This window comes from Mycolicibacterium llatzerense, assembly GCF_025331195.1.
GTDB lineage: Bacteria > Actinomycetota > Actinomycetes > Mycobacteriales > Mycobacteriaceae > Mycobacterium > Mycobacterium llatzerense.
On record NZ_LXOV01000001.1, the window covers coordinates 54,180 to 107,991 of the forward strand.

Annotated in this window: 65 protein-coding genes and 3 tRNA genes (1 of these 68 running past the window's edge); 16 read left to right on the forward strand and 52 right to left on the reverse strand. The window is 64.3% G+C overall.

What is annotated here, in order from left to right:
* The first annotated feature begins 342 nt into the window (after positions 1-342).
* Positions 343-1,404, forward strand: a complete 1,062-nt coding sequence (locus A7G45_RS00380; RefSeq protein ID WP_016895231.1) for an IS630 family transposase — start codon at positions 343-345, stop codon at positions 1,402-1,404.
* A gap of 427 nt (positions 1,405-1,831) precedes the next feature.
* Here A7G45_RS00380 and A7G45_RS00385 read toward each other — a convergent pair whose 3' ends face one another.
* Entirely contained in the window at positions 1,832-3,040 is a 1,209-nt protein-coding gene (locus tag A7G45_RS00385) for a hypothetical protein (RefSeq protein ID WP_260932185.1), read from the reverse strand.
* Positions 3,041-3,364: 324 nt separating this feature from the next.
* Here A7G45_RS00385 and A7G45_RS00390 point away from each other — a divergent pair, with 324 nt between their 5' ends.
* The 8 genes from A7G45_RS00390 (at position 3,365) to A7G45_RS00425 (ending at position 10,168) form a co-directional block, all read left to right on the forward strand.
* Positions 3,365-3,562 carry a DNA-binding protein gene (locus A7G45_RS00390; RefSeq protein WP_260932188.1) on the forward strand — a complete coding sequence of 66 codons (198 nt, stop codon included), beginning with the start codon at positions 3,365-3,367 and terminating at the stop codon, positions 3,560-3,562.
* Positions 3,562-4,155: a hypothetical protein gene (locus tag A7G45_RS00395; RefSeq protein WP_260932191.1), complete on the forward strand. Its 594-nt coding sequence runs from the start codon at positions 3,562-3,564 to the stop codon at positions 4,153-4,155. Before A7G45_RS00390 ends, A7G45_RS00395 begins: the two co-directional genes overlap by 1 nt.
* Before the next feature lie 75 nt (positions 4,156-4,230).
* On the forward strand, positions 4,231-5,271 hold the full coding sequence (locus tag A7G45_RS00400) for a bifunctional DNA primase/polymerase (protein WP_260932194.1): 1,041 nt from the start codon (positions 4,231-4,233) through the stop codon (positions 5,269-5,271).
* A 65-nt stretch (positions 5,272-5,336) separates the two neighbouring features.
* A complete protein-coding gene (locus A7G45_RS00405; protein ID WP_260932196.1) occupies positions 5,337-6,695 on the forward strand; it encodes a DNA primase family protein in 1,359 nt (452 codons plus the stop codon).
* A gap of 207 nt (positions 6,696-6,902) precedes the next feature.
* The gene (locus tag A7G45_RS00410; protein WP_260932199.1) at positions 6,903-7,823 is read left to right on the forward strand and encodes a hypothetical protein; all 921 of its coding nucleotides are present in this window, start codon (positions 6,903-6,905) and stop codon (positions 7,821-7,823) included.
* Positions 7,824-7,956: 133 nt separating this feature from the next.
* The gene (locus A7G45_RS32450) at positions 7,957-8,598 is read left to right on the forward strand and encodes a recombinase family protein (RefSeq protein WP_260932201.1); all 642 of its coding nucleotides are present in this window, start codon (positions 7,957-7,959) and stop codon (positions 8,596-8,598) included.
* A complete protein-coding gene (locus tag A7G45_RS00420) occupies positions 8,598-8,720 on the forward strand; it encodes a hypothetical protein (RefSeq protein ID WP_260932205.1) in 123 nt (40 codons plus the stop codon). Before A7G45_RS32450 ends, A7G45_RS00420 begins: the two co-directional genes overlap by 1 nt.
* Positions 8,720-10,168, forward strand: a complete 1,449-nt coding sequence (locus tag A7G45_RS00425) for a tyrosine-type recombinase/integrase (RefSeq protein WP_260932206.1) — start codon at positions 8,720-8,722, stop codon at positions 10,166-10,168. Before A7G45_RS00420 ends, A7G45_RS00425 begins: the two co-directional genes overlap by 1 nt.
* 1 nt (position 10,169) lies before the next feature.
* Here A7G45_RS00425 and A7G45_RS00430 read toward each other — a convergent pair whose 3' ends face one another.
* The gene (locus A7G45_RS00430; protein WP_260932210.1) at positions 10,170-11,756 is read right to left on the reverse strand and encodes an Eco57I restriction-modification methylase domain-containing protein; all 1,587 of its coding nucleotides are present in this window, start codon (positions 11,754-11,756) and stop codon (positions 10,170-10,172) included.
* 69 nt (positions 11,757-11,825) lie between these two features.
* Entirely contained in the window at positions 11,826-12,527 is a 702-nt protein-coding gene (locus A7G45_RS00435) for a hypothetical protein (RefSeq protein WP_260932213.1), read from the reverse strand.
* Between the two features lie 722 nt (positions 12,528-13,249).
* Between A7G45_RS00435 and A7G45_RS00440 the strand changes: the two genes are divergently transcribed.
* The 3 genes from A7G45_RS00440 to A7G45_RS00450 all read left to right on the forward strand — a co-directional run bounded on the left by A7G45_RS00440 (position 13,250) and on the right by A7G45_RS00450 (position 15,326).
* Positions 13,250-14,530: a tyrosine-type recombinase/integrase gene (locus tag A7G45_RS00440; protein ID WP_260932215.1), complete on the forward strand. Its 1,281-nt coding sequence runs from the start codon at positions 13,250-13,252 to the stop codon at positions 14,528-14,530.
* Positions 14,531-14,560: 30 nt separating this feature from the next.
* On the forward strand, positions 14,561-14,824 hold the full coding sequence (locus tag A7G45_RS00445; RefSeq protein WP_260932218.1) for a hypothetical protein: 264 nt from the start codon (positions 14,561-14,563) through the stop codon (positions 14,822-14,824).
* 73 nt (positions 14,825-14,897) lie between these two features.
* Complete coding sequence (locus A7G45_RS00450) at positions 14,898-15,326, forward strand: hypothetical protein (RefSeq protein WP_260932220.1); 429 nt, start codon at positions 14,898-14,900, stop codon at positions 15,324-15,326.
* On the opposite strand, the gene A7G45_RS00455 is transcribed toward A7G45_RS00450, so the two are convergent.
* Positions 15,323-15,496, reverse strand: a complete 174-nt coding sequence (locus A7G45_RS00455; protein WP_260932223.1) for a hypothetical protein — start codon at positions 15,494-15,496, stop codon at positions 15,323-15,325. The two genes, A7G45_RS00450 and A7G45_RS00455, sit on opposite strands and share 4 nt — an antisense overlap.
* A 515-nt stretch (positions 15,497-16,011) precedes the next feature.
* On the opposite strand from A7G45_RS00455, the gene A7G45_RS00460 reads away from it, so the two are divergent.
* The 3 genes from A7G45_RS00460 (at position 16,012) to A7G45_RS00470 (ending at position 16,253) form a co-directional block, all read left to right on the forward strand.
* Positions 16,012-16,082: transfer RNA gene (locus A7G45_RS00460), tRNA-Pro, on the forward strand.
* 14 nt (positions 16,083-16,096) lie between these two features.
* Positions 16,097-16,167 (forward strand) — tRNA-Trp (locus A7G45_RS00465).
* Positions 16,168-16,171: 4 nt separating this feature from the next.
* A tRNA-Tyr gene (locus A7G45_RS00470) sits at positions 16,172-16,253 on the forward strand.
* Positions 16,254-16,350: 97 nt separating this feature from the next.
* Here A7G45_RS00470 and A7G45_RS00475 read toward each other — a convergent pair.
* From A7G45_RS00475 to A7G45_RS00530, 12 genes are all read right to left on the reverse strand, one after another.
* Entirely contained in the window at positions 16,351-16,611 is a 261-nt protein-coding gene (locus A7G45_RS00475) for a DUF7427 family protein (protein ID WP_260932226.1), read from the reverse strand.
* Positions 16,608-16,940 carry a hypothetical protein gene (locus A7G45_RS00480; protein ID WP_260932227.1) on the reverse strand — a complete coding sequence of 111 codons (333 nt, stop codon included), beginning with the start codon at positions 16,938-16,940 and terminating at the stop codon, positions 16,608-16,610. Before A7G45_RS00480 ends, A7G45_RS00475 begins: the two co-directional genes overlap by 4 nt.
* Positions 16,937-17,122, reverse strand: coding sequence for a hypothetical protein (locus tag A7G45_RS00485; RefSeq protein WP_260932229.1), 186 nt, complete (start codon positions 17,120-17,122; stop codon positions 16,937-16,939). Before A7G45_RS00485 ends, A7G45_RS00480 begins: the two co-directional genes overlap by 4 nt.
* Before the next feature lie 112 nt (positions 17,123-17,234).
* On the reverse strand, positions 17,235-18,041 hold the full coding sequence (locus A7G45_RS00490) for a hypothetical protein (RefSeq protein WP_260932231.1): 807 nt from the start codon (positions 18,039-18,041) through the stop codon (positions 17,235-17,237).
* Between the two features lie 3 nt (positions 18,042-18,044).
* The gene (locus A7G45_RS00495; protein ID WP_260932233.1) at positions 18,045-19,616 is read right to left on the reverse strand and encodes a C39 family peptidase; all 1,572 of its coding nucleotides are present in this window, start codon (positions 19,614-19,616) and stop codon (positions 18,045-18,047) included.
* Positions 19,617-19,877, reverse strand: coding sequence for a hypothetical protein (locus tag A7G45_RS00500; RefSeq protein WP_260932236.1), 261 nt, complete (start codon positions 19,875-19,877; stop codon positions 19,617-19,619).
* A 19-nt stretch (positions 19,878-19,896) separates the two neighbouring features.
* Positions 19,897-20,241: a phage tail fiber protein gene (locus A7G45_RS00505; protein WP_260932238.1), complete on the reverse strand. Its 345-nt coding sequence runs from the start codon at positions 20,239-20,241 to the stop codon at positions 19,897-19,899.
* A 69-nt stretch (positions 20,242-20,310) separates the two neighbouring features.
* Complete coding sequence (locus A7G45_RS00510; RefSeq protein ID WP_260932240.1) at positions 20,311-21,618, reverse strand: hypothetical protein; 1,308 nt, start codon at positions 21,616-21,618, stop codon at positions 20,311-20,313.
* Complete coding sequence (locus tag A7G45_RS00515; protein ID WP_425561509.1) at positions 21,618-21,941, reverse strand: DUF7572 family protein; 324 nt, start codon at positions 21,939-21,941, stop codon at positions 21,618-21,620. Before A7G45_RS00515 ends, A7G45_RS00510 begins: the two co-directional genes overlap by 1 nt.
* A gap of 2 nt (positions 21,942-21,943) precedes the next feature.
* Positions 21,944-23,806 (reverse strand): hypothetical protein, encoded by a 1,863-nt coding sequence (locus tag A7G45_RS00520; RefSeq protein WP_260932245.1) that lies wholly within the window; start codon positions 23,804-23,806, stop codon positions 21,944-21,946.
* Positions 23,807-24,766 carry an LtfC-like domain-containing protein gene (locus A7G45_RS00525; RefSeq protein WP_260932247.1) on the reverse strand — a complete coding sequence of 320 codons (960 nt, stop codon included), beginning with the start codon at positions 24,764-24,766 and terminating at the stop codon, positions 23,807-23,809. It abuts the gene before it with no gap.
* Positions 24,767-25,261, reverse strand: a complete 495-nt coding sequence (locus tag A7G45_RS00530; protein WP_260932250.1) for a hypothetical protein — start codon at positions 25,259-25,261, stop codon at positions 24,767-24,769.
* Positions 25,262-25,290: 29 nt separating this feature from the next.
* Here A7G45_RS00530 and A7G45_RS00535 point away from each other — a divergent pair, with 29 nt between their 5' ends.
* Positions 25,291-26,004 carry an HNH endonuclease gene (locus A7G45_RS00535; protein WP_260932253.1) on the forward strand — a complete coding sequence of 238 codons (714 nt, stop codon included), beginning with the start codon at positions 25,291-25,293 and terminating at the stop codon, positions 26,002-26,004.
* On the opposite strand, the gene A7G45_RS00540 is transcribed toward A7G45_RS00535, so the two are convergent.
* From A7G45_RS00540 to A7G45_RS00715, 36 genes are all read right to left on the reverse strand, one after another.
* Positions 25,997-27,718 carry a Gp37-like protein gene (locus A7G45_RS00540; RefSeq protein WP_260932256.1) on the reverse strand — a complete coding sequence of 574 codons (1,722 nt, stop codon included), beginning with the start codon at positions 27,716-27,718 and terminating at the stop codon, positions 25,997-25,999. The two genes, A7G45_RS00535 and A7G45_RS00540, sit on opposite strands and share 8 nt — an antisense overlap.
* On the reverse strand, positions 27,715-28,635 hold the full coding sequence (locus A7G45_RS00545) for a hypothetical protein (protein WP_260932259.1): 921 nt from the start codon (positions 28,633-28,635) through the stop codon (positions 27,715-27,717). The genes A7G45_RS00540 and A7G45_RS00545 overlap by 4 nt, the downstream gene beginning before the upstream one ends.
* Positions 28,635-33,218, reverse strand: coding sequence for a VldE C-terminal domain-containing protein (locus A7G45_RS00550; RefSeq protein ID WP_260932261.1), 4,584 nt, complete (start codon positions 33,216-33,218; stop codon positions 28,635-28,637). The genes A7G45_RS00545 and A7G45_RS00550 overlap by 1 nt, the downstream gene beginning before the upstream one ends.
* 15 nt (positions 33,219-33,233) lie before the next feature.
* On the reverse strand, positions 33,234-33,635 hold the full coding sequence (locus A7G45_RS00555) for a hypothetical protein (RefSeq protein WP_260932264.1): 402 nt from the start codon (positions 33,633-33,635) through the stop codon (positions 33,234-33,236).
* A 71-nt stretch (positions 33,636-33,706) separates the two neighbouring features.
* Positions 33,707-34,129, reverse strand: a complete 423-nt coding sequence (locus tag A7G45_RS00560; RefSeq protein ID WP_260932265.1) for a hypothetical protein — start codon at positions 34,127-34,129, stop codon at positions 33,707-33,709.
* 106 nt (positions 34,130-34,235) lie between these two features.
* Positions 34,236-35,159, reverse strand: a complete 924-nt coding sequence (locus A7G45_RS00565; protein ID WP_260932266.1) for an Ig-like domain-containing protein — start codon at positions 35,157-35,159, stop codon at positions 34,236-34,238.
* Between the two features lie 80 nt (positions 35,160-35,239).
* Positions 35,240-35,728, reverse strand: coding sequence for a phage tail termination protein (locus tag A7G45_RS00570; RefSeq protein ID WP_260932269.1), 489 nt, complete (start codon positions 35,726-35,728; stop codon positions 35,240-35,242).
* 3 nt (positions 35,729-35,731) lie between these two features.
* A complete protein-coding gene (locus A7G45_RS00575; protein ID WP_260932272.1) occupies positions 35,732-36,118 on the reverse strand; it encodes a hypothetical protein in 387 nt (128 codons plus the stop codon).
* A complete protein-coding gene (locus A7G45_RS00580; protein WP_260932276.1) occupies positions 36,111-36,452 on the reverse strand; it encodes a hypothetical protein in 342 nt (113 codons plus the stop codon). Before A7G45_RS00580 ends, A7G45_RS00575 begins: the two co-directional genes overlap by 8 nt.
* Positions 36,449-36,883 (reverse strand): hypothetical protein, encoded by a 435-nt coding sequence (locus A7G45_RS00585; RefSeq protein ID WP_260932279.1) that lies wholly within the window; start codon positions 36,881-36,883, stop codon positions 36,449-36,451. Before A7G45_RS00585 ends, A7G45_RS00580 begins: the two co-directional genes overlap by 4 nt.
* Entirely contained in the window at positions 36,880-37,347 is a 468-nt protein-coding gene (locus A7G45_RS00590; RefSeq protein ID WP_260932282.1) for a hypothetical protein, read from the reverse strand. Before A7G45_RS00590 ends, A7G45_RS00585 begins: the two co-directional genes overlap by 4 nt.
* Positions 37,347-38,384 carry a major capsid protein gene (locus tag A7G45_RS00595; RefSeq protein WP_043984385.1) on the reverse strand — a complete coding sequence of 346 codons (1,038 nt, stop codon included), beginning with the start codon at positions 38,382-38,384 and terminating at the stop codon, positions 37,347-37,349. Before A7G45_RS00595 ends, A7G45_RS00590 begins: the two co-directional genes overlap by 1 nt.
* Before the next feature lie 15 nt (positions 38,385-38,399).
* Entirely contained in the window at positions 38,400-38,807 is a 408-nt protein-coding gene (locus A7G45_RS00600) for a head decoration protein (RefSeq protein ID WP_043984384.1), read from the reverse strand.
* A 12-nt stretch (positions 38,808-38,819) separates the two neighbouring features.
* On the reverse strand, positions 38,820-39,494 hold the full coding sequence (locus tag A7G45_RS00605; RefSeq protein ID WP_260932290.1) for a hypothetical protein: 675 nt from the start codon (positions 39,492-39,494) through the stop codon (positions 38,820-38,822).
* A gap of 127 nt (positions 39,495-39,621) precedes the next feature.
* Complete coding sequence (locus A7G45_RS00610) at positions 39,622-39,843, reverse strand: hypothetical protein (protein ID WP_260932293.1); 222 nt, start codon at positions 39,841-39,843, stop codon at positions 39,622-39,624.
* Positions 39,843-41,711, reverse strand: a complete 1,869-nt coding sequence (locus A7G45_RS00615) for a hypothetical protein (protein ID WP_260932296.1) — start codon at positions 41,709-41,711, stop codon at positions 39,843-39,845. The genes A7G45_RS00610 and A7G45_RS00615 overlap by 1 nt, the downstream gene beginning before the upstream one ends.
* Positions 41,689-43,167 (reverse strand): phage portal protein, encoded by a 1,479-nt coding sequence (locus A7G45_RS00620; protein ID WP_260932299.1) that lies wholly within the window; start codon positions 43,165-43,167, stop codon positions 41,689-41,691. Before A7G45_RS00620 ends, A7G45_RS00615 begins: the two co-directional genes overlap by 23 nt.
* A 3-nt stretch (positions 43,168-43,170) precedes the next feature.
* On the reverse strand, positions 43,171-44,823 hold the full coding sequence (locus A7G45_RS00625; protein ID WP_260932302.1) for a terminase large subunit domain-containing protein: 1,653 nt from the start codon (positions 44,821-44,823) through the stop codon (positions 43,171-43,173).
* A gap of 6 nt (positions 44,824-44,829) precedes the next feature.
* Positions 44,830-45,303: a phage terminase small subunit gene (locus tag A7G45_RS00630; RefSeq protein ID WP_260932305.1), complete on the reverse strand. Its 474-nt coding sequence runs from the start codon at positions 45,301-45,303 to the stop codon at positions 44,830-44,832.
* 195 nt (positions 45,304-45,498) lie between these two features.
* Positions 45,499-45,861 carry an HNH endonuclease gene (locus A7G45_RS00635; RefSeq protein WP_260932308.1) on the reverse strand — a complete coding sequence of 121 codons (363 nt, stop codon included), beginning with the start codon at positions 45,859-45,861 and terminating at the stop codon, positions 45,499-45,501.
* Positions 45,861-46,211 (reverse strand): hypothetical protein, encoded by a 351-nt coding sequence (locus tag A7G45_RS00640; protein WP_260932312.1) that lies wholly within the window; start codon positions 46,209-46,211, stop codon positions 45,861-45,863. The genes A7G45_RS00635 and A7G45_RS00640 overlap by 1 nt, the downstream gene beginning before the upstream one ends.
* A 359-nt stretch (positions 46,212-46,570) precedes the next feature.
* Positions 46,571-46,984 (reverse strand): hypothetical protein, encoded by a 414-nt coding sequence (locus tag A7G45_RS00645; RefSeq protein ID WP_260932315.1) that lies wholly within the window; start codon positions 46,982-46,984, stop codon positions 46,571-46,573.
* A complete protein-coding gene (locus A7G45_RS00650) occupies positions 46,981-47,343 on the reverse strand; it encodes a hypothetical protein (RefSeq protein ID WP_260932318.1) in 363 nt (120 codons plus the stop codon). The genes A7G45_RS00645 and A7G45_RS00650 overlap by 4 nt, the downstream gene beginning before the upstream one ends.
* Positions 47,340-47,702: a hypothetical protein gene (locus A7G45_RS00655; protein ID WP_260932323.1), complete on the reverse strand. Its 363-nt coding sequence runs from the start codon at positions 47,700-47,702 to the stop codon at positions 47,340-47,342. The genes A7G45_RS00650 and A7G45_RS00655 overlap by 4 nt, the downstream gene beginning before the upstream one ends.
* Positions 47,699-47,986 carry a hypothetical protein gene (locus tag A7G45_RS00660; protein ID WP_260932325.1) on the reverse strand — a complete coding sequence of 96 codons (288 nt, stop codon included), beginning with the start codon at positions 47,984-47,986 and terminating at the stop codon, positions 47,699-47,701. The genes A7G45_RS00655 and A7G45_RS00660 overlap by 4 nt, the downstream gene beginning before the upstream one ends.
* Positions 47,986-48,648, reverse strand: coding sequence for a hypothetical protein (locus tag A7G45_RS00665; protein ID WP_260932328.1), 663 nt, complete (start codon positions 48,646-48,648; stop codon positions 47,986-47,988). Before A7G45_RS00665 ends, A7G45_RS00660 begins: the two co-directional genes overlap by 1 nt.
* Before the next feature lie 475 nt (positions 48,649-49,123).
* On the reverse strand, positions 49,124-49,519 hold the full coding sequence (locus tag A7G45_RS00670) for a hypothetical protein (protein WP_260932346.1): 396 nt from the start codon (positions 49,517-49,519) through the stop codon (positions 49,124-49,126).
* On the reverse strand, positions 49,516-49,767 hold the full coding sequence (locus A7G45_RS00675; RefSeq protein ID WP_260932350.1) for a hypothetical protein: 252 nt from the start codon (positions 49,765-49,767) through the stop codon (positions 49,516-49,518). Before A7G45_RS00675 ends, A7G45_RS00670 begins: the two co-directional genes overlap by 4 nt.
* Positions 49,764-51,158 (reverse strand): hypothetical protein, encoded by a 1,395-nt coding sequence (locus A7G45_RS00680; RefSeq protein WP_260932353.1) that lies wholly within the window; start codon positions 51,156-51,158, stop codon positions 49,764-49,766. Before A7G45_RS00680 ends, A7G45_RS00675 begins: the two co-directional genes overlap by 4 nt.
* Complete coding sequence (locus tag A7G45_RS00685; protein WP_260932357.1) at positions 51,155-51,529, reverse strand: hypothetical protein; 375 nt, start codon at positions 51,527-51,529, stop codon at positions 51,155-51,157. The genes A7G45_RS00680 and A7G45_RS00685 overlap by 4 nt, the downstream gene beginning before the upstream one ends.
* Positions 51,522-52,313: a hypothetical protein gene (locus A7G45_RS00690; RefSeq protein WP_260932359.1), complete on the reverse strand. Its 792-nt coding sequence runs from the start codon at positions 52,311-52,313 to the stop codon at positions 51,522-51,524. Before A7G45_RS00690 ends, A7G45_RS00685 begins: the two co-directional genes overlap by 8 nt.
* Entirely contained in the window at positions 52,306-52,497 is a 192-nt protein-coding gene (locus A7G45_RS00695; RefSeq protein ID WP_260932362.1) for a hypothetical protein, read from the reverse strand. Before A7G45_RS00695 ends, A7G45_RS00690 begins: the two co-directional genes overlap by 8 nt.
* Positions 52,490-52,774, reverse strand: a complete 285-nt coding sequence (locus tag A7G45_RS00700; protein ID WP_260932365.1) for a hypothetical protein — start codon at positions 52,772-52,774, stop codon at positions 52,490-52,492. Before A7G45_RS00700 ends, A7G45_RS00695 begins: the two co-directional genes overlap by 8 nt.
* A gap of 123 nt (positions 52,775-52,897) precedes the next feature.
* A complete protein-coding gene (locus A7G45_RS00705; protein WP_260932371.1) occupies positions 52,898-53,218 on the reverse strand; it encodes a WhiB family transcriptional regulator in 321 nt (106 codons plus the stop codon).
* Positions 53,215-53,592, reverse strand: a complete 378-nt coding sequence (locus A7G45_RS00710; protein WP_260932373.1) for a hypothetical protein — start codon at positions 53,590-53,592, stop codon at positions 53,215-53,217. Before A7G45_RS00710 ends, A7G45_RS00705 begins: the two co-directional genes overlap by 4 nt.
* Positions 53,589-53,812, reverse strand: partial view of a hypothetical protein gene (locus A7G45_RS00715; protein ID WP_260932377.1) — the 3' portion only. The gene runs 100 nt beyond the window's last position; the window shows 224 of its 324 coding nt (coding positions 101-324); its start codon lies beyond the right edge, outside the window — the gene reads right to left on this strand; the stop codon is at positions 53,589-53,591. Before A7G45_RS00715 ends, A7G45_RS00710 begins: the two co-directional genes overlap by 4 nt.

The following is a 53,812-nucleotide window of genomic DNA, read 5'->3' on the forward strand; positions in this document are numbered from 1 at the left end:
CGCCGCTACCCGACGTCGCCGAGCTCCTGACAACGATGCAAGCCCAGTTCCAAATGACAATCCACTACGCGGACAGTGGGGCTTGCTGGTGTTTGGACTGCGATGCTCCCACTCAGGTTGACCCACACGGCATCTTCGATCATCTCCGCCAAGTTCACCCTTTGGAATGGGCGCGCATGCATGCTGAGGCGATGTAGGTTCGCGCGAGAGAACCCCCTCCCGCCACGGTTGCTGAAACCGATACGGCAGCGGGCGAATAAATGCACTCGACCCCGCTAGATGGGTGAAGGCGCATCTAGTGTCGCGCGTCATTAATTAGTTTACAGTGTGCGATGATGGTGTATGCCGTCATCTGCGTTGGTGATCAGTGATGAGGATCGTGCGACATTGCAGTCGTGGACACGGTCCTCGACGATGCCTGCCGGCCATGTTGAGCGGGCCCGGATCGTGTTGGCCGTGGGCGATGGTGCGGGCACGTCGGGAGCGGCCCGACTGGTGGGGGTGTCGCGGCCGACGGTGATCAAGTGGCGGGATCGGTTCGCCGCGTTAGGCATTGACGGTCTGGACGATGAACCCCGTAGTGGTCGACCTAAGACTGTCGATGACGCGGCGATCCTGGCGGCCACACTCGATCCGCCGCCGGATTCGTTGGCGGTGACGCACTGGTCGAGTCGTCTGCTGGGTAAGTACCTCGGCGTCGGGGATGCCACCGTGGCCCGGGCGTGGCGACGCTACGGGGTCAAACCGTGGCGCCGCCAGACGTTCAAGTTTTCCACCGACCCCGAACTGGAAGCCAAAGTTCGTGACGTCGTCGGGCTGTATCTGAACCCGCCCGAGAAAGCGATCGTTTTGTGCGTAGACGAAAAATCGCAGATTCAGGCACTGAACCGGACCCAACCGATCCTGCCGATGCGCCCGGGTCTGCCAGAGAAGGCCACACACGACTACCAGCGCAACGGCACCGCGACCCTGTTCGCGGCACTGGAGATCGCGACCGGGAAAGTGACCGACCGCTGCTATGAACGTCACGGCAAAGCCGAGTTCCTCGACTTCCTCAAGACCGTGGCCCGGGCGTATCCGAGGCGCCGGCTACATGTGGTGTGCGACAACTACCACACCCACAAGCATGCGGACATCAACGCGTGGCTAGCCAAGAATCCGCGTGTGACACTGCATTTCACCCCGACATCAGGTTCCTGGCTGAACATGGTCGAAGTGTTCTTCTCGATCATCACCCGCCAAGCGATCCGCCGGGGATCGTTCGACAGCGTCAAAGAACTCATCGCAGCCATCGGCGCATTCATCGACGGTTGGAACCAACGTTGCCACCCATTCGTGTGGACCAAGACCGCCGACGAAATCCTGCCCCACGCCCGTAAAACAAATTCAGACGCGCGACACTAGCGGGGTCAAGGCGCACGCTCAAGGCAAGTGGTGCCTATGCACTGCCCTGGCGGCTGGTCGGGTTTGGAGCGTGCCGGACAATGAACAATACGGTCTAATCCGAGATGGCTAGTGCTGCATCGTGATCGGTACTAGCGGACTGATCTCGATGCAGCACTATGGTCTTACATTCTTTGGTCGTTGCTGAAGGTGATCACAACATCCGGCTCCGGCGTGGTGCCGTGGTAACGCCCGCCCTCGTTAGCCGGGGCATCTTCAAGCCCGCGAGGAGTGATGCCAGCGCCCCAACCGTATTCCGATCCCTCCGAGTCCATCTCGGGCGACAGTTCTTGCCGACGACGGTCGTACTCACTGACCCCTGCGAACGGAGAACCCGAACTTGATGAGTTCCTACTCACAACACGCACCTTCTCCCACACACGACGGTTTAGCGAGGAATCGACGGCGCGGTGTAGGTGTTGCCCACGGCCAGCTGGCGCACCGTGGCAGCGCCCCGGTGACGGGTTCCGGTGCCGAACGTGCGCGAGTAAAACGACGAGAGCAGAGGGTATCCATTCTCGGTACCCGGCAGCTGTCGCAGACCCTGATACAGCTTGTTGGTGTGCTGCCGCACGCCAATCGGGTTGGATGCAGAGCCTGGTCCAGCAGTGGCGACCATCGCGAAGTACCCATCGGGACAGAATTGCGTCTCAACGATCCACACCGGCCCCCACTTACCGACCGTAGGCAGACCGAAGATTTCGCCAGCGGGCAGGTTGCCGACCAGCTCGCCCGGTCCCTGCAGAATGAAGCTCGGCTGATTGCTCGCGGGCAAGAAATCCCACTTGCTCGTGACAGAATTGTTGTTCTCCACGTTGGCCCGGAAGCTTTGAATCACTTCACTTTCGCGCTCACTGACCAACGCGATCACTTCCTGGCCCGAATCGACCACACCGTAGCCGTGCTCGCGAATGTCCTTCAACGCTTCTAGCAGGTCTTCGCTGTCGATATCTACCGCGCCGGTGGTCTTGTAGTGCGAATGGGATCCGTTGAACTGGCGTCCGTTCCACAGAGGCGGCATGGTGCCGTCACCCGACCACAGGCCGTAACAGGTGTGCCCGGTCGCATTCTCTTCAGGCGCGGGGTCAAACAGGCGCTGCAGGATTGTGCCGGTGACAAGACGGTTGTCACTGTTCATTGCGCCATCGTGTACAGCTCGCACTTGACGGGCATCCATGTCTCGCAAGGCCCGCCATGTGAAACGTGCGGCCCGGTCAAAGTCTTTGAGCGTGTATCCAAGCAGCGCGTGCTCAGCCGGAGGCCGCAGACCTTCGGGCTCACCGTATTCGGACGCTTCCTCGAAGCTCTGTTCGTTGAGGCCCTGGGGCACAGCGTCGGCCGTGCTGGTGTGCCAATACGACAGCAGGTCCGCGATAGCGCTTCGGCTGGAGTTCCACTTGTCCAGCGCCTGCTGCATTTCCGTCCAGATGACGTTGAGGTCTACACCGTCTGCTGTCTCCGTCACACGAGGCAGCGCATCGCCGGAATCGTTGTAACCGCCTTCCCCGCCAAATGGAGGCAGCGAGAGAAGGGATGCCAGCGGCTCAGCGCCGGCAAAGAGGGGGTTCACGCCACGCGGCGCAGTGTAGGTGGTCATTTGCGAAGTTCTCCGTATGAGTGGCTATGGGAACCGATTCCGCGAAAGCGGGCCGCTCTTGGGAGAAAGGTGACCCAAAACCCGCTTTCGCGTCGGTCGGTTTTAGCTGCCCAGGGTCGATGCCAGTCACCTAAGGATGCTTACAGACTCTCGTCACGCCTCTATAAACCGTTATAGCGCAATATGTTTCAAAATTCCGCAATTCCAGGAAGTGCGACAGGCCGCGAAGCGCCGCCTAGAGTTGCTTACAGTTCAACTGCCAGCGCATCAATTTCGTTGGCTTGCTGAACTATTCGTTCAATTACCTGAAAGGCGATTGCAGACATGAGCAGACTGCCGAAGCCCTATCTGACCACAGATGAGGCGGTGGAATACCTACGCAGCTTGGGGCTCGCCGCCACGACCGCGAGCACGATCAAGACCCACGCATACAAGACCGGCAAGCTGGAAAAGCCGAGAATCTCTGGAAGGCAGGCATTTTGGTCCCGCAAGAGCCTCGATGAACTGGTGGCGTCTCTCTGATGACCGATCAATCTTGGAGCGATGACCGTTGGCGCGAGCACAACCGCATGCTGCGCGAAGTGGGCGGCGTTTGCGTGATGCCCGACCAGTGGAAGCAGATCAATAAGCTGGCTAACGAGATATGCGCCACCGACGTAACACAAGTCGACGCAGCAATCCTGGCGAGTGCGCCGAGAGCCGTCGAGCTGGCGTGGTCACTGCTCAACCAGTGTCGTCGCGAATGGACGATGACGTACTGCGGCGGCACCATGACCGAGTACTGCAACGATGGCGGACGCGACTTTGCCACACCGCCGGAGTTCGCAATTGATGACAGCCTGTTTCCGTGGCATGACCGCGACCTGCCAACGCAGCTGTACGCCGTAAGTCCCAAATTTCAAAGCGCTTTCGCCTTGAGTGACACAGCTCAGTGGATCTTGATTGCCGATAAGGCAATGGAAATCAACGGTTGCGATGGGATGAGCTGGTCGTGCGACAACCCGTGCGCAAAGCCCAGCGAGCGCTACGCGGTCAAGTTCGGCGAATTCATTTCCGTAGTGACCGTGTGTGATTCGTGCGCCGCCAAGTTCAGACACATCGCACCCGAACACTAACCACTACAAACAACGATGGCCCCGCTCCCAGGGTTGAGGAGAAACGGGGTCATCGACCGGAGGTAAGGACCTCAGATGAGCTTAGCTGACCAGTTGCCCGGTGTCGCGGGCGAAAGTGTCTCTGTTGGAAGGATTCTCAGGCAGGCTGAAGACAATGGCGTCAATGGTTGGGTCGGACAGTTCCCGGTAGGCAAGGAACACAAAGGCAGACTCAAACTTCCGTGGCGCAAGGGCCGACACGGCTACAACGGCGTCGACGCCACACCGGAGGAATTCGAGCGCCTGGTGCATTCGGTGGCCCGGCAGATCAAGAAAGGCGCAGACCCCGGCGTACTGTCCCTTGGCGTTCGGTGCCCTCTCGGCGTGCTCGGTATCGACGTGGACGCGTACGACGGGCGCAGCGGCGCTGAAACACTAGATCGCTGGAGATCGCAGTTCGGGCCGTTGCCGGCAACGTACCGCGTCAGCGCTCGCGTGGACGGCATCAGCGGCATCTACCTGTTCCGGGTGCCGAACGATTTCTACCCGAAAGAGCCTCCCAACGGCGGCGTGGAGTTCCTAGACAGACATCACCGCTACCTCGTCGCCCCGCCGAGTTGGCACCACACCGGCAGGCCGTACCAGCTGTACATGCCCAACGGACTGTGCAGCGCCACAGGTGTCCTGCCGCTTGTCGAAGACCTTCCGCAGTTGCCCCAAACGTATCTGGAAGGACTGCCCCAAGCAGCCGTGGCGGGGAGGGGGCGGGAAGCCGATAGCGCCGAAGTGGCACGGTTCGAGCTGGCCTACGACAGCGGGCCTCAGCCCGACATGGTGCCGCATTTGATCCGTCGTGCCAAGGCAGCCAATGCCGACAGCGTTCGCAACGCGGTGCGAGACGCGCTGTGCTGGGCAGCTCGCGAAGCCAAGGGCGGCCGGTACAGCTGGTGGAACGCCGTGGAGCAGATACAGCTGTGGGCCGAGAAACGGTACGCCAAACGCGACAGGCAGCTGGACCTGGCCGAGTTCGCAGCCCTCCAGCGGTACGCGGTGGGGGCGGTGCGAGATACGCCGGAGGCAGCGCTACGGGCCAAGTGGGACAGAGACTTTGTGAGCAAGGAAGAGAACAACCAGTGACCACGGTGAACGACACCCAGCGCCAACCCAGTGTCAACGATCTAGCAGCGACACGAGACCTTCGCATGGCGGGCCGCCTGGAGACCAAATCTGCTGGGCTGCACAGGTTCATCACCAAGCGCGGATGGCACTGGTACGACGGCATGGTTTGGCAACTGGACCACAACGAGAGCCGCATCCAGCAGTTACTTGTCGAACTGCTGGAGGAGCTTTGGCCGTCGGCGTTCGGTGATCAGCAGCTCAAAGACGACATCCAGCGGTGCCACACCTCGGGCGGCATATCTGGCGTGCTCAAGATCGCGTCCAAGCTGCCGGGCTTCTCGGCACGCATCGAGGACTTCGACGCGAAACCGTGGTTGCTAAACACACCGGGCGGAACTATCGACTTGCGAGAGAACAAGGTTCGCGCGCACAACCCGGACGACCTACTGACCCACATCACGCGTGGCCGGTATCGGAAGAACGCGTACAGGACAAGCGAACACTTCCGGCAGATGATCGAGCGCATCCAGCCCGACGAGAACACCCTTGAGTACCTAGGGCGTGTTGCCGGCAGTGCCCTGCTCGGAGAGCACCGTGAAGACCGCTTCGTGATCTGGTTGGGCGAGCTGGGCAACAACGGCAAGACGGTGCTGGACGGTGCGATCCGGTACGCGCTGGGCGACTACGCCAGCATCGCGCCCCGCGAGTTGGTGATGGAGACCAAGTTCAGCCACTCGTCGGACAACATGGTGCTGTTCCGAAAGCGGTACGTGTCCATCGACGAGACCAATCGCGGCGAGCGCATCGACGAGGCCAAGATGAAGAGCCTGTCTGGTGGTGGCACCCTCACCGGTCGCGACCTGTACGAGAAACGCGTGTCGTGGGAGCCCACACACAGCCTCACCTTGATGACCAACCACGGCCCGAAGGTCAGCGGCGACGACAAGGCATCGTGGCGTCGGATCGTGGTGATTCCGTTCAATGTTCGTCTTCCGGACCCCGACCCCAACGATCCCAACTCGGCCGATGTGGGCTTGAGCTCTCGGCTGGCGGGCGACGCCGACGCCGTGATCGACTTCTTGCTGAGAGGCTATGTCCGGTACCAGAAACAGGGCCTGGCAGATGTGCCAGAGGCCGTGCGGCACGCGACCACGGCCTACTACGAGGCCAATGACGAACTGCTGCAGTTTCGCCGGGACTGCTGCGAAGAAGCTGCTCACCTGACTGAGAGCAACCCTGCGCTGCTGGCCGAGTACCGCACGTGGTGCGAGAGGGAAGGCATCGAGCGGCCCTACGGGGCCAGAGCGTTCGGCAAGTACATGGACGGCAGCGGCTTCAAGCGCGAGGCCGGAGGAGACAAGCTGCGCCAGGGCATTGCGTTGAAGGGCAGGTTGGGGCAGGTGCGCCGCGCCGGTGCCGCGCCCGAAAGTGCCTCTGACTAGGCAAAAGGAGAAAACGGATGGTTCGCGGGTTCTTGCCCTCTATAGGAAATTTGAAAAAGGACTGACGGGATGTCCATTTTCTCCTTTTTCGAGGTCAGGGCATGTTTTTGCCGGAGAAAACCCTGCGACCTGGGCAAATGCGCGCAATCCGAAACCAGTGCAACCCAGCGCGATACAGCGCAGTAGTGCGAGACAGGACCAAAGGCTATGACTGAGAACGAATCCGAGATTGTGGATGCTGAAATCGTTGAGCTGCTTAATCTTCCAGTAACGGTGACCTATGAAGGCGACCCGGCCATGAAAGCCGCTGCAAGAGAGCGAGATTGGCCACAAGGTCCAACTGCTGCGAACAGGTGCGTCGCTCACAAGAAGAACGGCGAGCAATGCAAGAGGCACGCGATCAAGGGCGCGACTGTCTGCAGGGTTCACGGCGGTGCTGCCGGGCATGTGCGTAGAGCTGCTAAGGCGAGACTGGACAACGCCGCTGACCTGATGGCTCAGAAGCTGCTAGGCATCGCGATTGACGACAGCTTGCCTGCGGAAACGCGGCTGAAGGCGATCAAGGATGCGCTGGACCGCAGCATGGGCAGGCCTACTGCGACAGTCGAGGTAGGGCCAATCGAGCCCAAGCCATGGGAAGAGATCTTTGACGCTATCGGCGGTAGTCCCACTAGGGATTACGACGCCGAACAGTCGCTCCCTCCCGCCATGGCTGGCCCAATGCATGACAGCACCAGGCAACCGGGGCGGGGAGCAGTGGATAGCGGTCATCCAAACGCTGCGAGTGCGGAAAGCCTAGAGGCGCTTAGGCGTAGCGCTAACAGGACCGGACTGGGCTCTGATGCCACAGGGCAGTTTGCATCAAGCTCGCCAGGTGGTCCACGCGCTGAGGGCGACGCGTCGGCACGACAGGCCAAGCGCGACGACATCGACCGCGAGCGACAGCCTCAGGATGCCGGACCACGCACCTCAGGCAGCGCAACTCGCCAGCATCCAGGCCTGGTCGGTGAGGCAGCGTTGGCCGAGCACGCCCGCCTGGTGCGCAAACAGGTTGCTATCGGTGCGCTGCGACCGCCCAAGGAGCTGGAGAGCCCGCACAAGCGATACCGCAACCCGTACGACGTCTAGACGCGTAAGCGATAGGCAGACAACGAGATACACGTTTGTACCCACATTTGTATCGGGTCGGCTATAAGTAGTGGCTGAGGTGGATGTCGCCCGACATCCGCCACAACCGACACCAGGAAGCGAGCGTGAAGACGTGAACGCGAAACCCAAAGCCATTGGGTACATCCGAGTTTCAACAAGCAGGCAGGCCGACAGTGGTTATGGCCTAGACGCACAGCGGGAACAGATCACCCGATACTGCGCGGCCAACGGGCTCGAGCTGGTCGCGCTGATTCCCGACGTGATGAGCGGAAAGAAGAGCGATAAGTTGTACGGACGCATAGCCGCTATCGCCGCGATTCGCTCGGGCGTTGCGAATGTGTTGGTAGTCAACACTCTTGACCGCTCCAGCCGCAGCATGGCCGACGGGGCGAAGCTGGTCGCTGACGCGAAGGCCGAAGGCTGGCGCATCGTGGGGCTGGACGGAACCGATAGCAACACAGTGTCACAACTGACGGCGCACGCCAGACTCCTTGTCGCAGAGGAAGAACGCGAGCTGATCAGCAAGCGCACCAAGCAAGGCCTGATCCGTGCTCGGCAGGCCGGTAAGCAGCTCGGCAAGCCGTCGACGATCGACCGCGACACCGTTGCTCGCATCGTTCAGCTCCGCGACTCCGGCATGGGCACCAAAGCCATTGCGAAGGCTTTGGACCAGGCCCGCATTGCCGCCCCTCGCAGCAACTCATGGAGCTACAGCACAGTGCGCGACGTGCTGGCGCGGGAGGGCGTGGCGTGATGAAGCGAGACGGCGAAGGTGTCGAGCACCCAGAAGACCAGTGGCAGTACCCCGGCGAGACCACATGCGACGGCATGGCAGACATAGCAACCGTTGACGACGAGAACGAAGGTGACATCTGATGGCCACGATCAGGAAGCGCGAGACGAGCAAGCGCGACAAGTTCGGCAATCCCGTTGTGTCGTATCAGGTTCGTTGGAATGAGCCCGCGCGGGACTCCTTTGGTGCGCCTGAACTTGACGAGCAGGGCAGAACGAAGTTCAAGCAGACCAGCGAGACGTTCCCGACAGAGCGGAAAGCCAAGGCCCGACTCAGGCAGGTCGAAACAGACCTGGAGAACGCCTACAGCGTTGACCCGTCGTCAGCGAAGGCCAAGGCCAATACTCCGTTGGGTACCTACGCCCGGCAGTATCTGGACAGCCTGGTAGGCACCATTGACGACAACACCATCGAGGGCTACGAGAAGATCTACCGCACCCACATCGGGCCGTTGTTCGGGAGCAAGCCGGTCGCAGCGATCACCACAGCGGACGTGATGCGATTTCGGGCCGATCTGCTTGCGCCATACCAGCGTAGGCACGGTAGGGCCAAGCCGGACACACCTATCCCGGCGAATCAGCCGCTCGTCACACGCTCACCGAAGACGGTGAAACACATCGTCGGAACGCTCAAGCGAATTCTGGATGTGGCGGTAGACGATCAGGCTATTGCCGGCAATCCCGTGGTGCCCGGTCGTCGCCATACCACCAAACGCCGAACCCGCGCAGCTGGAGACAAAGCGCCGTTCAAGCACCGGCCGTTGACGGCGAACCAAGTAGCGTCGGTATACGACTGGATCGCGAAAGACCGCGAAGTGGTCCGGCAAGCGACCAACTCGTCAGGTCCTGTGGGCAGCACCTACGTCAGGCCGGGAAACGAGGTGTACGCACTGGCCGTACTGTTCGCAGCTCACACAGGTATCCGCGCCAGCGAGTTGCAAGGTCTGCAGCTGCAAGACATCGCCTTGTCCACCCTCCCCGCCACGGTTGGCTCAGTCCGTATCGTTCGTACCGCCGCGCGCAAAGGCCGCATCTGGACCTACGGCACACCGAAATCCGAGTCGAGTTCGGACCGCGTTGTTCCCCTGGCTCCGTGGTTGGCCGACGAGTTGCGCGAATACCTGACTACGGTTCACCCGTTCTCGGCCACCAATACGGCGGGCAATCGGTACGCGCCGAACGCTCCTCTGTTCCCTGGTCGGAGGAATCGCTATGTCTTCGATTGGGCTAAGCCGGTGTGCGCGGCAAGCCTGTACGAGCACTACCTGCAGCCAGCGACCAAGGCCCTGGGTCTAGGAGCTGTCCGCTTCCACGACCTGCGCCACACGTTCGCAACTATGAACCTGAGCGCGGGCGAGCACTATATGCAGGTGTCAAAGTGGTTGGGACACTCCACATTCGTGCTGACGCTGACCACCTACGCGGACTACATCAACGAGGACGAGTTCGTGGCTCCGAAGGTAAGTCGTGGTGTGGCAGCAGCCGCAGCGAATGTCATTGATTTGGGACGACGTAGCACAGGCAGGGCCTAGTCTACGACCAACTGTTTCTTCCGCGGCTAAGCCGCCGATCCCGCAGCGACAACCACGCCGCCTGGCATTCAGCGACCTGTTTTGGTGACCAGCCCAGCCCGTCAATCAGAACGTGGCGGTCGACGAGATCAACGGCCTTCATAACCTCACCTGCTTTGAGCAGCAGGTCGACATCGGCCGCTAGGTCATCGGATACCAGCCCCGGTGGAGGCAATGGCAGAAGTTCTGCCTCCCTAGGTTCAAGCTCAAGAATGCCCCCGCCGTAGCTACGTCCAAGGATTTCGGAAAATGCAAAAGTCGCGCTGTTGTGGAAAGCGGTGCTTAAGGCGACAGGGTCAACCCCGCTGTTCACTCGAACACGATGCACCGTATCAGTGCTCGTGGCGTTGACACCGTTTACCGTCATTCGGGGCGCAGCATGAATCTGCCGCAGCATGAATATCTCGGGGCTCCACATGGAAGGTGTTTTCCACCATGGCTTCCGGAGTGAGCACTTGTATCCGAGGTGCACCCCTTCGGCCTCGCCTGAACGGATATGGCGCTGCAGATCAGGGTCCTTGGAATCGACACGCGCATTCAAGAGCCATGTCCGGTGCGTGCTATCAAGGTCGTTGTCGCGGCAATGATCGTCATAAATTAAGCCGGACAATTGTGCACTACGTGAAACCAGAGGGACACAATGCTTCTTCAGCCCGAGCTGATCAACGTCTGCGTCGCTGAAGGTAAAGAAACTATTCCGCCCGGTGACGATTCCCACGTCGACAGATGCGAGGTCACCGACGGTGGTGAGATCCGGCGACTTCTTAAGTCGGCGAAGCAATTGAATCTGCCGAGGCTTGAGAAAGTACTTCGTCCACTTTTCGTGGTCGTGAATCAAGGTCGGTGCTGCGGGCCCGTCGAGTTTAGCTCCATGTAGGCCCGCCGCATCTTTGAGGTGCACCGTACGCATTTCCGCCGGACCGTCGCCTTTGACGCCCAGAAACAACACCACTTCTTGCGTTACTCCTTCGAAGAGGAGACGCTCAAAAGTGATCAGGGTGATAGCGCTGAACTTTGCGAGCAGGTAATCCCTGAGCTGCGCCGCGTATGACACCTGCATCAGTTCAGCAGGCAACACCAGTCCGACCCGTCCGCCATCGCGTACCGCAAGGGCGCTTGCGACGACGCAAGGCACCCAAGCGTTCGTCAATTTCGTCGGATTGAGGCCTTCGTCGCGCATCAAATCGAGGGCCGGTTCACGTTGCTCAGTGGGCCAATTGCCAAACCGTATGTACGGCGGATTACCGGCCACGCCATCCCACTTGCCGTGCTGGCTACGTGTCAGCCAGTCGAACAGGCTCTTAGTTGCCACTGGCGCGTAGCGGCGCGCTTTCGTCGCTTCCTCACGCATGAGCTCTACCCCGCGCGCCTCGTTGGTCAGCTGAGACAGTTCGCGGAGTATCCTCCCGTCACCGCAGGTCGGTTCCAAAAGTTTGCTCCCAGCATCAAATACCCACTGAGCAAGGAACCTTGCGATTAGCTCCGGTGTGTAATATCCGCCCCGGACCTTGTCTGTATCGGCAGCTGCCTTGGCCGGGTACATCGTCATGCCGATAAGTATGCGTGCACGGTATGACGAGACATGCGTAGGAGTGCGGCGCGTCTCGGGTGGGCGGCCTCACCCGGCGTGCGGTGGCAACCCCTGGAAGCGTTCGTAGTACGCCTCACCCAGGTCATCGCTAAAGCGTTCGTAGCGAAGCGGGCTGGTGGAGGCCGGAAAGTTTGGATCTATCAGGCCGGTGGTCGGATCCCAGGAAATCAAGCTCATAGCTTCGGCTCGGTGCGCTGGCTCATCCACCAGTTTTCTGCCGCCGAGTCGAGTCAACGTGCCAACTATCGCATTCGTGCGCGCCCCTGGCGTCAAGCACGGGGTTGGAACAGCGAAGATGAAACCGACTACGGCGCTCGGAAACCGACTATGCACGGTTGTCGCTTCTGTAGCTAGGTCGTTGATCATGTTCTGCCAGTTCTTGCCGACGCTGACGTTATCGTTCAATGTCTTGCTGTCATATGCGATCCGGACGCCATCAGGTCGGTACCCAACGTCGAAGTTTTGGGGCCGCACACCACCGACAATGCGTACGGGGCCGACTTCGACACAATCTGCTGCTGACGGCTGGAGCTGATTCTGAGTGGGCTTCAGCACTGGAATTCCGCCCAGCATCACTGCCAGAGCTCTGCCCACTGCCTCGTCGATGAGCATGCTGAAATCCATAACCTGCTTTTTGGTGAAGGCCTCGCCGTTCAGCCAGAGCTGCCCAAAGGCCTGCATCTCAGTCTGCGGAAGGACGAGCGGGGGCATCGACGTCAGGGGAGCCACGTTGGGCGACTCTACTTGCGTCTCCGATCCCATTGAAGAACCTGGTTCCGTTGTTGTTCGGCGTTCCCCGCCTGAATGGAAAGTTGCGGCCAGCCTCCCTGATGATCGAAGGGGCTTGCGCCGCGTCCGTCTTAGTGGCCCAAATACAGAACAACAGCCAGCAGACGAGTGCGAGTAGCGGTGTTACGACCGCGACGAAGAAATACCAGAAGTAGGGCACCGGCAGCCTCCAGCCAAGTGTCTTGGCTTTCTCGGCAACCAAGCTTGGTTGGATCTGCTACTGGGCTCCTTGGCCTCACAAACCCGCCGCCGAGACGACAGGGGCCTACAAACCCCTGCGCTCCGAACTCCCGCCTGAAAGGCTGTTCGTGATGCTGCTAGTGGGTCACGCCCAGAATACACCTCAAGCAGCTGAGAAACGTGGCTCAACAGTCGCGTGGACGGACAACCTAGTGAATGTGGACGCGGGATGGACGTGGAGCCGTACCGGCGATTGCGGGCCGCCGCTGGTAACGGCCGAAAAAGACCGTTACCAGCGGCGACGCCGGTGCCCCCAGTGGGACTCGAACCCACACTGTGCGGATTTTAAGTCCGCTGAAATGGTAGCGTTTGACCTGGTGATGATCCCAAATCCGCTGGTAGCGGCAATAATTGGTGCATCTGTATACGGGACGTGTACACCACGTAGTGTGCAGTGGTGTACACAATGATCGGGGGCAGAGGTGGCGTTCAAGAAGCAGCCGACTAAGAAGAACCGGCGCGCCAAGGGTGAAGGCAGCATCTTCCAGCGAGCGTCCGACGGCATGTGGGTCGGCAGCATCGATCGAGGCTTCGACGAAAACGGCAAACGACTCCAGAAGCGGGTCTACGCCAAGGACCAGAAGACCCTCGTTGCAAAGCTCGACGAAGCCAAGGCCGAACATCGCGACGGCCTGAACCTCGACCGCACCATCACCGTCACGAAGTGGCTCGAATACTGGCTGCCCAACATCCACAAGGAGCGGATTCGTCCCGGCACCTATCGCGACTACGGACACACGGCAACCAATATCGCGCGGACCATCGGTCACAAGAAGCTGATAGAGCTGACGCCGGCCGACGTTCGGGGGATGCACACCAAACTGGGCAAGGGTGAGCGCCGCGCGCAGAAGGCACATGTCGTTCTCAACAAAGCGCTCAAAGACGCGATCGCAGAAGGACTTATCAAGCGCAACGTGGCGGCAGTGGTCGACTCACCCGAGGTCAAGCCGACGGCGCGCAAGCCACTGACCATCGAGCAGGTGCAGACGATCCTCGCCTACGCCGCCGAGCACCGCAGCATGATGGAGGAGACGCGCTGGCTGTTCGCATTCCTGACTGGAACCAGGCAGGGTGAAACGCTCGGACTGACGTGGGACCGTGTGGATTTGGTGAGCGGCGCGTGTGACATCACGTGGCAGTTGCAGCAGCTCAAGCGCGCGCACGGATGCGGCGACAGGACGTCCGAGGGCTGGCCGTGCGGACGCGCAAATGGTGGCCACTGCACCTCGCCCAATTGGGACATGCCCGTGATGTTCGAATACCAGCCCCTGCACGCATCATTGGCGCTGACACGACCAAAGTCAGAGGCGGGTAATCGCTGGGTACCGCTGATCGAGCCGCTGCGACTCGCACTGAAGGAACTGCACGACGCCGACGCCGGACCCAACCCACACAACTTGGTATTCCACCGCGCTCCCGGCACCCCGGTAATTCCCAACGAAGACAGCCGAGCATGGCATTCACTACTCCGGGACGCTGGGATCATCGGGCCCAACGAGACGCTGCCACTGCATACGACCCGGCACACCGCCGCCACCGTGCTTCGAGCGGCCGGCGCCGACGAGCAGACCCGAATGGAAATCCTTGGGCACAACTCCCCCGAAGTCACTCGCATCTACGCGCATGCGGATCAGGCGAAGAACTCCACGATGATGGATGCATTGTCGGTGCTGGCACAGAGGCCACTCGCGATCGACAGCTGATTGTCACCGCCCGCGCGTACCGTCCGCGCTATGGCGGGTTGGTCGTGGTTCACCGCCTGGCCGGTAGGCGACGGAGACAACTACCGTGGCTCCTCGATGCCGATGTGCTGCCCCGGCTGCGGCATCGATTGGTCGGCTGTCGGCTTCGGGCTGCCGATCCGCGGCAACGTCCAACGCGGCTGGGGATCACCACCGACAGGAGCCACCGCCGCGGTGTTCTACGAGTGCCTCGACTGCGGCTGGTGCGCGTACGACGACCGGCGCGGCGAGTACCGGCGCCGGCCAGGTGACTGACTCACACAAGAGCCGCATTCACACCTGACATTTCACTGCCAGGCCGCTGGACGCGACCGTATGCTCGCGCACCATGACCTTCGTGTGGTTCCTGCTGTACATCGCGATCTGGTTCCTCGTCGGCGGCGTGATCGGCGCGCTGATTGCGAAGGCAGTTGGCTACGACCGCCAATACGGGTTCCTGTGGGGCGCATTCCTCGGCGTGATCGGATGGACCGTGGTCGTCCTAACCAACAGCGGCAGCGACGTCAGCCCCGGTCGCCTGCGCGTGCGGTGCCCGTATTGCGAAGCCGCACAGCACGTCGCCAGCTCCGACGATGGATACGTCTGCTGGCAGTGCCAGCAGGGGACGATCCTGCACAGCGGTGACGACGAGACTGACATTCATGGCCGATGTACCGTGCAGTGCCCCAGCTGCGGCAAGAAGGTCAAGGTCAAGGCAAGCGGGATGCGTTACAACTGCGAGTGCGGATCCCGGAACAACCTGGCTCTTTACGGCTAGCCCAGCGGGTCGACGGTACCGCCGTGCTCGAGCGCGTAGGCCTCGGCATCAACCCGCTCGGAGTCAGTAAACGTCTTGACCAACGCAGGATTCCCGGGCGGCCGGACGATCAGCGTCAGGTGCGCGAGCTTGTGCTTGCTGGGCTTCTGCTGCCGATGCGGTTCCGTCACGGTGGGCCACTGTAGGTGATCGTCCCCAGCAGGGAGAGTCGGTCGAGCTTCAACTGGGGACGATCTACAGATATAGACGGATGCGGGCCGCGTTCGGTTCCATCAAATTTTGGCGGAGGGTGGAGGACTCGAACCCCTACCTTTCACGGCACCCCGGGTTTCGAAGCCGGTTGCAGACCATTCCGCGGCACCCTCCCAAGCGGAGAGCGGAGGAATCGAACCCCATGCCCTGCGACACACACCGGCTAGCAACCGGGTCTCAGCCCATGCCGAGGTCGCTCTCCTGGAATCAGGAAGAACGACTCGATGATCGGCGGGCGAAACGCATGAGACCGACGATATCAGGATCGGGCGACATCGCCCCGAAAATTACTGGGGCGCAACCCACGCCGGTGCTACAGTTTCGGGCGTGAGCACCTTGACTGGCCGACCGTTCGGCCCCAGCTGGCGATATCAGTCGCCGCTGGGTCGGTAGCTCGCACCCTTCAACTCGACTGATATCGCTACCCCGCAAACGGGATGTAGTGAAAAGGCATCACACCTGGTTTGGGTCCAGGCAGTCGCGGTTCGATTCCGTGCATCCCGACAACCAGCACCCGAGTGGGTGTGCACAGGCGTAGCTCGCCGGTCTCCAAAACCGCGCGGCGAGAGTTCGATTCTCTCCACCCATGCGACGCGAACGCACCATGTGGCGAGGAAAGCGGGCTGTAAATCCGTAGCTTCGGCTGTGCAGGTTCAACTCCTGCCGTTCGCACCAAATCCCCTGTAAACGCAAGAGAGCCGCCCCCGACCGAAGTCGAGGGCGGCCCAGACGTTTCTTCCGGTCGGAGCGTATCGCCCGCGACCGACAGCGATCAGGTCAGCGGACCGACCTTCCGTGCGATAGCGCCCATCACCGCTCCAAGCCAGTCCAGCCTGACCGGCATGAGGTTCACCAGGTGCAGCGCGATCGAACCCACCACCGCGTACAGCACCCACTTCAGTCGCCGGGTAGCCATCCACCGGTCGAATGCGTGGGACAGCATCTCGTCACCGCGGCCAGCGGCCAGGACGTTGTGGCCGACGACGTACGCGCCGAGCACCAGCCAGCCGCGGTCCGCGCGCCGGCCGCTCATTGGCGCCGCTTCAGATCGCCGATCTCGCCGTCGATGCGAGCGATGTCGGTCCGGTGGGTCTCCCGGTCATCGACGGCAGCATCCGCCAGGCGCCCGACGTCCTTCTTCACTCCACGCAGGTCGGACTCCATGCGGTCGAGCTGGTCGCGCATCGTGTCCGGCCGGTTGTTCACCGAGCGTTCGATCGAGTTCAGCTTCTTCTCGCGGGCGTCGGCCCGTGTCTTGCCGCGCCGCCGATCGATCACTGTCGTGGCCAGGTTCGCCACGGTGACCACCCCCAACCCGAGGAACGCCCACAGGTTGTCCATCTCCGCGTAGTTCACCGTCACTGGCCGTCGCCGCTCCGCCGGTCCTGCACCATCTTGGCCGTCGACAGGCCCGTGGAGATGAGGCCGGCGCCGGTGACGACCCATGTGAGTCCGGCCCCCGGCTCCATCCGGTTCAAGCCGACGAGCACCACCACGCTGAGGAAGATCGTCAGCAGACATGCGGCGTGGATGACCAGCCGCACGGTGTCATTCTGAGGGATTGGCAACATGGTTCGCCTTTCGGATACAAGAGAAAACCGCAGGTCAAATGACCCTCGGGGACCTACATCAGGTTTGAGCTGAAATAGCGGACTGCTACGCGGCCATGGCGCGCAGCGACCAGTCACGGACGTGCTGGATCGCCAGGCTGAGGTACGTCTGGCCGGGCCACGCCTCGGCGAACTCGTAGGTGATGTGCGGCAGCGTCGGCGGGTTGGTCGCGACGAATCCGGTCGCGATGCGGATTGCCTGGAATGCCGCGATCGGATCGGTGAGGGCGCCGGTCACCATCTCGGGAACCTTCTGCGCGATGGCCACCGCGGTGCCGATCGGATCGGTGAGCTCGAACCGGGTGACCATGTCGTAGGCGTCCTGCATGATGTCGCCCGTGTGGTTGTCGGGCACCGAGGTATACATGTCGCCCGGGTTCGCCAGCCAGCAGTGCCGCCAGTCGTAGACGTTGCCGTACCGCGTGGAGCTGATGCCACGGCCCGGTGCCGGGGTGCCGGCGTAGAACGCGCCGCCTGCGGGCCGGGTGGGATCGCCAAAGCTGAACGAGCACACGTAGTTCCGCGGGTACTTCTGCTCGACCCACGCGCGCACCCAGGCGGCGACTACGGCGCCGGCCGAATAGCCACCGATCACAATGCCGCGGTCCGGCTCGGCGGCAAGCTTCGCGTCGATCAGCTGCTTGGCGTCGGCGACCGCGATGTTGACTGCGCGTTGCATCGATTTGTCGCCCAAGCTGCCCGCGGCGCCGACCGGCAGTCCGCCCATCGTCGCGGGCCAGACGGGATTGAATTCCTCGACGAGATCGGCCGCGCCCTGGCAGACGCGGCTGACGTAGTCCTGGCCGATGATGCCGCCGGTGCCGCGGAACACCACACCGAGGTGGCGTGACATCGGTTATGCGCCCGTGTTGTGGACGGAGACGTTCTGGCTGGGACTCAGCGTGGCGGCGGTCAGCAGTCCGCACAGCGGGAGAAGCTTCTGCGCGAACTCCTGCGCGCGCTTCCGCAGCCACTCGTTACCGGCCACGTAGCTGCCCGGAGGGAACTTGCCGGCGGCGTTGTCCTTGATCGCCTGCACGTCGCGCTCGACGCCCACCAGCGCGCCGACGATCATCACCACGTTCCAGGCGTTGCCGTCGGTGTTGAGCAGCATGCCGACGGTGTCATCGACTCCGCTGGCGGGTTCGGCTGCGGGGCCGAACATTCCGCGCGATGGCCACTGCGCGGGCATCGATCCGCCGCCGAGAATCTTGTCGACGGCCTGGTTGAGCCGTTCCACGTTCACGCCCATGAGTTCGTCTCCCTGATCGAGTAGTTGCAGCAGTTGGTCGCCCAACGAGAGGGCGTGGTTGTAGCGGTTGGTGCGGTCGGTGAGTCCGTTGTGGCCGCCGTTGACGTACTCGGTGGCCCGGACGATGTCGCGGGCGTCGGCCACGCCGTTCATCGGGCGTTGAGTGGTCCAGTACCAGGTGACGCCGACGAATCCGTATGTGTCGCTGGCTAACTGGTCGGGGTCGTCGACGAAGAACATCGGCGATGGCACGAGGCCCTCGCTGTAGGCCCACTGGGACAGAACGGTGTAATTCCGGCGGCCAGTCACCTGGATCGGCCCGCGGCCACGGAAGCGGTACCCGTCGCCCGGCTGCGTGTTCCCGAGATCAGCGCGGCCCTCGTACCCGACCTGGTCGGACGTCGGCCCCCACAACTCGACGAAGTACCGCAGTCCCACCGACTCGTGGCCGATCTGCGCACCGTGCATGGCGATACGCGGCACTGTGTCGCAATCACATTCGGCGAGGCATTGGCTGTAGGCCGGCAGCAGCTCGGCGAGCCGATCGGTGGTCAGTGTGGTCGGCGACATCAGCTGCGCGAACACCTGGACGGCCTGCTGGTCCGGCGTCTCGGGCTGGACCCCGATCATGTCGGCGTAGCAGTAGCCTTTCGGCGGGATCAGCGACACGCACTGGTCGAAGCTGATCCAGTACCCGAACGGCGGGAACCCCGGGTCGGCGATCCACACCGCGCGTGCGCCAGGGGTGTCGTCGTAGCCCATGCACGCGACGTAGTGGAAGACGGTGCCGCCGCGGTACGACGGCGAGGTCGAGCCCTTGACGCCGATCGGGTAGTTCGACGGCGGGGCGACCCAGTTCATCACCACGCCATAACCGGCGTTGATGGACCGAACGATGTTGAGCCACAAGTCCTTGCGCTGGTCGTAGGTCGCCGGGTCGTTCTCGATGTACACCGACGTGTACCTGGCGTCCGGGGTGATGTTGTCCAGCACCCGCTCGATCAGCCCGACGTAGTCGGTGCCGTTGACCGTGGTGCCGATCTGGCGGGCCAGCTCCTGCTCGGACATGTTGATGCCGCGGGAGTTCAGCACCACCTGTGTCGACGCGGGCCCGCACCAGTAGCCGGTCTCCTGCGCGACGATCGTGTGGTCGTAGGGCAGTACCTTCTCGGCCATCTACGGCAGCTCGGGCAGGCCGTACGGGACGGTCGTCGAGTAGCCGGCTCCCGGCAGCGCGGCCAGGGCCTGCTCGATCATGGCCGTGATCGCCGCCGGCCGGTCCGCTGCGGTGACGTCGTCGACGCCATCGGCGTGCATAGTCCAGGTGCCGTCGGCGCGGGTCGCGGTGACGATGACCGTGCCGTCCGCGCAGTTGAACAGCTGCATCAGCTCGGAGTCGAAGGCGACGATCTTGTGATCGGTGAGTACGTCGTACATGTTGTTGTCTCCCTTCCGGTTACGCGCTGATTCGCGGGGTCACGTCGATCGATGCGCCAGCGCCAGAGACGACGACGTTGCCCGCGTCGAACGGGGCCGATCCGACGAAGTTGCCTGCGGTGAGGGCCGAGAAGACGCCGCCTTCGGTGTAGGTACCCGCGGGCACGGAGATGTTCTGGGCGGAGCCGTTGACGATTCCGGTGGTACCGCTCGACCATGCGGTCTGCTTGCGGGCGTAGCTCCCGCCGGTGGCCTCGTTCGCGCCAGTGGTTCCGCCGCCAGCGCCGGTGAACACCGCGACGTATGCGCCGAGCGCCTTGATGCCGTCAGCGGCCGCTTGATGAGTTGCGTTGGGAAGACCCATATCTGTACTCCTCTACTTTTGTTGTGCACCAGCCGTTTTCGGCATGGCTAACCCCGCTGCGGGGTGGGCTCAGATGTCTGCGGCGGTGAGCGCAGCCACGCCGCGCGACGGGTACTGGCCGAAGTTGTAGGCGCGCCGGAATCCAGCGGCCGGGTGCCGCCCGGGGAGGTCGACCACGTGACCGCTGTCGGTCCACGTGAGCGACGTCGGCACGCCGTTGAGCCAGATGGTCCACGTCACCACGCCCGCGGAAACCGAAGGAACCAGCCGGATTAGGGCATCAGTGTTAGCCGCTTGACTGCCCAGGGACGCCTGCTGCGTCAGCGTTCCGCCCGCCCAGGAGTAGATAGTCGCGGTGTTTCTGGACGCCGGCCAGAGTGTCACCACGCCCTTGGTTCCGTCTGCGGAGAAGGCGCCCGCGCCGACGTTGCGGTCGCCGGCCGCGCCGCTGAGCGCGCCGACCTTCACTTCGACCCAGAACAGATCGGTCGCCATGCTGTCCGGCAGCACCGCCGCGGATCGGTAGGTCGCGTTCGACGCCGTGCAACTGCCTTCCTGCAACGTGTTCGACGACGCTTGCACTGCCCCAGCACCGGAGTTCAGAGCGACGTTCACGGTTCCCGACGGCACCGTGGGGAACGACGAATACGTCATCGTGGCCTTGGCCGCCATACCCAGCGACGGAGTGACCGACAAGCCGACCGCGCCGGGGTAACGCGCCGCGCCTTCGACACCGAGCACGGGTGTCACGGCGAGGCCGAACGCTGCGGGGTACCGCTCGGCGCCGCCCATCCCCATCGACGGCGTGACCGCTAGGCCGAAGTCTGCGGGGTTGCGGCTGCCACCATCCATCCCGAGCGCCGGTGTCACGGCCAGCCCGACAGAGGCCGGCATGGCGCCCGTGCCGATGGCCAGTTCGGGTGTCACGGCGAGGCCGAAGCCTGCCGGGTACCGCTCGGCACCCGCCATGCCCAGTGACGGCGACACCGACAAACCGAACGAGAACGGCGTGCCCGGGTCCACGGCCGCTATCTCCATGCCCAGCGACGGCGTCACAGCCAGACCAACGGCCGCCGGTGTGCGGTTGCTCGCGCTGGCCGACAACTGCGGAGTTACGACGAGACCGAAGTCGGCGACGGACTTGCCGGCCGCCGACATTCCCATGCCGATCGTGACGGCAATCCCGAATCCCGCTGTGCTCCGGCCGGAGCTGGCCATTCCGAGGGACGGCGTGACCGCCAGGCCGACCGCGCCACCCGACGGCCCGGCCCCTCCGCTGACGCCTAGTTGTGGCGTCACCGACAGTCCAAATGCCGCCGACCGCTTCACCCAGGGCAGGGTGTTGCGCGTCCACCAGCCGGTGCGGACTGCAGCCATCAGTTGGCGATTTCGAGTCCGGCGGCGGCTAGCGCGTCCTCATGCGATGTTCCGGGTGGGCACGTGCACATCGGCGTCAGCACGGGGGCGATCCCGTTCTCATCGCAGGCAACAATCGTGGTCTCGCACAACACAATCGTGTGCATTCCACTCTTGACCACCGGCAGTCCGAGGTCGCCGAGCGCAAAATCCACCGCGCGCTGCTGGCCTGCTGACAGTCCCCCATCTGCGTGCACTGCGTAGTGCTGGCCCGCCTCGTCGACATAGAGCCGCGTGTTCGGCGGCCATCTCCGCATTGGCTTATCAACCTGTGTCACAACCACGTTCAGACCCCTCCTAGCTTGTAGAGAGCTGCTGCGAATCCGTTGGCCCCGAAGCCGAATGAACCGCTACCGGGGCTTGATCCGCCCGCCGCTTGGCCGCCGCCACCACCGCCGCCGCCGGGGTATCCGCCGTCGCCGCCGTCGCCGCCATGCGGCGACATGGTGGCCGAGGTCGAAGTGCATCCACCGCCGCCGCCACCGCCGCCGCCGCCTGCGATCGGTACATCGCCCGTCTGTCCCGCGGCGCCGTCGCCACCGTCTCCGGCCTTCGCTGAGCCGACGCCGCCGATCCCTTGAATCCGAGTACCGCCAACACCGCCAGCGGCCAGTCCGGACGATGTACCGGCGTCCCCCGGTGTCGCCGTGTACGGCGATGCCCCCAGTGCTGTGCCACCGGCGCCGCCGTGGCCAGCCGATGACGTGGTGGCCAGCAGGTCCATGTCGGACACCACACCGCCGACGCCGCCGAGCGCGCCGACAAGAACATTGCCCACCGAGTCCTTGATCGTCGTCAGGCCGCCCGTGCCGCCCTGAACACCGCTCGCGGCACCCACTGCGAAGTTCAGGGTCGATACGCCCGGTGTCAGCCCCGTCAGGTCGATTCGTCGCCGCATGTAGCCGCCACCGGGGCCGCCCGCGTCGCCGCGAATGCCGTTACTGCCAGCGTCCAGGGTGATGCCGTGCAGCTCGGTGACGCCGGCGGGAATGACCCACGCTGGATTGCTGGTGGGGAACGTCTCCATGATGAGTCCGCCCTGCACGGCGATGCGCACGGCTTCGGCCACCTGCTGCACCTGGGCAACCGAACCGGTGCCGTCCGTGCGGTTGAAGAACCCGTTCCACCAGGCCTTGAAGCCGTCGCGGACATCGTCGGCCAGGTCGACCATGCCTTCGACCGCGACCCTCGGAATGTTGGTCAGCGCGTGGATGACGTCGGCGTCGGTGTGCCCAGTTCCGCCTAGTCCCAGCGCATTACAGATCGCGTCTCGGATCGTCTGCCCCGCAGCGGCCAGCGCGGACTCCAGGCCGTCGACGAGGTTCTTCGGCAACTTGTCCGGCTTGGTGCCGCGGGCGGCGGCGAACCACACAGTGCCTGCGGCCGCGCCCGCTGTCGTCTTCAGAACGATCGACACCCGGTCCCATGGGTCTGATTCCAGCCGGGTGAGCGACCCGCTCAGCGTGGTCCAGTCCAGTGCCGCGCCCGCCGGTTGGTGAACTGCGAAGTCACCGCCGGCCACCTCGTCGTCGCCGTTCCACCCGATCCAGGACAGCCGGATCGGCGAACCGGTCGACGCAGTGACACCGGAGTACTTGATCTTGACCGAGGCGTCGACCTTGCGGCCGACGTCGAGCAGGATCCGTTCGGAGATCAGCTCGTGGATGGCGCCGTCGAACGTGATACGTGCCGACCCGACGGCGCCTGCCGGCTTGGCCGTGCTGTCGAATACCCACGTCGTGTCACCCACGAGCGAGTCGGCAGTGATGAAGTCCGCCAACATGTTCGGCGTCGATGCGGTGATGGCGCCGATCGGGATGTTGTGCAGCCAGTTCAACGGAGCCAGGAAGACGTCGGTGATCGTCTGCCAGACCTGTTCCGGTGTCGGCAGGTTGTGTGGGTCGAGCGCCCCGAGGATCGCCTTGAACACCGCGTTCAGCACGTTCTGGGCGACCTGCAGCGGCGTCCCCTGCCCCAACGCCCAGATCGACGGCCCACCCGCCACGTACTGCTGCTTGAGCTTCTGCTCAATGAACTCCTGAGTGCGGCCCACCAACGCAGCAGGAGTGTCACCGGTGAGCGGGTTCGGCGATATGCCAAACCGCGCCGGCAGATTGTCGAACCCAACAGGTCCTGAAGGTGTTGTCACCTAGTTGTCCTTGATGGCCCAGCCGGACAGCTTGACGCCGGTGGACAGGAGCCCGGATTTGAAGTGCAAGGCGGGGTACCGGTAGCCGTTGCCGTGCGGGACTTCGTGCGCCTCGTCAACCCACTCGACGATCGGGGCACTGAAGTCAGTTCCCTTGTACATCAGGTACTTATCGGCGAGCGGGTCGTACATGCAGGTGTAACGGTCGTTGTTGTGAACCGTGTTGCCGTTCGATTCCATGACCACCGCGCTGTCCGGGCCAGTCCCCCGAATGATGTGCACATATCGATTGGCGGACAGTCCCGAGTACGCAAACTGGAACCCGACCCACGAGGTCATCTGCTGGTTCGAGCAGACGATCACGGTGGACTTGCCGTCGCCCCCGAAGTCGCCGAGAACCGTTGATACCTCGACCTTTACAGCATCTTGGTTGGTCTGCGCCCGGTACCGCGCGGCCGCGACGTCGAAGAACGTGAAGTCCGCGGACATTCCGTTCGGCAGCGACGGGCCATTGCCGTAGATCTTCAGGCTGCCCTTGATCTTCACCCAGTTCGGATCAATCCCCGGACCGGACATGTCGTCGAAGAACGACAGCGCGATGTTCGACGAGCGCGGCGCCGCCAGGGGCGACGGGTTGTCATCGCGCACAACCGAACCGCGTGACAGGTTGTCGTCGATCGCCGGCCGCGGCCCGATCGCCGGGTAGTGCGCTGTAACCCGGTAGTAGGCGCCATGCGGGATCACGTCGGATTCGTCCGTGCTGACGAAGAAATCGATTCGGGTCTCGCTGATCGACGACGCGTTCCACGTCGCGAGCACGCCGCCGTCCGGGCCCGTGATGGTGCACTCGCACGTCGTTCCATCCGGGAAACGGGCACCGGCCTGAGGGAAGAACACCGCCACCCAGGTCTGGCCCTCCGACAGGACCAACGTGTCGAGGCGCGTCTTGGATCCGAGCACCTATTCCCCCCGTTCGGTCATGTCGTGCCGTTCCCGCAGGGCCGCAGCTTCGGCCTTGCCTTCGGCCCGGATCGCCGAAGCGGCCGCGTCCATGTCCATCGACTTGGCCAGGGTCGCCGCGACCTCGGGCTGCAACTGGGCCAGCAGCGCCGCCTTCTGCTCGGCGGTCTCGGCGGACCGGACCGCCGCCGCGAGCTCCGGATTCCACTCCTCGAGCGCGGCTTCCATCGACGCCCGGCTCTCGGGGTCGATGGACTCCACGGACGGAATCGCATGGGAGCCGAGCCAAGACTTCTCCGGCATGACGATCCGCTGCGTCGCGAGCGCCTCGATGTACCGGAAGCCCAGATCAGCGAGACCTTCGGCGGCCGCGCGGCGCATCGGCGCCGGCAGTCCCATGGTCTCGTCGCGCCGGCCTGTCTTCACCGCCGACAGCGCATCCACGAGCTTCGTGATCGTGGTTTCCCGGTCGGATATCTGCACAACCTCAGACACGTTGCCCCGCAACCATTATGCTTTTAAGCATGGCTATATGCTCCGTTCTCGACTGTGGCCGCCGGACTGTTGCCCGCGGCTACTGCAATGCCCACTGGAAGCGCTGGAAGCAGGGCTTACCGCTCGATACCCCAATCCAGATGAAGCACAAGGGCGGACGCCCATGCACCGTCGACAACTGCGGTCGACGAGCCGTCAGCGATGGCCTGTGCAACACCCACCGCGAGCGCCGTGAAGTCGGCACAGACCTCACCGCACCCGTCGGCGGATACTTCATGACCGACAACATCGAAGAGCGTCTACGCCACTACGCGCCCGCAGGCGCGCCCGACGAATGTTGGGAGTGGACCGCAGCGCTCAACAAGGGATATGGCGCCATCACCGTCTATGGATCACGGATGCGGCAAGCACACGTAGTCGCTTGGGAAATCCACAACGACACAGAGCTTCCCGCTGGGATGGTCATTCGACACAGCTGCGACAACCCACCGTGCACAAACCCAGCCCACCTCGAGCTCGGCACACACGCCGACAACTCCGACGACCGACTCGAACGCGGGGCCGAGGCCTACAACGGCACTGGACACCGTCACCGCACCGATGCCGAAGTCAGAGAGATGCGAAGGCTCTACGAGGAAGGCGTCAACATGACCGAGATCAGCCGTAGGTTCGGATGCTCCCGTGCTACCGCCATGCGCATCTGCAAAGGACAATCGTTCCCAAATGTCTTGCAGCTCAGCTAATTAGGTGTACTCCAATATTCTGAACGGTCGCCAGCACCTTCTTCAGCGTGCGGGCGCTACGCTCCCCCTGCGTCATGGCCGCCTTGTTCAGGCCGATGGTCAGGTCCCAGGTCAGCGGCTTGCCGGCGCTGTTGTCCTCGTCGAGGGTCATCTCTTCGAGCTGGTCGACGAACATCACCTCGATGCCGTTCTTCAGCAGCTCGGAATGCGTCGACGCCACGCGGTCACCGATCTGGCAGTGATAGCCCGGGATGATCCAGTGCGAGCCGTCCAGCTTGATGCGGTGCCCGGTCTGGGCTTTCGTCGCGGTGAACGCGCCACGAATCGCCGCTTCCGCAGACAGCGACCAAGCATTGTTCTCGGCACCGGACTGGTACATCTCCCACAGGTGCATCCATCCCAATTGCCTTGCGCGGCCGATGTTTTTCCATTCGAGCCACGCGGCGATGGTGCCGACGAGGAAGGGCATGATGACGTCGGCGGCGATATCGCCCAGGCTGGAGAAGCCGCCGAGCAGGAAGTAGCCGAGCAGGTTGCCGACAGACTCGATGATCAGGCGCGCGATGGCGTCGGCCGTCGGGTTGTCGCCACCGACGACCACCGACACCGGTCCCGCTGGGCCCCAGGATAGTTCGGAGTCGAAACTGTGCCACTGGTCGTCGTTGATGCATATCCACGGCATCACGGCGAAGGTGCCCGCCCAGCCCTTCTGGTAGTAGGCGTCCGGGGCCAGGGTCTCGTCGTCGGCGACGACGTTGAGGATGTCTTCGAAGTAGCCGTCGGCGTACGTGACCGCGGTGCGGAACATGCCGGCCGCGATGGTGCCGTCCAGGAACGTGCCGCCGAAGGCGTGGAACCCGGAGCGGTCGACGACCTCGAACACCAGGGCGCCGTTGGCGACGGTGTTGACCATGAGGCCTTCGGGCCGTTCGCCTTTCGCGGTGAGGATGCGCCGGTAGGTGATGACCATCTGCGCGTCGTCGAGCGCGTCAGCGAAGGTGACGTCGGCGGCGTTCATCCGGCTGGCGATCGGGCCCCACAGGGTCGAGTCGTCGAGGAGCCACGGCGAGGCCTTGACGTGTGCCTGCCACTGGGTCCAGTCGATCAGAGACGTCCATTGGGCCGGGTTGAACGGATCGTCCGGCAGTGTCCAGGGGTGGCCTTCAATCCTGATGAGCTGCAACAGGATTGTCATACTGATGGCCCATTTCAGGGGCGCATAGAGGAAAAATTCGCGCGGGAATTGGAAGACCGGGATCGGCAACGCGGGGTTCGGCGGGACGAGCATGAACTGCAGGTACTGAAGGTCGTCATTGAAGTACATGACGAACGACAGAATCCCGTTGCGCCGCTGCAGCTTCCAGTACCGAAGCAGCCCCGACCAGCGCCACTTCCCGTCGTAGCGGGACACCGTAATCAGGACGTTCTTCAGAGCTTCCTTGTTGTTCGGAAGCCCCATCACGTACCGCGCGATCACGTGATCCGTCGGAACCTCGACATAGCCCTGCGACGAGACGTTCTTACGCGTCGGCCAAGACTGCTTGACCACCGACTGGCCGGCAATCCGGCCAAGGAACTCCGCACCGGGCGAACCGTCCGGCGGGTTGATCCACAGCTCAATGTCGTTCTGCTGCAGCCGGAACATCGAGTGCTTCGCACGGACCTGGTCGACGTTGTGTTCGATGCTGTCGAGCAGCGCGGTCCCGTCGATCACCTGGCGGCCACCTTCGGCCGAGAGAACGGCCGCGAGTACCACTGCGGGATCGTCAAGCGACAATGCGCCCCATCAGGATTCACGTTGTTGGTGAATCGCACGGTCGCCTGGTCCCGCAGTCCGGCGATCACCGGATAGCGCAGGTCCTGGCCTTTCCACCTGCCCTGCACCAGGGTGTCGTTCTCGGACACTGCCGTCATCTGGCGCGGGTCGGAGTCGTAGACCTGGCCGCCGTCGCGGATGTCGGATGCCGGGATCGGCACCACACGACCGGAGTCCTCGATCGCGCGGCCCAACATCCCCGAACCCCACGAGCAGTCCGGAACCTCCCAGTCCGCGTCGTGCGTGAGAGTCCAACGAGGCCAAACGGGAACGTCGCCCTCGTTGATGAAGTCGAACGGAAACCACGCATACGCCGCCGCGGTGTGGAACTCCTGGGTCTGCGGCTTGCCGACATAGAACGGCAGTTCCGCCGACAGCACGAACTGCTCCGATGACTGCCCGGTCAGGAAGGGCTCCCGCGCCTCCCACTGCATCGCGGAGAACGCCGTCGACTGGTTCTCCTTGCGCACGAACAGGTCTCGGACACCATCGGGCCCGGTGAAGCGAAGCCGAGTTTCGGTGTCATAGTCGAACGCCCAACCGAGCTGAGCCGCGATGTCCGCCCACGCGTACTTGTCGCGGTGATATGCCAGGAACGTCAGCGGGAACGTGCGTTTCTTGAACCGGTAATCCTGGTATCGCTGGCCGAATGCGTTGGTAACCCAACGTGTTTCGACGGGAAGGTCCCAGAGTCCGGCACACTTGGGCGACAGAATGACACCCTGCTGGCCGCGGCCCGGGCCCATCACACGGAAGAAGAACTCTGGGTTCGAGGGGTCTCCCTTGATGATGTCCAAGGTCAGGTACTGGCTCATCAGACGTAGCTCGTCATCGTTTGGCTCCGCTGCTGTTCGAAAAGAACCTGCTTGTCGTAGAAGTCGCGCGGGTCATTGGTCGACACGTCGCCGAAGATCGTTCGGGCGTCGATCGGCTGAGCGGTCTGCGGCGGAGCCGAGAGCACCGGGGCGCCGTACGCGCCGGCGGTCGTGTTGTCGCCGAGGTTTCCGACCAGCGCGGAGGCGAACACATTCGCCGCACCTGAGACGGCCTTGCCGCCCAGGTTGAACATGCCCTGGATCAGGGTTCCGGCGCCGGCACCGCCCGCACCACCGGCAGCACCAGCACCCATCGAAGCGGCTGTCGCGGCGATGTTGCCGAGCGTCGACGCGCCCTCGGTGATGCCCTTCTGCACCGCGGGCAGAAGGTGGCTCTGGGACGACGGCGCACCGGCGATGACCGGCTGAGTCGCCCGCTGCTGGTCGGGCGCAGGGCCCTGGTCAGCACCAGCGGGCGCCGCAGGCGGAGTCGGCGCTGGCATCGGAGCCGCCGCGACGGGTGCGGGCAGCGGAGTGACCGGTGCCGAAGGAATCGGCGTCGCACCGCGCCCCGGGTCCAGCTTCCGAACGTCGGGCAGCGGCGGGATCACTGGCGTCGGCGGCTTGTAGCCCAACGGGAACACGCCACCATCCGCGTAGCCCTGGCGAGAGAGCCCCGAACGGAACTGCGAGTTGATCGCGTACACCCCTGCCGGGCCGCCGAGACCACGGACAGCCTCAGGGATCAGCACGCCCTCGCCGCCGGACATCGGCACCGACATGTTGTCTCTGCCAGGCGAATACCCGGGAAGAACACCGCCGTCGGAGTAGCCCCGGACACCAGCTGCCGAGCCCGCCGCCGGTGCCGCCTTTGTGAATCCGCTCGGCGAGAAGTTCACATGCAGGTGATTGAAGTGGTCCTTCTCCTGCCACATGATGTAGTCGATGCCGAGCTCTGCCTGGTGGGATTTGAGCCAGGCGTACAGCTGGTCGCCCTGGGCTTTACCCGCGGGAGGTGTCGGGTCGTTGAGGCCTCCGGCGCCGGGAATCATCACGTCCAGCGCCAGGCCGCTCGGATGCCATTTCAGTCGGTCGGCCCGGACGCCGCCGATGTTGGTGGCCCACGGGAAGTTTCGCTGGATGATCTGCTTGCCGCGCAGCGTGTTGATCTGGAGACCGCCATCGCCGGGACCGCCCGGTGCTGCCTGAAACTTGGACAGATCGCCGGCGGGCGTGGTGGCCCCGGCCAGGCTGGCGTTCGCTCCCTTGCCGCCGCCCGAAGTACCGGGGGTGCCCGAGGTGCCGAACGTGGGTAGCGCGAGCTGGGTGCCGTCGTCGAGCGTCTTGTACTCGGTACCGAGCTGGGGATCGCTGTACGCGCCGCCGGCGGCGCCGTTGTTGTTGAAGATGCCGAGGGCCTTCGTCCCTGCCTGGAACCACGGATTCGACGGCGAGAGGATCGAGTTCTCGAGGCCGAAGAAGCCGAGCACGCCCGTGTAGAGCGTGCTGATGCCCTTCGCCAGTGTGCCGCCGGCCCAGGTGCCCAGCCAGTCGCCGGTCTGCTGCCTCCACGCGTCTTGCTTCTGCGGATCGTCACCGGCTGCAGCCAGTCCAGCGAGGCCAGCTCCTCCGCCCTGGCTGGCACCCGCGGACTGCTGACCACCGAGCAGACCGCCCAACGGGACGCCGAGTCCACCGAGGAATGAGTTCGCGATGCCGGGCAGGCCGCCGCCGGCCAGTGAGGCTCCGCCGTCGGCGGGGCCAGGCGCAGCACCAGTGCCCGAGTGAATGGCGTTGCCGTTGGGGTCGATGTAGCCGCCAGGCTCGAAACCGGGCAGCCGGCCGATGTCGACGATGCCCATGTTCGCGGCGTGGAGGAACTCATCACCCAGGACGGTGCGGCCGCGGCGATTCGCCACGAACTCGTCGGGGTGCAGCTCGCTGATCCAGCCGCCGGTCGGTCCGTCGCCGCGGCCCGACCGGGTCGGCCCGCCCTTCTCGAAACTGCCTCCGCCGCCGATAAACTCGGAGGCTGAAGATGGTGGCGGCGCGTCTTTCGGGAGCTTCCCGCTTTCCTTGTCCAGGACCCACTGATAGCGGGCGTGGAGGTCGTTGCGGCTCATCTTCAACATCGCGTCCACGGAGAGCCCGAGTGCGTCAGCAAAGGGCTTCAGCTGGCGGTCTTGGACCGCTTGGTCAGCTCCGGCGAGCGTCGGAAGCGCCATAAGGATGGAGTTGAATTCCTGTTCGCTTTTCGGCAACGAACTGGGCTTGTTGTCGGCAGTGGCCAGGAGCCCACCGACGAGTGCACCAGGCGCGCCACCCATCAGCGCGCCGGTAGCGGCTCCTGCTGCGTAATCCTTGGCAGCGTCGGGAGTAATGGTCGGAACGTTCCCGAATGGAACCGCTTGTCCCGCAGGGAGCTTCCCGGGATCGATCGCGTGACCAGGCGGCGGCGGCAAAGGTGCGCCCGGCTTCTGCTCAGGCTCTTTGTCGTCACCGGTGAGAGCGTCCAGCGCGCCCAGCGCGGCGGCCATCAGCGCGATCTTTCCGAGTAGGCTGCCCTTGTTGCCCTTGGTACCGATCGCGCCGGAGATCCTTCCGAGCTGCCCGAGGATGCCGCCCGCGAATTGGACTGTCTTCCAAGCTAGAAACGCCTCAAGGACGGTCTTGATGAGAGTCGGGTGATCCTTGAGGAAGCCGGTGATGTCCTTCAACGGCGGCAGCAGAACATCGGTCCACGCCTTCGCACCTTCATAGAGGCCTTCGAGCGCGCCGGGCACCTTTTGCAGCACGCCCCACCACTTTTCGAGCTGCTGGCGGCCTTCCTCGAAGAACTTCTTCAGCTTCTCCTGGCCCTCGTCAGAGTTCAGGAATCGCGACATGCGGCCAGTCAGCTGCTCGACAGTGCCAAGCAAGCCCGCGCCGCCGCCAGCAGCCTTGGTGACCGCGGTGAAGCTCGTTACCAGATTCAGGACCGTGTTACCGAGATTCGACATCGCAGTGAGGCCCTCATTGATCCACCGCTGAAGGCTGCCGTCAGAGTCTGCTGCGGTGATGAAGCGGTCGAACCGCTCAGCGACCTTTCCGATGCCATCAGCCAAGCGCGGCAACGCATCCGACGAACCAGCCGTCAATGTCCCGATGGCGTGAATGATCGGGTCGATCGCCTTCGTGAACCGCTCCTGCGCATCCTTGGTGTTACCGAGGATGCGGTCCAGCAGTCCCCTCGACTGGTCCGAACCCAGCGACGTGAACAGCTGCTTGATGTTCTGGTTCCACGCCGTCGCGATCCCGCCCATGCCGTTCTTCAGGTTCGGAAGATCGGAGTCGACCAGCGTCTTCAATCCCTCTGAGAGACCGGCGAACATGTTGTCCTGCACCGTGTTCTTCAGCTCCGAGAACTCCGGTTTGAGCGCGATGACTGTCTTCAGGAATGCCTGGGCGTTCGGGGACAGCTTCGCCATCTCCTGCGCAGCAGTCTTCTGCGCGGACGAGGCGTTCGCCGACGCATCCGCGACGGCCTGCTGGGCGTTCGCCACCTGCTGATCGGCACGAACCACGCGCTCTTTCGCCGACACGACCTCGTCGGACTGCTCGACGCCTTTCGCGTTCTCGGTCGCGACCTTCTGCTGTAGGTCGATGTTCCGCTGTCGCGACTCGACCACCCGCTGGTCGGCCGCCGCGACGCGCAGCTGAGCTTCCTCAAGATCGAGGCCGTCCTTGAACCGGCCCTGCGCCAGGTCACGCCGAGCCTTCTTGGCATCGAGGATCGCCTGCTGTTCCGAGATGGCGCCGCCGCGCTGCTCGATGTTCAGGTCCGTCAGGCGCTGCTTGGCATCCTGGTAGGCACGCGACAAATCCTTGTGCGCCTGGGCATCGTCGACAACCGCGTTGCGCAGCTGCTGGTGTGCTGATGCTGCGGCCTTGGCCTGCGCGGCCTGGTCGACACCGGCGGACTCGGAGGCCTTCGTGACCGCGTCATACGCTTCCTTGACTCCCGACAGGCCAACGACGAGCGTGCCGATCGACGCAGCGGCACCGCCCATGATGCCCGGCACGGCCAGGCCCGCCTGGGCGACCTGCTGCAGGGAACCTGCGACCTGGGCCAGCGCGGTGGCGATCGCGGGCAGGCTGCCGACAGACAAGGCACCTAGGTTCAGCTTCAGGGCCGAGAGCCCACCGCCACCTCCCCCTCCGCCGCCACCGAGTGATCCGAGGCCTGTCGTGGTGACGTGAATCGTGTGGTGCGAGTGCGTTTCCCGCCACGCTGCCAGCTGAGCAGATGCCACCGTGGTATCCACGTGGACGGGTATGGTCAGCGGCCGAGACTCTTCCAGCTGCCGCCACTCCGCCAGATGCGCGCGGGCAGTGGTGAGATCAGCGTCGATGCCTACGCCGACCGTCGCCTGAATCGCCTCGAGCTTGGTCCTCAGCTCATCACGGAAGCCGCTGAGGTCCGGCCGGATCTCTACCCCCGTGGAGGCGTGGATTTTCTCCAGCTCGGTCCTGAGTTCGGTCGTGAACCCACTCAGCGAGGGGCGGATGTTGATGGAGGCATCCCCAGCGTCGTATGTCGCCACTAATCCACCTCCAATTCAGTTGAGTCCCAAGCGCTCCGCGTTCGCGTGGCCTTCTTCGATGAGTGCGTCCAGTTCGCCGCGGACGAGGTCGGTCTGGCGTTCATTGACGATGTCGCCGACCATCAGCGGCCGCGGCATGTACGTGACGTCGCGTGCCTGCATGCGGCCGAGTTGCGCACGGAGGCTGATCATTTGGTCGGCGACGTTGCGAAGTTCCCGCACGATCGGCGTGTAGCCGCGGTGCGGTTCTTCGTGCTCGACCTTGAGTTCGGCGATCTGCTCGGCGGTCAATGACCGCATTCGCTCGAGCATGTGCGGGTCAGTTTGGGCTTTCGCCCACAGCTCGGTGCCCTGCCGCTCACACAGATCGTCGAAGAACTCGAGGAACTGGTCCCAGGTTCGACCCGGTACGTCCAAGAAGTACTCCAATGCGTTGACGCGGAGTACTTCTTGGAAGTCGAGTTGTATTGCGCGCCAGTGGGCGTTGACTACTGCGACGACTCGGGCGTCGCGTTGCCGTTTCCCTCCGCGTCCTTGCTTTCGGCGGCGGATTCGAGGGCGGTGCCGTCGACCTTGTTGAAGTCGCGCAGCTCGTTGAGGAACAGGTCCCAGGCGCGAGCGTCGTCGGCGAACAGCGCCTTGCATTCGTCGTACTGGTCGCCCAGCAGTGCACGTTCGATCTGCTCGTGGTAATCCACGTAATCGGGCACCACGCCGCGGTCGACGCTGATCGCGTCACGGATGTTGGCGGTCAGCGAGTCGTAGCTGGCCTTCCGCCACGCGTTGCGGCGGACGATATCCATCGGCTTGATGCTGATGTCCTCAGTCAGCTCATAGGGCTTGTCACCGAGCTGCTTGCGGATCTCGTAGAAGCGGCCGGCCTTGGGCTTGGCGGTCTTGGATTCGGGCATGGCAAAGAGACCTTTCGATGCTGGAAGTGGCTGGTGTTGGCTGGATTTGGTGGCTGGTGGGTGCGTGGCGCCAGCCCGTCACGCACCCACCAGGTCTGAGGTCCGACTACGCGGCCACCGTGACGGTGATCGTGTTGGACTTGCCGCCGTAGGTGGCGGTGATGTCGGTCGTGCCGGTCGCAAGCGGCGTGACCTTGCCCGTCGCACTGACGGTGGCCTTGGCCGGTGTCGCGGACACGTAGGTGGCGGTTGCGGTGCGGTCGGCACCGATGTTGTCCTCCACCTTCAGCTGCAGCGTGCCGCCGGCGGCCAGCGAGATGGTCGGATCCTGCGGCAGGATGGCGATCCAGTCAGTGGTCGGCGGGGTGAAGCCCGTGTCGTTCTCGGCCGAGCACAGCTCGAATCCGGGCCCGAAGATGAAGAACTCACCCAGGTTGTCCGGGTCGTCGTCATCGGCGACGGTGGTCAGCGTCGGGTGCCACAGCAAGGTGTTGTTCTGCGCCCACTTCTGGTTGTCGACGCCGGACACCTGGGTCCGGTTCAGGACATAGCCGAAGAAGATCGGCAGGGTCTTGTAGGAGTCCTTGCCGAGCAGCACCGTGCGGTAGTCGAAGTTGTCCGGCACGGTCGCGATCGGCGCGTGGATGCCGCCGTGCGCCGACGGCGTCAGCGAGCCGTAGTCGCCGGAGAACTGGAGCTCCAGTGCCTGGCGGCCGGTCTGGCGCATCTCGAAATCGACTGCGATGGACTGCTTGTCGATGATGATGCGGGTCGGCAGGCCTTCACCGGCGGACTCGATGTTGTTCGAGCTGATGTCGAACTTCAGGCCGATGGCCGAGTCCTTGGTGATGTAGCCGACACCCTTGATGCCGGCCGGGATCACCACCTCGCCGTTGGGGCCCTCGATGTTGCGGGTGAACGCGGCCACCCGGTCCGCACGGCCGACGCACACGGCCATGTCCAGCGGTGCGATCTGCAGGGCCTTGCGAGACCCCTTGAACGCCTTGATCGAATTCGGAATCGGAGGCATCTCGAACTTCCTTTCGTGTCTGCCCGGCGGGCATAAAAAAGGCCCCGGCCGGGTCGGACGGGGCTTGGAACTCTGTCGGCTTAGACGCCGAGGTGATCGCTGTAATCCGGTGTGGCCAGCGGGTTGTCGAACGTGAACAGGTACGTCGACGGGATGATGCGTTCGTCGTATTCCTGGCCTGGAATCTCTTCTGGGCCACTGATTTCCTCGACGCCGACAATGGTGACGATGCGGCCATCGCTGGACAGCTCGACTTCGACGTTCTCTTCGAGGGGCACAAGGACATCGCGGACGAACCCGGACAGCACGAGCGAGTCACTGCGGCTCGTGGTGATCGCGGCGATCTGTACCGGCGCCTGGTCGCGACGGACGTTGGCCGCGCCACCGGACCGGGCGATGTACAGCATCCGGCCGAACCAGCCCGTGTCGAGCACGCCGTCGGGGAGCTCGTTGATCACCTCGACGGCGCCTGGGACGCCGGTCGGGAACAGCGGCTGGAAGAGCGATTTCACCGCGTCCTCGGCCGACGCAAGGCCAGGTTGGTACCAAGCCGGAAGCCACGGAATCATCTATCAGTCCCTCAATGACCGGAGGACCTTCTTGAGGTCCTTCGCGCCTTGGTGTTTGGTGGTTTTCAGGCCCTTTCGGCGCGGTCCAGACCGCGACACGAACGCCCCGGTCTGGGTGTTGCGGCGTGACTTGTGGCCGAACTCGTGCGCCAGCCCGTGGGCCGTGCCCTCACCGATTTTCAGCGTCCCGACCCAGCGGTCGTTCTGGTATCCACCGATGCTCAGCCGAACCCGAGCGGACGCCGCGAGCTTGCCGGCCCGCTTCGCCACAATCGCCTGGTACTTGGTCCGTGCGAGCTCGGTGACGCTGCGCACCACGTTTTGCATCCGACCGGACAGCAGTATCTGCGCGAGCGCGGGGTTCGGCTTCGGGATGTGGATGTCATCCACGAGGTGTGTTGACTCTCCGGAGCTGGAACCACATGACGTCCATGTCGTCACCGGTGAGCGGATGATCGTTGTCTGCGAACGGGCCGTCGACGACTGAGTAGACCTCGCCGTTGCCGCGGGTGATGCGGTCTCCACCTTGGACATCCGAGCCCCGGTAGCAGAACCATTTGCGCTCGATGGCCGTGCGGCGGCCGCCCATGCCTTCTACTTCGACGACGTGGGCTTGCCCGAACGCGGTGTCGTCGACGTTGGGCTTGGGAGCCGGTGTATCGGTTCCGTTGGCACGCGTAATACGAGTCACGGCAACGGTTTCCCCGTCGATGATCTCGATCACGGGACCATCCACGGCTTGGCGCCGTACGTGCCGAGCTTCGGCCGGCGCGGCTTCGGCAGCCGCACTCGGTTCAGCTCCTCCTCGGTGAAGCTGATGCCCGGGCCCGTGCCGGCGCGGTATGTCCGGGAGGCGATGATCCCGTCCATCTCCTGGCTCTTCGCCGAAGCGCCGTCCGGGTTGTGGTGCAACTCGAGCACTTTGTCGATGACGAGCGTGCGGACACGGCCTATGCGGACCTTCACCGCGGGATCGGTCGACGCGAGGTCGATGTCACGAAGTGAGGGCACCTCGCCCATCAGTTCGTTCTCGACGTCGAGGATGCGCCATTTGATCGTGGTGACCCGGCTCGGCGAAGGGGTCTTGCCGAGCCGGGCCACTACTGCATCGCTGTTGACGAACTTGCCGTCAGCAGGAGACGCGGGTGCGGTCATTCGACCGGGATGCTCGCGTCCCGCAGCTTGGCGACGATGTCGTCGCGCTTGTCATCCTCGGCGACCTCGACCTTGTCGGGGAACTGCGCGGCGTACGCAGCCCACAGGTCGCGACCGGAGCCGGGTCCGGCCAGTGGAGGCGGCGGTTCAACGCTGACGCTGCCGCTGCCGCTGCCCTGGCTGTCGCCAGCACCCTGGTCGCCAGTGGAGTCGTCGCCGCTGCCGTCGTCGGACGTTTCCGAGTCCGCGGCCGCCTGCAGCCGAGCGAGCTCGGCCTTCAGCTGCTCGATCTCGGCGTCCTTGCCGCTCTCGTCCGGCTCGTTAGCGACCGGCGGATCACCGCCCCACGCCTTCGGGTTGGTGATCTTCTTGGCCGCCCATGCCGGCGGCACCTCGCCGGGCCCGAAGGTGTGCAGAACGCCCTTCTTGTCGAACAGCGCCACATGCGCCGCGAGCGCCGCCATCAGAGCACGTCCGCGACGGTCAGGAGGCCGGCGTTCGTCAGGATCGGCATGCCGACCGCGTCGACGAACGTGAACTCGCGGTAGGGCGGGCCGATCTTCTCGACGACGCCGACGATGCCCGAGGCACTGCCGAAGGTCATCTCGGCCTTGTTGGAGCGCACGATCTCCAGCGCGGTGGCCGACAGGCCGTACGCGAAGAAGCCGAGGTCGCCCAGGTTGGCCGGCAGAAGGCAGACCCGGTCCTGGGACAGGACGCGGGTGGTGGTGCCCTCCACGCTCAGCGACGTGTCGTACGGCGTCATCACCGTGGGCAGGTCGTTGGCCGAGAGCAGGTTGTTCAGCTCGTCGACGGTGACCATGGTGCGTCCAGCCGTCGCGCCGTAGACGGCGTTGATGATCTCGGCGTTGCGGCGCAGGTGGCCGACCACGACACGAGACATGAGCATCTGGGCCGCCCGGCCGTAGCCGTTGGCGATCCGGACTTCCTGCCACGCATCGAGGTCCTGCAGCGGCGTCGCGGCGGCGTGGTTCGACCACAGAGTCGCTGGGGCGACGATCTGGTTGGCCGGGACACCGTAGTCCGCCTCGCCGCTGAAGTTGTTCTCGTTGATGGTCAGCTTGCCATCGGTGAGAACGTCACCCCACGCGAGCTCGCGCCGGTTGTTCATGGTGCCAACGAGCCGCTCAGCGTCGTTGTAGGCCGCCCGAGTCTGAGCCGCCTTGTTCGTACCGCCCAGCAGTGCGATCTGCTCGGCGATGCGCTCGTACTCGCCCTTGTTCAGCGAGTCCGAGAACGGCAGCAGTTCGACCCACTTGCCCGACCCGGCGTCCCGAGACGACACGTGGATCGTTCCGTCGTAGGACCGGTAGGCCGCGGTGCGGTTCGTCTTGACGAACTCGGCCCAGTCGATGCGGTTGGTCTCGAAGTACCGCGTCGGGAACATGTTGACCAGCGCCAGGCTGGACTCGACGGGCACGTTGCGGATGAACGTGGTGAGTGCGTCCGGGGAAATCGGACCATCGAAAACGATTGCCATGGTTCAGTCCTCCTTTCAGAGCCAGATGATCAGGGGCAGGTCGGTCTTGCCTGCAGCGTCGATCCCCGAGTTGGCAGGGAGCTTCGCCGCGTTGACCGCGCCGTGGATGAAACGAGCGCCGCCGACCTTGGCCAGGTTGTTTCCGACCTGGTCGACGGCCCGCAGGGAGCTGAACAGCAAGCCGGCGCAGACCTCGCGGCCGTCGTTGGCGGCGTTGTCGTACGGGCCGTACAGGCCCGTCGCGGTGACCTTGCCCAGCGCGGTGCCCGACGGGATGAAGCCGTTCGGGAAGTGCGTGGCCTTGGTGAACTTCGAAACGTCCAGCATCACACCAGGAGTGACGTCCGCGCCGTGCTGCCCAACGAGCCACGACCGGTCCTCGACCTGGTAATTGCTGGAGCGAACGCTGATGTCAGACGACATGGTGGATCCCTCCTAGTCCTTGATGTAGCCGCGCCGTTTGGCCTCGGCCAGTCCTTCGTCGCTCGCCGACCTCGCCGGCGGGCGTTCTCCTGATTGGCCCCACTGTCTGGGTTGTTCCTGCTGTTGAGTTCCGGCGCCTGCAGGTGGCGTCACCCCGCCGCCGAATGCGGCAGCGAGTCCGGTCAGATGACCGACCAATGCGTCCTTGTCGAACTTCCCGTCCTTCACGAACGACATCGGGTTGAGGCCTGCCATGACGGCTGGTCTCGCCTCTTCGTCCACGAACTGACCGACGATCGACTCCATCAGCTGCGGCGCCCACTGAGCAGCTGCCGCGGTGTTGGCCGCAACGGTGGCCTCGTCGCGTGCAGTGGCCAGCGCCTGATCGGCGGCCGACATCTGCGCGCGCTCAAGCTCCTCGTTTCGCGCCTGCAACGCCGCTGCTTGCTCTGGAGTTATCCCGTTGTACGCCTTGAGCAGATCGCTCTTCTTGCGGTCGTGGAACTTCCAGTACTCGGACCGCTGTTCGGCCGTCATGTCCGCGATCGGCGTGTTCTCCGGGAAGCCCCTGTCGGGCGGCGGAGTCGGCGCCGGCGGATCAGTTGGTGTCGGAACTGCGGGCGAGGTGGCCGGCGGTGTGGCGGCCGGCGGATTGGTGATCGGCTGGCCGGTGGCTGGAAATGTCACAACAAACTCCCTGTCGGGAAAGGAACCCATGACGGGTCAACCGCCGAACGGCGGAAGATTCTGTGCACGCAAAAGAACCCCGGAGCGGTCAGCTCAACGGGGTTCTTCTGGGGAGTGCGGGGTTAGGTCAGACGGCGATGCTGAGGAGCTCGCCGAATCCGCTGTCGCGGATCGAGAACTCCATCATTTTCGACGGTCGGTGCGTCTTCAGCCACGCACTGACCGCGGCGACCTGATCGGCCCGAGTCGCGTCGGCCGGCACTCCTGCGTGACGCAGCAGCGCACGGACGGTATTCGGGACGTAATCGGATGGTTCGACCAGGTGTAGGTCGTCGTCGAACTTGCCCACTAGGTCACCTCCATCCTGATCACTGGGATATCGCCGGACGTATCCACACCGAGAATACGCAGGCGAATGCCATCCATGAAGAGAAGTTCGCTCTGGCGAGCGTGTTCTGGGTCGCCAAGCGGCGGAATCCAGACCGCCGGGGCACCGGCCCGCGCGGTGATCTGCAGGATGGCCGGCGCCGGTCCGGGATGCGTGAACTCGGGTGTCGCCTGCTCTCGGGTAACGGTCACGCCCATGAATCGCTCTTCGATCCACTCGCGGCCGCTGATCGATTCGATGTCCTCCGGCGCGACGCCGAACGTCTTCGTGATCGATCGAACGCCGCGCCAGAGCTCGGTGTCTTCCGGCAGCGGGCGGGCAAGTTTGGACAGTTCTTGGGCGACGACCTGCGCCTCGACATCGCTGCCGCCGCCGAGTGCGTCCTGGACCTTTTCGTAGAACCGATCCATGCCCTGCCAGCGGATGACCGCCGAGCGCTGGCGAGCAGTTGCCTGCGCCGTCTGCTCGGCGAACAGCCGGCCCAAACGATCATGCGGGTCCTCATCGCCAGCGCTGGCTGGCCGATTCGGTACCGGCGGGACGGGAGGAACATTGCCTTTGTCGGCCGTCTTGGGCCGATCTGCTGAATTGGTACTCACACTGCTTGTGGCGGTGTTGGCGCCCTGTTTTGCAGGGTCCGCACCCTTCGATGCGTCCTCGGCGGCGACCCGTTCCCGGTACTTGGCGATCTGCTCCTCGTGGTACTTGACCTGCGCCGAGTCCTCGGACAGGCCGTCAGCACGGAGCTTGGCAACGTTGGCCTCGAACAGCGGCAGCTGGCGACGCGCGATCTCGGCAGGGGTCTCGTCGAGGACTGAGCCGGTTCCGCCGGCCTCGCCCGTGGCTGAGGCCTTGCCGCGCGGCTTGTACGTGCGCTCCGGCTTCAGCGTCGGGCCGAGTTCGCCGTGCTGGTCTTCCTTGTACCGAGTGCGCTTCAGGTGCGCTCGCGACGTCCCGCCGGCATCCCGGTACAGCCGCCGCAGGTCCACAGCGTTGAGCTCGTCGGCCGGGTCGAACTCCTCGGTCACCGCCGCCGACGTGCACTTGCACAGCCGGTGCATCGGCAGCAGCTCACGCACTGTGTACAGCCGGTCCGACGCCGCGATGCAGAGACCGCACGTACCGGTCAACGACAGCTCCGGGTGGATGATGCGCCGCATCCCAACGACGGGGCTACCGTCCAGGTTGGCGGCCGCGTTGATGACCTCGGCCTCGGCCAGCCGCTGCGACAGCATCAGGTTGGCGTCGATCGTGGAGTCCAAGCGGACGATTCCGGCTTGGAGTGCCTGTTCGCGGGTCGCGCCCTGCGACTCGAGGTACCGCATCTTCCGCAACGGCCGGTTCAGTACCTCGACTGTCGTCATGTCGGCGGCCGACAGGTGAACCGGGTCCTGGTCCGCGTAGTGCACCGCGACGCCCACGGGTTCCAGATCGACACCGGTGGCCGTGAAGGTCACCCGAGGCGCCCGAACGTCGATCGGAGCGGACGGGCGGGCCTTAACCTGCACGCCCATCGTGGACAGCATCTGAACCTGGCCGGCCGCCGCCGCGATGGCTGTGGCCTTCTGCGCCGTGCCGAGCTGCCGCGCGGCCGCAGTCGTGAATTCGCGGATCTGGTCGCCGTCGTACGGGTCGACCGGCACGAGCAGCGACCGCAGGACGCTCTTCATCTTCGCCGCGGCGCGTTCGCGTGTACCGATGATGGACAGCGACGCTCGCTGCGCCATCCCCAGCGCCAGGTCCGACGGCTTCCGCGCCGACCGGGCCGCCCGCGCGCGCTCAAACGCCTGGGCCGGCGTCAGGCCGCTACGCGACGGCGCCTGCGCCAACTGGGGTCACCTGCGATTCCTCGACCGGCGGCACCGAACCCGACGGGGTCAGCGGTGACGGCTGCTGCGTGCCGTCGAGGATCGCCTGCGCGGACAGCTCGAGCTCGTTCTCCTCGATCTCGTCCGGGTCCATCTCCCACACCTTTTCGAGAATCTTCCGGCGCGACAGGACACTGCCGGCCTGCGCGCTCGTCGATCCCTTCTCGGCCAGCGAATTGAATTCGATTGGCCCCCAAAGCAACTTGATCTTCTTGCCACGCTGGGCGTCACCGTCCATCGCGAACACGATGCGCCACAACAACTTCAGGCCAGGGATCACGCGAGCCCGGCGGTCACGCACCTTGCTCGTCAACGCCTCGCGCAGCAGACCGGCGCCCTGCGCCGAACCGTTCGCGTCATCCGGAGTAATCAGGTACAGCGGCGTGTGCGTGACCGCGGCGAATTCCTTGACGTCGTCGCGTTTGGCCTGCAGCAGCGGGCCCATGTCGGCCTGGTTGCCTTCCCAGAACTGCCATCCCGCAGGCACTTTCCATACCGCACCCGGTCCGGCCTTGAAGACCTCGTTCCAGTCGGTGGCCTGCTTGGTCGGCTGGCCGACGTCGTCGGGGATGACCTGTTCCTCGGTGTCGTACTCGTTCTCTTCGTCCTCGTCACCGCTGACACCGCGCTGCTTGAACGCCTGGAACTTCGTCATCACCAGGCGCGTCAGGGTGTCGTCGATGATCCGGTCGAGCACGTCAATGTGCGCCTCGTACTCGCCCAGGCCGTGCTTGTTCTTGAAACGGACCACCGGGATGCCGCCCAGCTCGTCCAGTCCCTTGATCGCTTCGGGCTTGTCGGACAGGCGCTTCCACTCGCTGCCGTCGCGCTTCAGCGTCCACTTCTCACCCTTAAGGAACAAGTGGGCGATCTCTTCGTCGGTCTCGACGTCGTACGACTTGACCAGCACCGCGCGCAGGCGCGTCGGATTGTCCGGGTCCTCGATGCCGACGCAGCGGCGCGGGTCGATCGCATGGATGATCGGGCCGGCCGCGGTGGGAACCACCATGGCGTAGGCCTCGCCCATCGCGCAGAAGTAGTCGAGCAGGTCCTTGATCTGGGCGGCGAAGCCCGACTCCTCCATCAGTTCGGCGGCGCGGTCATCGCCATTCGCGGAGTCGTCGACACCGGTGGCTACCGCGAGCAGGTCCATCCGGTTTGTGACTGCAGTGACACACATCTCGGCGTAATTGCACCGGGCCTTGCGCAGCAAGTCGCGGAAGATGTCCTGGAACTCGTCGGCCACCTGCGGCAGGGGCGGGTCGCCCTTGAAGTACGACCACAACAGGTCGAGCTGCTCGTTGCGCGGCTTGGGATCGCACGGCCGATCGTTCTTGTCCTGCCAGTTCTCCGCCGTCGGCGCGGTGAACCGTGCCTGCAGCCGGTCGAACCATTGGGCAGGTGCCAGGGTAGCCACGGATCACCTCACTCTCTGAACTCGACCAGGCCGCTTCTTCGGCAGGTACTTCAATGCGTCCATCCGGGCCTGCCACGACAAGATCGCGGCCATGCACAGGTCGAATTTCCGGTCCTTGTGCAGCTTCCCGAGGATCCACAGGAACTGACCCGTCTCTGGGTCCTGCCGGTTGAGCAGCTTCTTGCCGGCGTTGCCGACGTGCCGGACCAGGTCGCCGTCGTCGTCCTCGTTGTGCGACAACGCACCTGATGCGATCGCATCCTGGTATGCCTGGATGGCCCGGATCATGCGTTCTTGCCTGCTCGTCCAAAACTCCTGGACGATAGGGCGTTTCGTGTACTTGCTTTCCCCGTACCGTGCCGACCAAATGCCGACGGTCGAGTTCCAGAACGGTGGGTCCGCGTAGAACAGCAACACCCGGTAACTCTTGAACGCCTGCCGCACCGCAGCGTCGACTAGGTCCTCGCTGACTTCCCAATCGTCCGCGCCGTCCGTCGGCTTCTCTTCAAGAAACAGCTTCTGCTGCATGCCCGTTCGGACGTCGGTTAGAACCAGGCCCGTCGAGTCCCGGAATCGGGCGCCGTCGAAGCCCAGCGTGACGAACGCCCCACGCGGGATCAGTTCCCCTGGCAGGCCGAGCGACTTGAACCGGCGCTGGTTGAACGCCGACGCGCCCTGCTGCGTCCAACGGTTCGTCCACACGCGCTCCAGGTACGGCTTGTCGGCGCCCGGAATGTCCCACTGGGACGCCAGGTCCTCCAAGTCCGTGCGCGCCGCGAGGTCGTCGCCGGAGGCCTCCCGGATCGCCTCGACGCGATCCTCGAAGACGTTCATGTCCCAGCCGTCGGACGCCTGCCGATGGAAGTACCACATGCGCGGCCGCTTGATCTCGCCCCGTTTCATGGCCTCGGCCTCGAAATGGTCCGTCTCGGCGACCGAGTTCTGGCCCGGCTCACCGGCAGTCGTCGTCGACATCGACCACGGGTCCTGTGCGACGCGTTTACCGAGGTTGGCTTCCATCGTCACCACGGCGCCGCGCTCCGACGGCAGGTACAGCCGGTGGGTCTCGTCGAAGCACTGGAACGTCGTGCGGCCGCCGTCGTTCGAGTCCGGCGAGTTCGCCAGCGGCACAGCCTTGCCGTCGGCGCGCCCGCGGTCATCGAGGCGAATGATCCGGTCAGCACCAGGGTCGAACAGGTCCGCGTCGACGCACTCTTCGCAGATCAGCTTCAGCGCACCGTAGGCGAGTTCTTCGACCTGCAGCTTCGCGTTGGCCAGCATCGGGATGTACGGATCGACGACCGGCCGGCCCTGTGCCAGGCCGAAGTCGGCATCCTCGTCAAACCCGTTGAACCGCACCGGCGACTCGGGATGCAGCTCCGCGAACGCGATCAGCGCGGCGAGCTCGGTCTTGGCGGCGCCCTTGCGGACCGACATCGCGATCCGCTTCCAGCGGCGTTTACCCGCTCGCCGATGTCCCTCCGGCCACACCTCGTAGGCGCGGTGGATGATGAACCGGCGGTCATCGTCCAGAACCAGCGGCTGGCCCTTGAGGTCACCAGGGCCGAAGCACGCGCGCTCCTCCAAGAAGTCACAGACCTGATCACCCAGCGTCGGGTAGAACTCGTCCTCGATCGGCGGGACGATCAGGTCCATGCGGCTCTAGCCGCCGCTGACGACCCTGAAGCGCGCCCTCGGGTCGGCCGCCTTCTTCGGCGCTGCCTTCTTCGCCGCGGGCTTCCGCGTGGTCCCGGACTCGGTGTCTTCGTCGTCCTCGTCGTCCGGCGGCAACACCCACTGCAGCGACCGCCGCGACATCGGGGTCAACCCGCACCGTTCGATCAGCTGCCGAATCTCCGTCGACAGCACCTTCAGCACCTTGACGTTCGTGCGCGGATTCCAGAACTGCTGCTGCAACCGGGCCGCCAAATACAGGGCGTCGATGTCCGACTCGGTCCACTCGTTGGCCATCGGCGACGACCACAACCGAGTCCACCACTCCTGCACCTGCGGATACCAGTGCGTGCCCGCCGGCAGCGGGGGCACCTCGGGGTTCTCGTTCTTCCGCAGAGTCGACCGGGTGGCGGTCTTGTTCCTTCGCTGGCGGACGGACGGGTCCTTCGAGTGTGCAGGCATGCGGGGGCTCCTATGTCAGGAAATGAGTGGCTCCCATGTCGGGAAAGTTGTTGCGCGGCAGTCGAATCCGACCCAAAACCCGGCCCCGGGAAAGTTCCGGGAAGCGTACAGAGCATTTTTCACAGTGCGTAGCGGTGTCCCCCTGGGCCCCCGGGGGGAGGGTGGAGGGCCTGGGGGTCGCAGCGTTTCCGCAGGTCAGGGCGTTGCGCGACCGGCGGTGGACTGCTTGACCGTCTCGACGTCGTGGCATGGCCGGCACGCGGCGACGAGCCGGCCGCGGTCAACGGCCTGAGCACGGGTGCGCCCGGTCGCCGCGACGCCGTCGAGGTGGTGCGCTTCGTTGGCCCGCCCGAGGCAGCCGGGATGGTTCAACTGACACAGGTACTTGGCCTTGGCGAGGCAGTCCTCGCGGGCCTTGCGGGTGGCTCGTGTTGAGCCTTGGCCGGTGGTTCGACCTTGCCATGGTTGGTCGTGGTCGTCGCAGTAGCGCTGGCTGCCGGTGATGAGGTTGTCGCAGTTGCCGCGGTCGCCTGGGCAGTGGCGCGGCGCGCGTGGCATCAGGCTACTGGAGGCTTGGGCCGGATGAGGCTGAACAACCGCGTTGGGCGCCAGTGTATTTGGACGCGTCGTGGTTCGCGGTTCACTCGCGCGTCGACAATGTCGCTGTCGATCGGTGTCCAGCTGACGTTCAGGACGCGTCGAGCTTCGACCTTGACGACGGTCCAGTGGTGGAGCACGAAGCATTGATCCCCGACGCGGGCAATGATGCGTGTCTCATCCGGTGGCGCTGCGATGATGGCCTTCGCCATCGGATCGTCTAGGTCCAGCTGCTGAGCGAGCATGGCAGCGAACTCGGACGTGTCGGGTACGACCTTGACCTCGACGGTGGGTGATTCGCTCTTGGCCATGGTCGCCTCCGCTGGCTGGTGTGAGGTTTGGTCGACAGTGGCAGTCCCGCCCTTGCGCGCGCATTTCGAGCGTTGCACCGCTGAGCTGCGGCTTGTGGACTGCTGGGCGCCGGCCCGCTCAAAGGCCGTGGTGCGTTTCCCGCTGCCGGGCCCGGGAAAGAAAAAACCGCCATGTCCCGGTCGGGGCATAGCGGTGCTTACGGCAGATACTACTCATGAGCAGTGACTTGCGCACTCAACTGGGTATTCGTGTCACTCATCGCTCTGCTCTTCCTCGGTGGTGAACACCCATCGCCACGCGTACAGAACCGAAGCGACTGGCACGCCGAGCGCCATCAGGATGATCACGATGGTGTCCATCAGTCGTCGCAGCCGCACGCGCAGGGACCGGAGAAGTGCGCCTCGTGTCCGCATGTTTCGCAGCCGTAGTCGTCGCCTTCGTCGGGCAGTAGTTCGCCGCAGTCATTGCACTCCAGCATGTCGCCGGCCGCGTTCTGGTTCAGCATCATGTGCTGGCACTTGTTGGCGGCCATCGCGTCGAGTCCGTGCACAGGGCAGTTCGGTGTACGCCTCGTGAAGCGGGTAGCGGCAGATGCAGGGTTGCCGTCGGCGTTGAACAGGTCGGCGAGTGAGTCGACGAGTCCGCATCGGCATTGGTCGGCGGTGACGGTGGTGGTGAGGATCAGTCCTTGCAGGTGGCTGGGTACTTCTTCGGTGAGCTGGTGGGTGCACCGGCCAGTGTGCGTCGCGTGTCCGCAGATCGGGCAGGTCATCGCTTGGACTCCTGACTGTGGTGCTCGTTGATGCGCGATCCGACAAGCCAGAGGTCGCGCTTGTATATCCGGTGGTAGACGCGATATTCGCGTATGTCGCCGTTGTCGCATGGGATGGTTTCGTACGGGAACACGGCGGCGCCGTTGGTCCACCATAGGTCCCAGTCGCGGATGTGTGGGCGGTATGGGCCGATGAGGTTCCATGCGAGCAGCGGGCCGTCTGCGAGGCACACGTAGGGCGGTTTCCAGAGTCGGTCGGATGACAGCGAGCCGGGGCGTAGCCCGTAGCGGTTGATCTGTCCGCGTCGTGTGGTGGGTGCCCAGTGGTACAGCGCGAAGTTGTCCGGTTGGGTGCTCACGGGTTCATGTTCCTGATGGTGCGGCGGCGCCAGTAGTCGACGACGGATTGGACGTTGTATTCGGGTGCGCCGTCTGGCCCGGGTCTCTGCTGCACGCCGGTGGTCTCGGTGCGGTGTGCCCAGTTCCAGATGTCTTTCGGTGTGCGGCCGACGTATTGGGCGATGTCGGCGGCGCTCATCCATTCGTCGGGTTCGGCGGGGATGGGCGCGGTTGTGAGCCAGGTGATGCCTTCCTTCTTCCATCGTTCGTCGAGGATGTGGAGGTCGGCGGCGGGGTTGTTGGATCGGCCGGCGGCGATGTCTTGGAGTGCGGCGCGGTAGGAGCGTGCGACGGCTTGGGCTTGGTCTGCTCTGCTCACGCGGGTTGGCCTTTCGCGTTGCCGGGTTTGGAGGTTGGGCCGTGATCGCCGTGGCCGACGAATTGGTAGGTGACTTCGGCGCCGTGGCTTTTGGCGCGGTAGATTCGGTACCAGGAGCGCATGGGTACCCCGTGGCCGAGTCCGATGAGGTCGGGGAATTCGTCGGCGGTGATCTTCTCGGCGCATTCGGTTGCGCCGTCGTGGAATCCACCGCCACGAAAGTGGCGGTGGCCCTTGCAATTCGGGTTGCCTTTCGGGCAGCCGCGGAATGGGAACGTGGCCATCAGCGTCGGTTTCGGCGGTTCGGTGCGACGACCCAGGGCTGGTCGGGGCTGGCGTACTTGCTGAAGTCGAATCCTGGGTGCTCTGGAAGCGGGTTATCAGGCGCGTTGAATTCGTCCCAGTGCTGGTCGACCAGTTGCGGCAGCGGATTCGGCGCAGTAGGCCAACCCGTCCAACGAGAACCCCGAGCGGGGACCTTCTGAACCGTCGGACCCCAGTTGTGTGGTCCGAAGGTGATGGTGATGTCAGCCAGTTCTCCGGGGCACTCGGGTTCCGGCTGGGTCCACCACTGGCTGGTGTCGAACGGGTTGTCGGGAATTTGCCACGTCGGCCATACGAGGATCGTCTGGAGGTACTCCATGTGCTCGCGGTATCGGCGCATCATCCAGGACTCTTGGTGGTCGACGACGATGCGGATATCGATCTCGCGGCGTGGCCGGAGGACCCAGGGGTCTTGCATCGGACCGATGAAGGTGGACCCCTCGCACATCACGGCGGCGTATCCCCATCGGTTGATCGGTAGGCCGTGCCAATCTCGGCCACAGTGCGGGCATTCTGGGTAATCGGGGTCGCCGTAGTCCCATCCGTTTTCGGGTTCGCCGGCGGCGAGCTGCTCGTCGATGAGCTCGTCGATCTCATCGCAAAGTCGGAGAACGTCGCTCATCATGGTGCATTCCCATATTTGACTAGTCGGTATTCGTGAAGGTCTTGTTTGGCTAACGCGCCGTCGCGCCGGTTATGGCAGCGCCGGCACATGGGCATGTAGAACTCCGGCCACATGGAGCACAAATGCCATCCGGTGTCATTGTGATTGGGCAGGTACATCTGCGTCGGATCTGTTCCGTCGTACGCCCAATCGCGCGCGGGTTCACCGCAATTCACGCATGAATACTGCGATGCGGAACCCCACGTTCGGCGCACACGGTCGTGAGTATTGGTGTAGGTGATCCCGGGGTGGCTGCGACGCACGCGGCCAGCCGGTCCCGGATCGCCTCCGCGGCGCTTCGCCCGTTGCCAGTGCATGGAGCACAGGCCCCGGCCAACCCTGGGACTGTCGCATCCTTCGACGACGCAAGGTCGCCGGCCTTCGCCGTTGGCGGCTCGCGCTGGTCTCTCGTCGATGCGGTCGATGATGTCGGTCATCCGATCAGCTCCACTCCGATGAGTTCGAGAGCCTGCAGCATGACGCGCTTCATCTCGTCCATGCGGGCAGCACGTGCGTAGTAAGCGATTTCGGCGCGACTGCCGTACCACCGACAATGACCGGACGGCGAGATCAGTTCCCAACCGCGTAGGTAGATGGTCTTGCCGTTCACGACAATTCGGCTGCGGCGTGCGATCCATTTGCGCCGGGCCGGGAGGTTCGGTGTCGGCGGTGCGGGCGGCCATCGGTTGTAGATGATGGTCAGGGACACGTCTTCGAGCAGGCTCATGTAGTCGGCTATCGACTGCCGTCGCGCGGTTGTGCATGTCGGGCAGTAGCAGGGCGGTGTCAGTGTCCATCGGGAGTCGTCGAATATCGGGTTGATCGTCATGCGATGACTCCTGAGATTCCGGCGACGATGGCGAGCAATATGACGATGACGAATACCGCCAGCGCCACCTTGGCCACGAATTCGATTCGGCGCCTCCACTTCTCGCCCTTCTGGCACTCGGCGATTTCGTGGTCCATCGCCTCTGATATCACGGTGTGCAGCCTGCGCATGGCGTCGTCTGCGACGCGTTGTCGGTCGTCCAGTTCGGGGACATCGAAGAATGGCGAGAAGTACGGCCCAAGGCTCATGCGCATTCTCCTGCGTGGACGAGTTTGCATTCGGGGCAATGGTTTTCATTGCGGCCCGGTTGAGCATCGATAGTGTCGGTGATCGTTGACCGTGAGGATTGCGCGATCCGCTGCTCGGGCTTTTCCTCGGTCTTCTTGCGTACCTTGCGCTTTGGCTTCTCGTAGCGCGGTTCGCGTTTCCACGCCCAGGCGTCCTGGTCGAGCTGGCGGAGTGCTGTGGTGTCTTTGTCGGTGGCGATCTTGCGTTTGTCGGCCGACTCGTGTCCGTCCATGACTGCGGTGAGCGACTGCAGGATGATCGTTCCGGCGCCGGCCATGTCCATGATGGAGTCGCCGACCAGTTTCGAGAGGACTCCGTTGACCATGTCGAGGCGTGCATAGGCTTCTGCGAGAAGCCATTTCGTGGTGGTTTTGAGTCGTTCTTCGTCGCCGACCATGCCTGCGAGTAGCTGGTATTCGCGCTCAGTCCACGACGATGGGCCTTTCGGTGTGCACTCGTCGTTCTCGCACGTGGCGATGGTCGCGCCGTCGTCGCGGCCGATCGACGCTCCGCAGTTCGGGCACGGCATCGCGTACCGGTAGCGGAGTTTCGTCTGGCCGAGGTGTTGGCGCGTGAGGTGGTGCTGGCGGGCGAGCCGCTGCAGGACGTCGAGTCCGCTGACGTGCATCTCCTGACGCGCCTGGCCGTGCTTGGGGTGTGGGTCCCAGCCGCAGCAGTCGTCGCAGGCGCCGGCCGCCGTGTAGGCGGCCTGGAGCGCATCCGTCGCCTCGGTGATCTCGGCGCGGATGCGGGCGTCGCGGGCGAGCTCGAGCATGCGGGTGGCGGTGGCGACCTGCTCGGCGTGCCGGTCGCAGCGTTTGGGTTGGGCCCAGACCTTGACTTCCTCGACGGGCAGTGTGGCGAGGAGGTCGATGTGGGGTTCGACGATTGCGAGGTACGCGGCGAGGCGCTGGTGCTCGGGTGGCTTGGTGAGTTCGTGCTGGCGGTCGGCCAGGGACCCGGCTTCCGGCGGGCTGAGCGTCCCGTCGAGGCGCAAACTGGCCAGTTTCCGGGCACCGTCCGGCAGATCGGTGTTCAGGGCGTCTGAGACGCGATCAGCGGCGAAGCGGGCCCATTCGACGATCTCGGTCATGAGGCGGTCGCTGGTCGAGTCGATCAGCACCACCGGGGACGGTGTCGAGTGCACGGGTGCGCCGTCGGCGCGGCGCCGCTCGCCGAGGGTGGCGCGGAGCAGCGCGTAGTCGCGTGGGAGGCGTCGGATGTCGTCGCCGTAGCCGTCGGCGCAGCCGTCGCACAGGCTGTCGGGCTGCTCGGTGTACGCGGGCCGGCGGGCACCGTCCTCGATGACGGCGGCCCGGCAGGCGGTGTTGGCGATGCACGAGTGGGTCATCGGGTGGTGCCTTTCTTGGCGGCGATCTGGGCGAGTACTTCGTGGCATTTGGCGAGGCCACGCTGGGTGGTCTCGGCCCGGTCGACGTGGTCGCAGACGACGGGGCCGCGGTAGCCGTCGTCGTCGCACAGTCCGCAGTTGGCGATGCGGGTTTCCTTGCGGCGCTTCTCGGCCTGCTCGGTGACGGTGTGCCGGTGCTGGCGGGCGATGGCGGCTTGGTCGTTGGTCATCGGGGCGTGGACGGCACGGGTCTCGCCAAGGCGCTCGCGCTGCCGCTCGGCAGCCTCGACTGCGGCGGCGGTCTGGCGGGCCTTGCGGCGCGAGTCGAAGTCCAGGACCGGGTCGTCGTCCTCGCCGTAGCGGTCAGGCATCGTCGGGCTCCTGTCCGTGGTCGCACTTCCGGACGGCGTTGTTGCCGACCTCGATGACGTTGGTGCCGTGGCAGTGCTCGCAGTTGGCGGCGATCTCGCGGAGGCGGCGTTTGCGTTCGAGTTCGTCGCGTTGGACGTCGGCTTCGTGTTGCTCGTCCCATTTGCGTCGGCGCTCGCAGCGCTTGCAGGGGCCGTCGTGGTTTTCGGCGTGGTCGGGGCAATGGGGGCGGGAGTCGTGCGCGTCTGCTGGGGTGACTCCCCCTCCAGAAGTAACCACTGGAAAAGACTCTGTCTCTGTCTCTGTCTCTGTCTCTGTCTTAGGGTCGCGATGGTCCGGCGGGACATCCTGCGGACGTCCGGCAGTTGTCCGCCCGGACGTTTCACCATTTACGCTGGTCTTGCTGTTGCCCTTGGCTTTTCGTGCGGCTCTCTTACGGTCGGCTTCACTCTGTCGGTAGGCCGTAACTTCGTCGTTAGTACGCTGCCACTTCGGCCAATTAGTGAGCTGAACTCCACCACTCCTAGCGTCTACCCACAGCGGAGATAGCTCGCCCCGGTTGTTGATCGTCGCCTGCAGAGCAGCCCGAATCGCCGGTGTGCAGCCGAACATTTTCAGCATCTCCGGCCCGACGTACCCGTCGAGCAACTTGGTTGCTGAGTAGTTCCCAGCCAACGCCCATACGCCGATAGCGGCGGCCCGGATGCGCTTCGAGATCGAATTCACTTCCGCGCCGTCGTAGAAGTCGATGGGGATGTTGAAGCCGGGGGCGCGCCGCTCAGCCATCGCTGGGCTCCTGTCTGGTTGTCCGGGCTGGTGGCTTCCATCCGTAGAGGTGGCAGTCGGGGCACTGCACGTTGCGCCAACCGGATTCGAGACGGGCATCTGCCTCGTTGGACGCGGCCACGTACCGCGGCGGTAGCGGATGGTCGTGCAGCGTGTTCGGGCACGCGCAGTCGCGCTCAGTCATCTTCGAACTCCTCGGGGATCACGTAGCGCCACGGGCCATAGGTGACCTTCCGAGTGACGATGCGGCCCTCGGCGTAGTCCGGAAGGCTCTCGATCTGCGCGGCGAACTCGTCGCCGATGCCGTGGACATAGCCACTGCCAACCTCAATGCCGTACTCGGTCTCATCGCGGAAGCTCGGCTTGTCGCCGCGCGCGGCCCAGTACGGCATCGGCAAATCGCGGATAGCCTCTGCTGCAACGGCAGCAGCATAGGTCGACGGATCGTCAGATTCAGTCATCCGAATCCTCCTCACTGCAGTCGGGCCGGTGGCCCTGTTCTCTTGGCGCCCAGCCGCATTCGGTGCAGCGGCCCATGCCGCGCAGCTGGGCAGGGGTGAAAAGGGCGGTCATCCGCGGGTCGCTCACGATGCCTTCGATGCGTTCAGGACCTTCAGCGCTTCGCGTTCGGCGCGCGTGTGGCCGCCCAGGATGCCCTGCTCGCCGGATTCCATTGCGTCGCGCAGGCATTCGAGGCGCACTGGGCAGCAGGCGCAGATGGCTTTGGCTTCCCTGGCGGCAACTTCGGCCTTGGCGATGGCCTCGCGTACCGCTTTGCCGCGGCCTGCGGGCGGCGGTGCTGGGAAGAACAGCTCAGGGTCGGCGCCGCGGCAGGCGGCGTGGTCGCGCCATCTCTGGTCGCGGATCGCGGCGCGGCGGGTGAAGGTGACGCTGAGGCTGCTCACTGGCCCACCGCCGCCCGCATCTTCTCGACCTCTTCGGGGTATTCGTCGCGCCACTGCTGCCAGCTCGGGTCGGCCAGCTTGTGGTTGATCCACTCGGGCACATCAGGTTTAGCGGTGAACGGCTCCTTCCCCGCAGCGCACTTCTCGCACTGCTGCGGGCCCGCGATGCCGCCCAGCTCGTCGACCTTGAACGACAGATGACCAGAGCAGAAGAACAGGCCGCAACCGTGCTCACCGCCGTACGGTTCGTCACCACAGACGTACGCGAGGCCGCGGTCGATCAGTTCGGGGCAGTCCGGGTGGTCGCACTTCGCCGGCACGCCGTACCCGACGTCGCGCTTCCACTTCTCGTCGTAGCCGATGGCCCAGCTCATTTCGTCTCGATTCGTTCGATGGCGGCCACGACATCGCGCACCAGGTGGTGGAGCGGCTTGCCGAGGCTGGCGTTGATGGTTTGGCGGATGGATTCGATTGCGCCGCGGAGAGTTTCGTTCTCGACGGCCTGCGCCTCGATCACGCCGAGTAGGACCGGCACGTCGTGGTGAGCCAAGTCGTGCAGGGCGTTCAGATGATCCGATTCGACGCACGGACAGC

What these genes read in the sequence shown, in the direction of transcription:
- A7G45_RS00380 (WP_016895231.1), top strand. Translation starts at nt 343, where the DNA reads ATGCCGTCATCTGCGTTGGTGATCAGTGATGAGGATCGTGCGACATTG.
- A7G45_RS00385 (WP_260932185.1), bottom strand. Translation starts at nt 3,040, where the DNA reads ATGACCACCTACACTGCGCCGCGTGGCGTGAACCCCCTCTTTGCCGGC.
- A7G45_RS00390 (WP_260932188.1), top strand. Translation starts at nt 3,365, where the DNA reads ATGAGCAGACTGCCGAAGCCCTATCTGACCACAGATGAGGCGGTGGAA.
- A7G45_RS00395 (WP_260932191.1), top strand. Translation starts at nt 3,562, where the DNA reads ATGACCGATCAATCTTGGAGCGATGACCGTTGGCGCGAGCACAACCGC.
- A7G45_RS00400 (WP_260932194.1), top strand. Translation starts at nt 4,231, where the DNA reads ATGAGCTTAGCTGACCAGTTGCCCGGTGTCGCGGGCGAAAGTGTCTCT.
- A7G45_RS00405 (WP_260932196.1), top strand. Translation starts at nt 5,337, where the DNA reads ATGGCGGGCCGCCTGGAGACCAAATCTGCTGGGCTGCACAGGTTCATC.
- A7G45_RS00410 (WP_260932199.1), top strand. Translation starts at nt 6,903, where the DNA reads ATGACTGAGAACGAATCCGAGATTGTGGATGCTGAAATCGTTGAGCTG.
- A7G45_RS00420 (WP_260932205.1), top strand. Translation starts at nt 8,598, where the DNA reads ATGAAGCGAGACGGCGAAGGTGTCGAGCACCCAGAAGACCAGTGGCAG.
- A7G45_RS00425 (WP_260932206.1), top strand. Translation starts at nt 8,720, where the DNA reads ATGGCCACGATCAGGAAGCGCGAGACGAGCAAGCGCGACAAGTTCGGC.
- A7G45_RS00430 (WP_260932210.1), bottom strand. Translation starts at nt 11,756, where the DNA reads ATGACGATGTACCCGGCCAAGGCAGCTGCCGATACAGACAAGGTCCGG.
- A7G45_RS00445 (WP_260932218.1), top strand. Translation starts at nt 14,561, where the DNA reads ATGGCGGGTTGGTCGTGGTTCACCGCCTGGCCGGTAGGCGACGGAGAC.
- A7G45_RS00450 (WP_260932220.1), top strand. Translation starts at nt 14,898, where the DNA reads ATGACCTTCGTGTGGTTCCTGCTGTACATCGCGATCTGGTTCCTCGTC.
- A7G45_RS00475 (WP_260932226.1), bottom strand. Translation starts at nt 16,611, where the DNA reads ATGAGCGGCCGGCGCGCGGACCGCGGCTGGCTGGTGCTCGGCGCGTAC.
- A7G45_RS00490 (WP_260932231.1), bottom strand. Translation starts at nt 18,041, where the DNA reads ATGTCACGCCACCTCGGTGTGGTGTTCCGCGGCACCGGCGGCATCATC.
- A7G45_RS00495 (WP_260932233.1), bottom strand. Translation starts at nt 19,616, where the DNA reads ATGGCCGAGAAGGTACTGCCCTACGACCACACGATCGTCGCGCAGGAG.
- A7G45_RS00500 (WP_260932236.1), bottom strand. Translation starts at nt 19,877, where the DNA reads ATGTACGACGTACTCACCGATCACAAGATCGTCGCCTTCGACTCCGAG.
- A7G45_RS00505 (WP_260932238.1), bottom strand. Translation starts at nt 20,241, where the DNA reads ATGGGTCTTCCCAACGCAACTCATCAAGCGGCCGCTGACGGCATCAAG.
- A7G45_RS00510 (WP_260932240.1), bottom strand. Translation starts at nt 21,618, where the DNA reads ATGGCTGCAGTCCGCACCGGCTGGTGGACGCGCAACACCCTGCCCTGG.
- A7G45_RS00535 (WP_260932253.1), top strand. Translation starts at nt 25,291, where the DNA reads ATGGCTATATGCTCCGTTCTCGACTGTGGCCGCCGGACTGTTGCCCGC.
- A7G45_RS00545 (WP_260932259.1), bottom strand. Translation starts at nt 28,635, where the DNA reads ATGAGCCAGTACCTGACCTTGGACATCATCAAGGGAGACCCCTCGAAC.
- A7G45_RS00560 (WP_260932265.1), bottom strand. Translation starts at nt 34,129, where the DNA reads ATGCCCGAATCCAAGACCGCCAAGCCCAAGGCCGGCCGCTTCTACGAG.
- A7G45_RS00565 (WP_260932266.1), bottom strand. Translation starts at nt 35,159, where the DNA reads ATGCCTCCGATTCCGAATTCGATCAAGGCGTTCAAGGGGTCTCGCAAG.
- A7G45_RS00570 (WP_260932269.1), bottom strand. Translation starts at nt 35,728, where the DNA reads ATGATTCCGTGGCTTCCGGCTTGGTACCAACCTGGCCTTGCGTCGGCC.
- A7G45_RS00585 (WP_260932279.1), bottom strand. Translation starts at nt 36,883, where the DNA reads ATGACCGCACCCGCGTCTCCTGCTGACGGCAAGTTCGTCAACAGCGAT.
- A7G45_RS00590 (WP_260932282.1), bottom strand. Translation starts at nt 37,347, where the DNA reads ATGGCGGCGCTCGCGGCGCATGTGGCGCTGTTCGACAAGAAGGGCGTT.
- A7G45_RS00595 (WP_043984385.1), bottom strand. Translation starts at nt 38,384, where the DNA reads ATGGCAATCGTTTTCGATGGTCCGATTTCCCCGGACGCACTCACCACG.
- A7G45_RS00600 (WP_043984384.1), bottom strand. Translation starts at nt 38,807, where the DNA reads ATGTCGTCTGACATCAGCGTTCGCTCCAGCAATTACCAGGTCGAGGAC.
- A7G45_RS00625 (WP_260932302.1), bottom strand. Translation starts at nt 44,823, where the DNA reads ATGGACCTGATCGTCCCGCCGATCGAGGACGAGTTCTACCCGACGCTG.
- A7G45_RS00630 (WP_260932305.1), bottom strand. Translation starts at nt 45,303, where the DNA reads ATGCCTGCACACTCGAAGGACCCGTCCGTCCGCCAGCGAAGGAACAAG.
- A7G45_RS00635 (WP_260932308.1), bottom strand. Translation starts at nt 45,861, where the DNA reads ATGCCACGCGCGCCGCGCCACTGCCCAGGCGACCGCGGCAACTGCGAC.
- A7G45_RS00640 (WP_260932312.1), bottom strand. Translation starts at nt 46,211, where the DNA reads ATGGCCAAGAGCGAATCACCCACCGTCGAGGTCAAGGTCGTACCCGAC.
- A7G45_RS00645 (WP_260932315.1), bottom strand. Translation starts at nt 46,984, where the DNA reads ATGACCTGCCCGATCTGCGGACACGCGACGCACACTGGCCGGTGCACC.
- A7G45_RS00660 (WP_260932325.1), bottom strand. Translation starts at nt 47,986, where the DNA reads ATGGCCACGTTCCCATTCCGCGGCTGCCCGAAAGGCAACCCGAATTGC.
- A7G45_RS00665 (WP_260932328.1), bottom strand. Translation starts at nt 48,648, where the DNA reads ATGAGCGACGTTCTCCGACTTTGCGATGAGATCGACGAGCTCATCGAC.
- A7G45_RS00670 (WP_260932346.1), bottom strand. Translation starts at nt 49,519, where the DNA reads ATGACGATCAACCCGATATTCGACGACTCCCGATGGACACTGACACCG.
- A7G45_RS00675 (WP_260932350.1), bottom strand. Translation starts at nt 49,767, where the DNA reads ATGAGCCTTGGGCCGTACTTCTCGCCATTCTTCGATGTCCCCGAACTG.
- A7G45_RS00680 (WP_260932353.1), bottom strand. Translation starts at nt 51,158, where the DNA reads ATGACCCACTCGTGCATCGCCAACACCGCCTGCCGGGCCGCCGTCATC.
- A7G45_RS00685 (WP_260932357.1), bottom strand. Translation starts at nt 51,529, where the DNA reads ATGCCTGACCGCTACGGCGAGGACGACGACCCGGTCCTGGACTTCGAC.
- A7G45_RS00690 (WP_260932359.1), bottom strand. Translation starts at nt 52,313, where the DNA reads ATGGCTGAGCGGCGCGCCCCCGGCTTCAACATCCCCATCGACTTCTAC.
- A7G45_RS00695 (WP_260932362.1), bottom strand. Translation starts at nt 52,497, where the DNA reads ATGACTGAGCGCGACTGCGCGTGCCCGAACACGCTGCACGACCATCCG.
- A7G45_RS00700 (WP_260932365.1), bottom strand. Translation starts at nt 52,774, where the DNA reads ATGACTGAATCTGACGATCCGTCGACCTATGCTGCTGCCGTTGCAGCA.
- A7G45_RS00710 (WP_260932373.1), bottom strand. Translation starts at nt 53,592, where the DNA reads ATGAGCTGGGCCATCGGCTACGACGAGAAGTGGAAGCGCGACGTCGGG.